Raw genomic sequence first — 57,671 nt, 5'->3', positions numbered from 1 at the left:
GCCTTTCAAATGGTAGCTGTTCTCCCCATCTTTCCACAGCCTGACCTGTAGCTGTCCATTCGTGACGTAGTACTGCAGGCGGCTCAGAAAGCGTCGAAGGTTGATCTCATACAAATAGGGAAGAGCGCCGATAATCTTGAAAGGCTGATCCTCTGGAATGTAAAAGTCATTAGCGGTTTTGTCGCCAACGATGATTTCAACCTCTTTTCCCCGACGTAACAGCCAGATGATATTCCGGGCCAGGATCGCCGGCATATTAAAATAGGGCGTACAGAGCGTAAGCTTATGTTCAGCGCAGGGCATCAAATGGAAAATGGTCTTATTCAGCAGGCTGTGCTTGCCCAAACCGACCAGCGGCGTGACCGCCAGTTGTTCATTGGTGGCATCACCTGTGAATTCATAATCGAATCCTCGCAGATCCTGACGGAACTGACGGGTTTCATTTTTGATTTCCGGGCTTTTAGGACGTTCATGATTATCAAGACGATGAACAGCTTCCGCCTGGATCAGGTTTTTATCAATCCAGTGAATTAGGGTATCAGCCAGTACGGGATTTTTGATGACCTGGTAACGGTCATAGCGATATTTATCATGCTGATGAAGATAAACGTCGTTAAGACTGGCACCGGTATAGAGAAGCGTATCATCAATCACCGACCCTTTCAGATGCAGCACGCCCAGCGCTTCGCGCGTATTGACCGGTACACCGTAAACCTCAATGGCGACATCCGCATGCTGCTCGGCCATTTCGCAGTACCAGTCCGCGTTAGTTGCACCACGGGCGGCGCCAATTCTGCCTCGCTGAGCGCGATGCCAGTCAACCAGTATGCGGATTTCAAGCTCCGGGCGCAGCCGCTTCGCCTCATACAGCGCTGAAAGAATGCTGCGGCCGCCGTCATCATTTTCCAGATAGAGCGCCACAATACAGATACGACGCGTGGCCCCGGCTATTCTTTCCAGAAGCGTACGATGAAAATCCGCAGGAGAATACAGCGTGGTGAAATCAGCAACCGACTGAGACAGTTTGGGTAGTTGCGCAAGGTGCTGTTGGTGTTTATTACGTTTAAATTTAGACAACATCACAGTGCGTATCTTCTCTGTTCATGGAATGGCACCTGCCATAAAATCATCACTCTAACCCCGTATAATACATTACCTGGCATAGAAGAGGCCATTTTTACGTTTCCAGACGTTATCCGGAAGGCGACATCAGGGCGAGTGAAAGGCTGACAATGCCATCCTCAAGCTGGATATCGACGGAAAATCCCAGCTTGCGCGCCAGCGTGATCATGCCCCGGTTGCCCGGCATGGTAATGCCGTTGAGTTGTGATAACCCATGCTCGCGGGTATAAGCGATCATTTTTTCCAGCAGACGTCGCCCCAGCCCGAGTCCTTTGAGATCGGATCGCACCAGTACGGAAAACTCGGCATCAATATTATCCGCATCTGAAATAGCCCGCGTAACGCCAATGATTTCCTCTTCGCCATTGTGCTGGCGTACGGCGACGATCGCCATTTCCCGATCGTAGTCGATTTGCGTCATGTTCGCCAAATCGTCATGAGTGAACTCATTGATCTCACTAAAGTAGCGGTAGTAGAGATCTTCCTTTGTCACCTGGGAAATAAACCTGCGCAGCAGAGGCTCATCTTCTGGCAGGATCGGGCGGAAAAGACAGGACTGGCCATTTTTCATCTCCACGCGTTCTTCAAGCGCAGATGGATAAGGCCGGATTGTCAGCCGGGCCTCGGGATCGCCGGAAAATTCGGCAAGCTGCATGGTGACATCAAGCAGGGAAAATTCGCTACCCGCGGCCAGCAGCGGATGGATATCAAGTCGGACAATTTCAGGGCAGTCAACTATCAGGTTAGAAACCCGAACCAGCACCTGGCTGATGCCATTGATATCAAGGGGCTGTAGCGCACTACGCCCACGCAGCTTACCGCTCTTGATTGCCTGAGCCACCAGATAACGTGCCAGCGTCATATTCAGCGGCGGCAGCGCCACGACGACCTGCCTGTCTGCCTGCCATTCAATTCCGCCTTCGCCCAGCATAATCAGCGGACCAAAAACGGCATCCTGCTCGACAACAATCCTTAATTCCTGAGCGCCAGCGCGATTTGCCATGCTCTGCACCAGCAGCCCATGAATATTTGCCTGAGGCCAGGCCAGCCTGACGCGATCGAAAATCGCTTCCGCTGCGTGTTGCACCTCGCTGGCCGTACGTAAATAGAGCATCACGCCCTGGATGTCGGATTTATGTGGAATATCGGGAGAGCGTAGCTTAAGCGCAACCGGATAACCAATCTGGCCGGCAATATGCACGGCCTCTGCGCTATCGCTGGCAATCCAGGTCGGCAGCGTACTCAGACCATAGGCCCGAAGGATAGGCTGCACTTCATGCGTGTCCAGCGTCGAAGCCCCTTCATCCAGCGCCTGACGTATAAGACGATGTGCATCCGCCGTATTTGCCGTCAGACCGACCGGCAGGGAGGGCGCTTCGCGCAGCTGTTTCTGATTACGGCGGTACTCCACCATATGCATAAAGGCCGTTATGGTTCCTTCAGGCGTACGGTAGGTGGGGATACCGGCATCGTTAAATAACCTGCGCGCCTCCAGGGAAGAAAACTCCCCGCTCCAGTTGGTCAGGAGCGAAACCTGCCGGGCTCTGGGGTGTTTTCCGATCGCATCGATCAGCAGTTGGGCCGTAAGCGTAGCGGGAGCGACCGCGCTGGGAGCATGGATAATCATCAGCGCATCAATTTCCTGACAGTCCAGCAGTCGGGTCACGGCCTGTACGTAGCGCGCGGGTGTCGCATCATCCTTCAGATCCAGTGGATTGCCTGGAATAACGTCATTCGATAACAGCGTTTTCAGGTCAGCCAGCAATTCATCATTAAGAATGGCCAGCTTACCGTTACGCGCATCCAGCTCGTCAAGGGCCAGTGCAGCAGGGGCAGCACCATTACTGACGATCATCAGCCGTTCACCGCGCAGGGGACGCATATGGCTCAGAGTCTCCACCGCAGAGAACAGCTCATGGGTGTCATGCACCCGCAGCATACCTGCGCGCTGGATCGCCGCATCCCAGGCGGCATCCAGCCCGCCATAGGTTTTGAGCAGCCTCTGTGCCTGCTGGCTGCGGCCGCTTTTAATCACCAGAATAGGCTTGTTACGTGAGGCGCTACGGGCAGCAGAGACGAAGCGGCGCGCATCGCTAAGGTGCTCAAGATAGAGCAGGATCGCACTGGTCTTGCCGTCACGCGCCAGGAAATCGAGCAGATCGTCAGCATCGATATCCAGGCTGTCGCCCAGTGAAATAAACCAGGAAAAGCCCAGCTGACGCTGCTGTGCCCAGTCGAGAATGGTATTTGAAACGGCAGCGGACTGGGAGATAAAGGCCAGCTTTCCCTGGGCGATGGGAACGGGCGAGAAGCTGGCATTTAGCCCCTGCCAGGGTGCCAGCAGACCAAGACTATTGGGGCCGAGCAGACGAATTTGCCACTGGCTGGCGCAGCTTTTTAGCGCATCGCGCTGGCTGGCGGGGGCAGAGAGAATGATACAGGCTTTGCAGCCTCGCTTACCCAGCGCTTCCAGAAGCTCAAGATTACGACTGGCATGTGTACAGATAACTGCGAGATCGGGTGAAAGTGGCAGGCTGGCGACATCCCGGCACGCCAGCACGCCGCATACCGCCTGATATTTTGGCGTAACGGGCAGAATGGGGCCGCTGAAGCCACCCGCCAGCAGGTTGCGCATCATCAGGTATCCGGCACGGTCCGGGCGAACAGAGGCCCCAATAACGGCGATCGAACGGGGTCGCAATAGCGCTTCTAATCCACGTTGGCTCATTTCCTGCTCCCTTTGGCTGGACTCGCCTGATTCTAACGCGTTCTGGCTGGGATAACCTCGATGAGGTGCAGATTATTGATCGCGGGCACCTGCGGGAAGAGAGACGTTCCTCTTTACATCAGTGATAGCGCTTGCAGGGCGGACAGGTTCATTCAATCGTTGTTCCACATAGCACAATCGGGATACGTAATGTTGTTCAGCCGATTATAAGCGTCGTTATCCTGCTGGGGAGTCCAGCCAAATCCGGCAGCGGCTTAGCGTGGCGGGTGAGGTTTACCGGCAAGATAGCGCTGGCGAAAAAGGTTAAAATGCCGGGATAGTGCGGTTCCGGCGGTACTATCCCCCGCCTGTATCAGCAGCTCGGCCGCGACTTCTGCCGTACAGTGCTGTCCCTGAGCGTGGATGCCACGTAGCTGATAATTGGAGGGGGTGGTCAGCGTCAGCGACATCACGGGAAAGCCATCCAGCCAGGGGCTTTTACGGAACATCTTTCTGGCCTCCGGCCAGGTGCCATCCAGCATAATAAACAGCGGTGGCTTACCGCTTTGTGGCGGGACGTCGATAACGGCCCTGCCTGGGTCGGCATAGGAGGCGGGGAATACCACCATGGGCTGAACCTGAGGGTTTTTCACCGCAGCTAACAGGGCAGGATCCGGTTCGGTGCGTGACCAGCCAAACGCCAGGGTTTCCGGCAGAATATCGGCGATCAGCCTGCCGGTATTGCTGGGCTTCATCGGTTCCGTATCGAACATAACCAGGCAGAAGCGGCTCCGGGCCTGTTGGGGGTGAAGCTGGTCGCACAGACAGTTTTTAACGGGCAGGAGACAGCGCTGACAGCGAGGGATTCGATTACCGCGCGCTAAAAAGGGGCGGGTTGATCGGGCCAGACGTTCGGCGCGAAGAGTAAGGACTGCGTTTTCAGTCATAGCGGCTTATCAGGTAATGAAACCCTTTCAGGCAAAGACGTCATTCTACCGAAAAGGGCGGATAAGCAGTAGTGGCCATACCGTGATGGCCACGACTAACGGGAACTTGCCCACGTTTAATTCGCTAAAGGTTGGTAAGCGCTTACAAGAGAGCTTTACAGATTCTCGTTCAGCCACTCATTAAAGGGGGCTTTAGGCATGGCTCCGCTAAGCATATCGACCATCTTGCCCTGTTTGAAAATCATAATGGTAGGGATGCTGCGTATACGAAAGCGCGCGCTGAGTTCTGGATCTGCTTCGGTATTCACTTTAATAAAGCGAATTTCGCCGCTGCGCTCTTCCGCCACGTCTTTGTATATCGGCGCGAAATTGACACAGGGACCACACCAGGGCGCCCAGAAATCGACCACTACAGGAAGGTCGTCCTGCAAATACTTATCGAGGGTGGCAGTGGTTGCCGCGATAACCTCTCCGTTGAACAAGGTATTCCCGCAGCGTCCGCATTTTGCACCGTCGGCCGTGCGTTCCTGTGGAACGCGATTCGTTGCCTGGCATGATGCACAAACCGTATTCATGTATTCACCTCGGTGCTAATAGGGGTAAGCGTTCACTTACTATATTCGTTATGAAGCCAGCGACAATTATGGTTCGGCCAGGGTTAAGCCACAAAGAGATTTGTTCAATGGGTATAATAGGCAATATCTGCCTGATGCTTTCAGAACCGGCCAAAGCCGGAAAAAGGCGCATTCGCCCTTTGTGGCGGAAGTTAATAGCTAAGCGCCGCCACATCAGGTAATCTGCGCGCTTCGCGCTCAGCCAGGTGGAGGGAAAATGAACGACGAATTTAAAGGTAAAAGCGGAAAAGTCAAAGTGATGTATGTCCGTGGTGATGACGAGAGCAACAAAGGCGGGAAAAATCCCCGCACCGGTAAAGGTGGACCTCGTCAGGATGACAGCCGTCGTCCTTCACGTAACGCAGACAGCAAACCGCGTGGCGGGCGCGATCGCGACGCACTTCCGAGTGATTCGCCGTGGCGCACGGTTTCTCGCGCACCGTCTGCAACCGAAGAGGCGCGCCCGGATCACGGCGGCATCAGCGGTAAAAGCTATATCGACCCGGAACAGATCCGGCGTCAGCGTATGGAAGAGACGCGCGTATATGGCGAAAACGCCTGTCAGGCCCTGTTTCAAAGCCGTCCGGACTGTATTGTCCGCGCATGGTTTGTGCAGAGCGTCACGCCTCGCTTCCGCGACGCGCTGAAGTGGATGGCGGCCAACCGTAAGGCCTATCACGTGGTCGAGGAAGACGAGCTGGTTAAAGCTTCCGGGACTGAGCATCACGGTGGCGTCTGCTTCCTGATTAAAAAGCGTATGGGCATGCCCGTCAGCGAGTGGCTGTCAAACGCGGGCGAAAAGGATTGTGTGCTGGCGCTGGAAGATATCGGCAACCCGCACAACCTGGGCGGCATGATGCGCAGTTGCGCGCACTTCGGTGCGAAAGGGCTGCTGGTAGATGATGCTTCCCTGCTGGAATCGGGCGCCGCCGTGCGCACGGCTGAAGGCGGGGCTGAACATATTCAGGCCATTAGCGGTGAAAGTTTTGCCGCCGGATTGAGTGCGTTTCGCAAGGCGGGCTACACCATCGTGACCACGTCCAGCCATAAAGGCACCCCGCTGTCGCAGGCAGAGTTTCCTGCCAAAATGGTGTTGGTGTTGGGGCAGGAGCGCGACGGGCTTTCTGAAAGCACGATGCAGCAGGGAGATCTCAGCGTCTCCATCAGTGGCACCGGAAATGTAGAAAGCCTCAACGTTTCTGTCGCGACCGGTATTCTGCTGGCAGAGTGGTGGCGTCAGAACGCGTAAGACGCCGTGCAAAAAAGAAAAACGGGCCTCGCAAGGGCCCGTTTTTTTATGGCTGAAAGCGCAACCTCTAGTGCGCGCCTCCGCCTCCTCCGCTGCCCGCACCAAAGGGCGGACGGGCAAACCAGATAAGCACCAGCAGGCCGAGGAAAACGGCCGCTGAGGCCCAGAAAATCTCATTAGCGGAGATAATCAGGCCCTGATTAGTGATTTGCTGCGCAATCCACGCCGACGCCTGCTCATGCGTCATGCCAAGGCTTTCCAGCTTGCTGTACATCGCCTGGGAATTGACGTTATACGCATTGACGGACTCGCTGAGATAGCTGTGATGCATTGATTCTCTGTCGGTCCACATGGTGGTGGTGATCGAGGTACCAATCGAGCCCGCCAGCGTTCGGGTAAAGTTTGACAGGCTGGATGCCGCCGCCAGCCGATCCGGTGCCAGACCGGAAAGGGTAATGGTGGTCAGAGGCATAAAGAAGCAGGCCACCGCAAACCCCTGAATAAACTGAGGCCAGGCAGAAGCCCCAAAATTCATCCCCGGTTCAAACGTATAGGCTCGCCAGTAGAAGCAGACGGCATACATGATAAAGCTAAAGGTCACCAGCTTGCGCATATCCAGCCGGTGCGCAAACCTGCCGATAATGGGTGACAAAATAACCGGAATGATCCCAACCGGCGCTGATGCCAGCCCGGCCCATGTCGCCGTATAGCCGTAGACCTCCTGAAGCAGCTGGGGCAGCAGCACGATGGAACCAAAATAGAGCATATAGGCCAGGCTGATAGACAGGCAGCCAATAGTGAAGTTTCGCGACTTAAACAGTGACAGATCGACAATGGGATGGTCATCGGTCAGCTCCCATACCAGCAGTACCGCCAGTGCGATCACCGCAATTACCGTCAGGACAATAATTTCCTGCGAGCTAAACCAGTCCAGCTCTTTGCCGCGGTCAAGCATCACCTGCAGACAACCGATACCGACCACCAGCAGGACCAGCCCGACGGTATCTATCGGCCGGATGACCGTTGGCGTCTCGCGATTTCGCAGCGTTTGCAGCGCCAGCATGACCACTACCGCACCGATGGGGACGTTGATAAAGAAAATCCATCCCCAGTGGTAGTTGTCACTGATCCAGCCGCCAAGGATCGGGCCGCATATGGGGGCCACAATCACCGTCATCGCCCAGAGTGACAGGGCAATACTGCGTTTGGCGGGGGGATAGTTACTCAACAGCAGACTTTGCGACAGCGGAATTAACGGACCTGCCACCACGCCCTGGATCACGCGGAAAAAGATCAGCATGGTCAGGCTGTTGGACATCCCGCATAGCCATGAAGCGACAGCAAAGCCTACCGTTGCCCACAGAAACAGCTTCACTTCGCCGACGCGTTTTGCCAGCCAGCCGGTAATGGGAATGGATATCGCATTGGCCACGCCAAATGAGGTAATGACCCAGGTTCCCTGGGAGTTCGATGCCCCCAGGTTCCCGGCGATAGTCGGTATAGCGACGTTAGCAATCGTGGAGTCCAGCACCTGCATAAACGTCGCCAGCGACAGCGCAATCGTCATCAGAACCAGCTGAGCGCCTTCAAGCGGTTTTTGTGCCATTAGCCTCTCGCCCTCTTAACCCGCATTGGCGCGGACGATCTCTGCGATCAGCTTATCAACAGGTGCGAGATCCAGCGCCAGCGCATTACTTTCATAGGCGGGCGTTGAGCGTACCCGGGTCGCCAGCACGGCACCGTCGATATTGCTGGTATCCACGTTGACCTGGGTGGAAAGGCCGATTCTGAGCGGATGTTTCACCACTTCCTGCGGATCCAGCTCTATACGAACCGGCAGGCGCTGAACCACTTTGATCCAGTTGCCGGTGGCATTCTGTGCAGGCAGCAGCGAGAAGGCGCTGCCGGTACCCATATCCAGGCCAACAACCTTGCCGTGATAGGTTACGTCGTTGCCATAAATGTCACTGATTACGGTGGCAGGCTGCCCAATGCGCATATTAGCCAGCTGGGTCTCTTTAAAATTAGCATCGACCCAGAGGTTGCTGGCAGGCACGACGGCCATCAGCGGCGTAGTCGGGGAGATTTGCGAGCCGACCTGCACGCTGCGGCGGGAAACAAAGCCATCAATCGGGCTGATAACGCTGGTGCGTTGCAGATTTAGCCAGGCATCGCGCAGTTCAGCCGCGCTCTGTTTGACTGCGGGCTGATTTTCCAGCGAGGTGTTCAGCACCATGGCCTGATTCGCATTATATTGCTGCGTGGCAACGTCAAGCTGGGCTTTAGCCGTAGCTACGGCATCGCGCGAGTGTTGTAAATCTTCGCGGCCAATGAGATTCGCGGCCCCGAGAGGCTCCCGGCGCTTAAGATCAGACTGCGCCTGTTCCAGAGCGGTTTTTTGCAGCGCAATGGTGGCCTGATACTGTCTGCCATTGATAATCAGCTGGTGGGTCTGACGCACGCTGGTGGCCAGCGCAGTCTGGGCCTTTTCAAAAGCCTGTTCGGCATCGGTTCTGTCCAGCGTCAGCAGCACATCGCCCTTTTTAACGTAATCGGTATTGTCGAACCAGACCTTATTCACGCTGCCCGACACCTGGGCCATAATTTGTGCCTGGTTACCCGCAACGTACGCATCGTCGGTGTCCTGAAAGTGGCGCAGTACCGTCAACCAGTAAACGAGCCAGACAACGCCGATTAAAATAAACAGCACGGCCAGGAAAATTAACGCAACTTTGCGCTTTTTCTTCTTATTAGTCGGCTGTGAAGGAGTTTGATTCTCCACATTTACACTCATGGTGTTCTCCACGTTTCCCATGCGAACCGGGCATGCTACCTGTCGGTAGTCATGCCCGGAGTCTAAAATGCCAGCGGGTAAGCGCTGGCACCGATCAAAATTAGCGGACTAAAATAGCCATTAGCGGCGATACCGTCGTCGCACAATATGCTATTGGGTCAAGCTTAGCGGGAAAGAGCCGTAATGACTTCCTCTTCGTCCATTTGATCCAGTCGGGTCAGCAGCTTACGCGTAATGCTTTCCAGCTGACTTTTCTCAGGGCCGCTTAGTGCAGACCACAGGAGTTGCAGGCACTGATGCTGTGGTGGCAGCAGCTGGCGAAGAAATTCATGCCCTTTATCAGTCAGATGCAGATGCAGACAACGGCGATCGTGGTCACTTTCACGACGCTCAATCCAGCCACGTTTCTCCAGTTCGTCTGCAATGCGCGTGGCATTTGTGCGGGATGAACCGAGCGCGGCGCTGAGTTCAGAAGGTTGAATGCTGTGGTTTTCCTGTGCATCCAGGGTGATTAATGCCATAAACAGCGTCTCGTTAATCCCCTGAGCTTTCAGCATTTTATTGCGATTTTCCAGTAGCTTACTCTGCATATGCATGCACAGTCTTGTCAGCATTATCTCCTGTAAAGGAAAGTCTTTCTGACGGTTAGCGCGGAAATTAAGCATCTGTTCAATAGGGGCAAACGAACTTTCCATCTGGGGGAACCTCATAAGTTGCAACTGGTATCGTAACGATGGCGATAAACACCTCTTCTCCGGCGATGTGAGATCGGGAATACCATCAGTAATTTCCAGGTCACTCCATAACCCAGTGTGCTGAGCAGCATCGAACAGGGATGCCGCAGATGTCAGTTAAGGCTGTACGCCTTAATCCCAAACCCCTGGGGGCGGGCTGAATGGCTCAGAGTATTGGATAACGACTGCTTATCATTTCTTCACCAAATTAACCGGGATGAAGGTAAAGGTCGCCTCCGACTACTGGCCGATAACCGTGCATATTGCGCGGTTATTAATACGTATGCCATTCTCGCTTCAGAGAAATAGAGATCGCCTGAGTCTGATGGCACACTCAGTAACAAGGTTTGCAAATTCAGGTGTGTTTCGACCCACGACCGCTATTCCCGACCACTGTCATACAGGACAGCAACGGGACGGGATTGAGGGAATACCTTATCCTGTTCAGCGATCGCCGGCGAATTGAGCCTGCTACTTAATAGTTTCACTTGAAAAAATAACTAATCTGAATAAGCAGGCGCTAACCATACCAGAGTGTGTAACCGCTTAACAGAGCAGTGGGCCTGAAATTTCCTCAATTTACTATTTGCAGGCTAAGGAGTATCCACTTCGTGGCGAGACCCGCGCCACCAGCTCAAAATATTAAGTAAAGTTAATGAAGCCCCCGCCAGGCATACGCCTTTCCATCCGGCATATTGAAACGCACTGGCTGACACCAGCGAGCCTGCCGCACCGCCAATAAAGTAGCTGGTCATGTAGCCTGCCGTCAGGCGGTTACGTGCCTCCGGCATCCGGCTGTAGATGACGCTTTGATTGGTGATATGTACGCCCTGAACCGTCAGATCGAGCAGAATAATCCCCACGATCAGCGCCGCCAGTGAATGACTTCCCAGCGCGGTAAAGGCCCAGGAGATAAGCAAGAGGATCAGGCCTGCGGTGGTGGTCAGGCGGGCTTTCCCCTTATCCGCCAGTGCGCCCGCCTGCCGCGCCGCCAGCGCCCCGGCTGCACCGACCAGCCCCAGTAGACCAATTTTACCTTCAGAATAGCCATAGGGTGGCGAAGCCAACAGAAAGGCCATTGAAGTCCAGAGTATGCTGAAATTTGCAAAGGCCAGGCAGCCGGTGACGGCGCGGGTTCTCAGGACAGGATTGGTGCGGTAAAGAGTGAATATCGATCTGAGCAGTTGCCCATAGTTGAGCGGAACCGACTGTCTGTAGCGCGGGAGATAGCGCCACAGCGCCAGCGCCATCAACGCCATTAGCGCGCTGGCTACCCAGTATACGGTCCGCCAGCCTCCCAGCTGTGCCAGGCCGCCCGCAACGGTCCGTGCCAGCAGGATCCCCAGCAGCAGCCCACTCATTACGGTCCCTACCACCTTGCCGCGTTTGGCCGGTTCCGCCAGCGTCGCCGCCAGCGGTACGAGGATCTGCGCCACCACCGAGAACAGCCCGGTCAGTGCCGTTCCCAGCAGCATAATCGTCAGGCTCGGGGAAAGGGCGGTGATCACCAGGCCGCAGGCTGCCAGCAGGCTCATAATAACGATGAGTCCCCGCCGCTCCAGCATATCGCCCAGGGGCACAAGTAATAACAGCCCGGCGGCATAGCCCAGCTGTGCGGTCGTGACGATAAACCCGGCCTGGTTTACGGAAAGGTCAAAGGTGCGGGCAACGGTTTCCAACAGGGGCTGAACGTAATAGTTGCAGGCAACGGAGAGACCGGTTGCCAGCGACATCAGCGCAACCAGCGGCGTATTCAGGACGGGCTGAGAGGATTTCATTATGATTATCAGACTAATAAAAACAGGTGTAACTGAATAGTAGCCTAAAAAATATGTCGCTTACAGAATAAATGACCGGCTCAACGCGGAATAAAGAGCGGGTCGGAAGGGTAAGGCCGGTCGCCAGCGGCGGGAAGCGTGCTTCCTGGTAATTAAAGCCTCCTCTCCGTGATTTCTGACAGCACAATCAGTGAGGGCAGCCTCTCGGCTGCCCTCTGTTTACTCTCTGGCGTGCGGTATAACCCCGTTCAGGCTATTTTGCGGCGGCCAGGGCGTCTTTGACCCAGCCGTCAAACTGCGCCTGGTGCGCTTTGATCCAGCCATCTACGTGCGCGTTAATATCGGCTTCAGAAGACTGGCCCTGATGCATACGGGAGTTCTGAGCGTTGATATCAGCAATCGGCAGCTTCATTTCAGAGAAAAGCTTCGCGGCCGCTGGATTCTTCATTGCCCAGGCTTTATTCGCCACAATATGCATTGTATTAACCGGGAAACCGTAGTTTGCGCCGTTTGGCAGTTTGGTATCCACATTCTTCTGCTCACCCGGCATAGAGGAGAAAGGCACCTGCAGCCAGACGACATCGCGGCCCGGAACCAGTACGTCACTCACCCAGTACGGCGTCCAGGTATAGTAGAGAACAGGTTTGCCCTCTTTGAAGCGGGTAATGGTATCGGCGATCATCGCTGAATAGTTACCCTGGTTATGTTCAACCGTATTGCTCAGACCGTAAGCCTGTATCTGGTGGTTGATAACCGTTTCGCAGCCCCAGCCTGGCGTACAGCCGGTCAGGTCGGCTTTGCCGTTGCCGTTACTGTCAAACAGCTTCGCCAGCTTAGGATCCTTCAGCTGATCGATACGGGTAATATGGTATTTTTCAGCCGTTTTCTTATCGATTAAATAGCCCTGCGCTGCGCCCTGTACAAAGGTCCCGGCGCGGTAGAACTTAGCGTCTCCACCGGCGGCCTTATACATATCGTCGTGCAGCGGCTGCCAGTTCACGGCGGTAAAGGTGCCGTCGCCGGAAGCGATGGAGGTGTAACCCACGTTGTAATCCACTTCGCTGGGCTGCTCGACGGTATAGCCGAGTTTTTCCAGTGCGCGGCTGACCAGCAGGGTCTGGAAGGTCTCTTCCGTAATGGTGCTCTGTACTGGCTTGACGGTAATGCCTTTGCCCGGCAGCTCAGCGGCTGAGATTTGAGCCGTCGCCAGCGTAGTTAATGCGGCGGCTAACAGTACGGTCTTTCGCATGGTGGATCCTTATTGTTATTACTCTGTCTGAAAAAGCAGGCGGCGCTTCTGAGCGCGCCGCCAAAAGTGAAATGCTAGCGGATAAAGGGTCGGGTAAAGAGTCCCAGGGGACCCGTTGCATACCAGCGACGGGTACCACGGCTGCGGCTGTCACGTCCCAGCGACTGGGTCAGACGATCCAGAATAATCGCGAGGATCACAATCCCGACGCCGCCCACGGTGGCCAGGCCCATATCCAGACGGCCTATCCCGCGCAGTACCATCTGACCCAGGCCGCCCACGGCGATCATTGAGGCGATGACGACCATCGATAGCGCCAGCATCAGAGTCTGATTCACGCCTGCCATAATGGTTGGCATGGCCAGCGGAAGCTGGACCTTGAACAGCATCTGACGCGGATTAGCCCCAAAGGATTCGGCGGCCTCGATCAGATCCGCAGGCACCTGTTTGATGCCCAGGATGGTCAGGCGGACAATCGGCGGCAGCGCAAAGATAATGGTCACCACCACGCCGGGCACGTTGCCGATGCCAAACAGCATCACAATCGGTACCAGATAGACGAAGGCGGGCGTGGTTTGCATGGCATCCAGCAGTGGACGAATGATTTTGGCCGCCTTTTCACTGCGTGCCAGCCAGATCCCCAGCGGTAGCCCGATGATGATGCAGAACAGCAGGGCCGTCAGTACCAGCGCCAGGGTCACCATCGCCTGCGACCAGGCACCGATCGCCCCGATGGCGATCAGTGAGATCAGGGTCGCAATGCCCATTCCCAGGCTCGAGAGCTGCCAGGCGATCAGGGAAAAAATGATGATCGCCACCGGCGCAGGCATTCCCAGCAGAAGCTGCTGAAAGGCGCTGAGGATATAATCCACCGGTACGCGAATGCCCTGAAATACCGGACGGAAGTGGGTGACCACCCAGTCAATGCCTGAGGTCACCCAGCTATCGAGTGGGATCAGTGTTTTATGGAATGGATCCAGAATGCTGAAGTGCTCCACCTGGGGGGCGGGGGCGCTGTTTAACCAGTCTCCGCTGCCCGCTGCATCGTGGCCGCCGGCGGGCGAGCCCCAGGCGCCGCTGGTATCGCCGCCGCCGGGAGCGGCAGTGGAAGCGCTTCCGCCATCTGCCGGTGCGGTGGCCCAGGGATCGCTGCTGGCCGCTGACTGCGAAGCATCGGCTGCGGGTGCCGCGGATGCGTCGGCAGCGGACGTGTTGGAGGCGGTGGCCCAGGGATCGATTGATTGCTTACTCATTGCTGGCTCCCTCGCGGTCTAATGCCTGTAGTAACATGCCTTTCGAGATTATCCCGATATACTGGTTGTCTTCTCCGACGATCGGCACCGCGCAGGGGGCCTGGGCGACGTGAGAGAGCAGGTCGCTCAGCGAGGTATCACCCGGCATCGCAGCAGGATCGGCCAGAATGGCGTGATCCAGGCCTTCACCCGCGGCCAGCGCCGCCTTAAGCGAGTCGGTCGATACCACGCCGATAAACTTCTGTTTTTCCAGCACGTAGCCATATTCGCGATCCTCATCCTGCAGCAGTTTAATCGCTGAACGCGGACCGAAGCCGGGGGCTTTACGCATCAGCGCGCTGGCGCTGCGGCGGGCAATATCCTTCGCGCTGAAGACGTGGCTGATATCCACCCCGCGGAAGAAGGTGCGAACGTAATCGTTAGCCGGGTTATTGAGGATCTCATCCGGCGTACCGACCTGGACCACTTCACCACCCTGCATAATCGCAATGCGATCGCCAATACGCATGGCCTCATCGAGGTCGTGGGAAATAAAGACGATGGTTCGCTGGTGGCGCGATTGCAGCTTGACCAGCTCATCCTGCATTTCGGTGCGGATAAGGGGATCGAGCGCGGAGAAGGCTTCATCCATCAGCAATATATCGGGATTGATCGCCAGTGCGCGGGCTAATCCCACTCGCTGACGCATGCCACCGGATAATTCATCAGGGTAGGCGTGGGCATAATTATCCAGCCCCACCTGGCGCAGGGCATCGAGCGCTTTTTCCTGACGTTCCTGTAGGGGAATACCGGCTAATTCCATGCCAAATGCGGCATTATTTAATACCGTCATATGGGGCATTAGTGCGAAGGACTGAAATACCATGCTGATTTTATTTCGTCGTACCTTACGGAGTTCACTTTCGGATATTTTCGCGATATCGACGCCGTCGATAATTACCTGACCGCGAGTGGGTTCTATCAGACGATTGAGAAGGCGAACCATGGTGGACTTACCGGAGCCGGAGAGCCCCATGATCACGAATATCTCGCCTTCTTCAATGGCCAGACTGGCGTCTTTTACCCCGAGAGAAAGCCCTGTTTTCTCCAGAAGGGCTTCTTTGCTTATTCCTTTCTCAATATGCTTAAAAGCACGGTCTGGGTTTTCCCCAAAAACTTTATAGAGATTCTTAACTTCGAGTTTAATGGCCATGCATTAATGATTCCCTGGTTAGCGGTTAGTTTCTTATTATTTTCCTGTGTCCTGATAGAATATTAGCGGCCTATACCCTAGCACACTGAGAATCTGAGACAACCCTTGCAAGGGCGTTAGGAAATTATCGCTGAGACCACAATCTCCCGAAAGGCCAGAAGGGGTAAGGGATTGCGGAGAATTGATGATGGCGAAAAAAAAGTAATATTCCGGCCGTAATTGGCTGTTGGGCGGCAGTGATATTCCCCCTCTGCACATCGGCTGACAGGAAATAATAACCCGGGGAATGATTTGAATTTGGCTTTGGTTTTTTTATTGAACGGACGATTAATAAAAATCAATATTAACGGTCAAAACTAAACGATGGCTGAAGAATTCAGCCATCGCGGAGGAAATTAAAAGTCCCAGTCTTCGTCTTCGGTATCTACCGCTTTGCCCATGACGTACGAGGAACCAGACCCGGAGAAAAAATCATGGTTTTCATCGGCATTCGGCGACAGGGCAGAGAGGATAGCGGGATTTACGGCGGTCAGTTCTGCGGGGAAAAGCGCCTCGTAGCCCAGATTCATCAGTGCCTTGTTGGCGTTGTAGTGCAGGAAGGTTTTAACCTCTTCCGTCCAGCCCACGCCGTCATAAAGTGCTTCGCTGTAGGCTATTTCGTTCTCATAGAGCGCCAGCAGCAGTTCCACGGCAAACTGTTGCAGCTCGTCCTTACGCGCCTGGCTCGCTTTCTCCAGCCCCTTCTGAAATTTATAACCGATGTAATAACCGTGCACGGCTTCATCTTTGATGATCAGGCGGATCAGATCGGCGGTGTTGGTCAGCTTACCCCGGCTGGACCAGTACATCGGCAGATAGAAGCCCGAATAAAACAGGAAGGACTCCAGGAACACGCTGGCAATCTTCTTCTTTAGCGGGTCTTCATGATGGTAGTGCGACAGGATAATCTCTGCCTTGCGCTGCAGCGCCGGATTCTCTTCGCTCCAGGCATAGGCCGCATCGACATCGCTGGTATGGCACAGCGTGGAGAAAATGGAGCTGTAAGAGCGGGCATGCACCGCTTCCATAAAGCTGATGTTAGACATCACGGCTTCTTCATGCGGCGTCAGCGCATCGGCCATCAGCGCCGGGGCGCCGACGGTATTTTGAATGGTATCAAGCAGCGTCAGCCCGGTGAATACCCGAATGGTCAGCTGCTGCTCGGCGGCATTCAGGCTATTCCAGGCAGGAATATCATTCGACAGCGGAACCTTCTCCGGTAGCCAGAAGTTAGAGGTCAGACGATTCCAGACCTCCAGATCTTTGTCATCCTCGATATGGTTCCAGTTAATGGCATGTACTGATTTTAATTTCATGATGATATCCATACGGAAGGGCGTCATTGCCCTTCCCAACGGTAAATTAGAGCGAGCAGGAGACGCAGCCTTCCACTTCGGTTCCCAGCAGGGCCATCTGACGCAGGCGAATGTAGTAAAGCGTCTTGATACCTTTTTTCCAGGCGTAGATCTGCGCTTTATTAATATCGCGGGTCGTCGCGGTATCGCGGAAAAACAGCGTCAGCGACAGTCCCTGATCGACATGACGGGTGGCTTCGGCATAGGTATCAATAATCGCCTCAGGGCCGATGTCGTAGGCGTCACGATAAAACGCCTGGTTGTCGTTGTTCATAAACGGCGCCGGATAATAGACCCGCCCCGTTTTCCCCTCTTTGCGGATCTCAATTCGCGACACGATGGGGTGAATACTGGAGGTGGCGTGATTGATATAGGAGATCGAGCCGGTAGGCGGAATAGCCTGCAGGTTCTGGTTATAGATGCCGAATTTCATCACCGCATCGCGCAGTTCCCGCCACGCCTGCTGGTCGGGAAGGGTAATGCCCGCCCGGACAAACAGCGCGGCCGCCTGTTCGGTTCGCGGCAGCCAGGGCTGATTGATGTACTGATCAAAGTACTCGCCGCTGGCATAGCGCGAATCCTCAAAGCCGGCGAAGCGTTCGCCTCTTTCGCGGGCAATCAGATTAGAGGTGCGCAGCGCGTGCCAGGTGACGGTGTAAAAATAGAGATTGGTGAAGTCCAGCGCGGTCTCGGATCCATACTGAATGCCTTCCCGCGCCAGAAAACCGTGCAGATTCATCTGTCCCAGCCCGATTGCGTGCGACTGCGCATTCCCTTTTTCGATGGAGGGAACGGAGTGGATATGACTCTGATCGGAAACCGCCGTCAATCCACGCACGGCAATTTCCACCGTGCGGGCAAAGTCTGGCGAGTCCATCGCGTGGGCAATATTCAGCGACCCCAGGTTACAGGAGATATCCTTGCCGATATGGCGATAGCTGAGGTCCTCGTTATACCCGGTTGGCGTGTTCACCTGGAGGATCTCTGAGCAAAGATTACTCATATTGATCCGGCCCTTAATCGGGTTAGCGCGATTGACCGTATCTTCAAACATGATATACGGGTAGCCGGACTCAAACTGGATCTCAGCCAGCGTCTGGAAAAACTCACGCGGGCTGATAAAGGTGCGGCGAATACGCTCGTCTGCCAGCATTTCCTCATACTTTTCGCTGATGCTGATGTCGGCAAAGGGTACACCGTAGAGGCGCTCCACGTCGTAGGGGGAGAACAGCGCCATAGGCTGGTTGGTCTTCGCCAGCTGGAACGTAATGTCCGGGATCACCACCCCCAGCGACAGCGTTTTGATGCGTATCTTCTCATCGGCGTTTTCCCGCTTGGTATCGAGAAAGCGCAGAATATCGGGATGATGGGCATGCAGATAAACCGCGCCTGCCCCCTGTCGGGCACCCAGCTGATTGGCGTAAGAGAAGGCATCTTCCAGCATTTTCATCACCGGGATCACCCCGGAGGACTGATTTTCGATACGCTTAATGGGCGCACCCGCTTCGCGCAGGTTAGAGAGCAGAAATGCTACGCCGCCGCCGCGTTTCGAAAGCTGCAGCGCCGAATTAACCGCCCGGCCAATGGATTCCATATTATCTTCAATACGCAGCAGGAAGCAGGAGACCAGCTCGCCGCGCTGCTGTTTACCGCAGTTCAGGAAGGTTGGGGTGGCGGGCTGGAAGCGGCCAGAGAGCATCTCTTCCATCAGTGCCAGCGCCAGGCTTTCATCGCCTTTTGCCAGCGTCAGCGCGACCATGCAGACGCGTTCGGTAAAGCCTTCCAGATAGCGTTTACCGTCAAACGTCTTCAGCGTATAGCTGGTGTAAAATTTCCAGGCGCCGAGGAAGGTCTGGAAACGAAAGCGGCGGGCCGTGGCTTTTTCAAACAGCGTACGGACAAATTCAAACGGGTAAGCATTAAGCACGTCCGCTTCATAATATCCTTCCGCCACCAGATAGCGCAGGCGCTCTTCGACCGACGCAAACTGGACGCTATTGGGCAGGACGTGCTGAATGAAATAGTGCCGAATGGCTTCACGGTCTTTATCAAACTGGATATGACCGTCGGCATCATAAAGATTCAGCATCGCGTTAAGCGAGTGATAATCCAGCCCGGCAGGCTGAGGGGCTATGCGTGTACTCTCTGTTGTTGCCAAAATGCGGTTACTCCCTGATAAACATTTGCGACGTCGTCGGCGGTGCCCAAAAGCTCGAAGCGATAAAGACAGGGCACGTCGCACTTTTGCGCAATAATGCTGCCGGCAAGGCAGTAGGCTTCTCCGAAGTTACGGTTACCGGCAGCAATCACGCCGCGGATAAGCTGTCGGTTGGGGAGAAGGTTCAGAAACTGAATGACCTGACGCGGCACGGCCCCCCGGCTGGTCCCTCCGCCATAGCTGGGAACCACCAGAATATAGGGTTCATCGACCCGCAGCGATTCTGATCCGTCCAGCGGGATACGTTGTGCGGGCAAACCGGTGCGCATCACGAAGCGGTGCGTATTTTCCGACTGGCTGGAAAAATAAACCAGCGTGGACATATGCGTCAGGCTCCGACGGCGGCGGATTGCCTGAGTGCTAAAATCTTGTCGGGACGAAAGCCGCTCCAGTGATCCTGCTCAGCCATAACCACCGGCACCTGGCGGTAACCCATCGCCTTCAGGGTTTCAACGGCATCGGGTTCATGATCAAGGTTAACCAGCTGATAAGGGATACCCTGCTTATCCATCGCGTTTTTGGTTGCGTTGCACTGGACACAGTTGTTTTTTGTGTAAATAATAATGCGCATGATTCGTATTTACCTTATGGTCACTTTGACGTCTCGTCAGATGCAGTTTTAATGCGCGACTGCGCCGCCGCTTCGCCATATGTAGTGTTTTAGTTGATGACTAAATACTAGATATAGTGCCTGGCTATTGCAACCACACAAATTGTAAATTCCCGGAGGGTGAGTCAAAAAAGGCGGCGGAAGCGGCTATGAAGCCTTGCTGAGACGGGTTTTATGGCGGATAAAAAAAATCCCCGCAGCAGGCGCTGCGAGGATCGGGATGATAACTAAGCGTCGTGAGACGTAATTTGGATGATAACGCGGTGTTAGTTACGTGAGGTGGTGGTCGTCGCGATAAGCGCGCCGACGAAAATACCTAATGCAGCACCAATGCCCACGCCGTGCCAGGGCTTATCGCGGACGTAAGTGTCAACCTGACCGCCTGCGTCTTTCGCCGCCTGGGTAACGCGATTCCCGCCGTTGGCTTTGGCACGCGTTTCTTTTAACAGTTTCTCAGCGCGGGAGCGGGCACCATCAACTTCATCTTTCGCTTTACTGCCGTAGGACTTCAGCAGATCGTCAAGGGTGTCTGCCAGCTGTGTGACGTCCTGATTGATATCAATGTCTTCGTTTTTAGTCTTCCGATTAAACATTATTCTCTCCCCTGCAAATGAAATGTAATATTAACTATAGACTATCCTTAGAGTTTTTAGTGACCTTCACCGTGAAATTACGGCTTTATGGATTATTCCGAATGCCCTGCGCGCCGACGCTGTGTAAGGTTGCACCGTTTGCTGGTTTAGAGGAATAAGCATGTATTTACGCCCTGATGAAGTTGCCCGCGTGCTGGAAAAAGCCGGATTTGAAGTGGATGCGGTGACGACCAAAGCTTACGGTTATCGCCGAGGCGATAATTATGTCTATGTTAACCGCGAAGCGAGGATGGGGCGGACGGCGCTGGTGATCCATCCAACCTTAAAGGAAAAAAGCCACGGCATTGCGCCACCGGCATCCGATATGAAGACCTGCGATCAGTACGTGCAGTTCCCCATGTATCTGGCTGGCGACAGTCAGGACCACTACGGCATTCCCCATGGCTTTAGCTCCCGCGCTGCCCTTGAGCGCTACCTTGAACAGCTGTTTGGCTAAATAAACTGCCGTTTCCTCTCTCAGCGTCTGTCGGAAAGGGCAGCGCTGACCCCGTATCACGCCCGCTCTCCTCACACTTTGTAACGTTGCTTTCGCCTGCCGGAATCGGTATAACGCTTGGATTGTGGAAGTTTAGACGTCTATACGGATAACGCGAAATGCAGCAAGCTGAAGAGGAAAATGCGCAAAAATTTAAGCGCAGCATGAAAACCCGCCATCTGGTGATGCTGTCACTGGGCGGTGTCATTGGTACCGGTCTGTTTTTCAATACGGGGTACATCATCTCTACCACCGGCGCAGCAGGCACCCTGCTGGCGTATATCATCGGTGCGCTGGTGGTATGGCTGGTAATGCTCAGCCTGGGAGAGCTGTCGGTCGCGATGCCGGAGACGGGGGCGTTTCACGTCTATGCCGCGCGCTATCTCAGTCCGGCTACCGGCTATACCGTAGCGTGGCTCTACTGGCTCACCTGGACCGTTGCGCTGGGCTCCAGCCTGACCGCCGCCGGCTTCTGTATGCAGTACTGGTTCCCCCAGTCGCCGGTCTGGCTCTGGTGCCTGATATTCTGCGTGCTGATTTTTATGCTCAACGTTATCTCATCGCGGTTTTTCGCCGAAGGGGAATTCTGGTTCTCGGTGATTAAGGTCGTCACGATACTGGCCTTTATTATCCTCGGCGCGGGTGCGATGTTTGGCTTTATTCCGCTAAAAGATGGCAGCAGTGCACCGTTCTTTCATAACCTGACCGCCTCAGGCTGGCTGCCCCATGGCGGATTACCGATTCTGATGACCATGGTCGCGGTTAACTTTGCCTTCTCCGGCACCGAGCTGATTGGTATCGCCGCCGGGGAAACCGAGGATCCCGAGCGGGTGCTGCCGCTGGCGATCCGCACAACCGTCGCCAGACTGATTATCTTCTTTATCGGCACCGTACTGATCCTGGCGGCCATGATCCCAATGGATCAGGCAGGGATTGTCAAAAGCCCGTTTGTGCTGGTTTTTGAAAAGATAGGCATACCCTACGCCGCTGATATATTTAACTTTGTTATTCTGACTGCGATCCTCTCGGCGGCTAACTCCGGGCTGTACGCCTCAGGGCGGATGCTCTGGTCGCTTTCTAATCAGCAAACGCTGCCGCGCTGCTTCGCCCGCCTGACCCGGCGTGGCATACCGCTGATTGCCATCTCAGTCAGCATGCTGGGCGGTCTGCTGGCGCTGTTATCCAGCGTCGTGGCACCGGATACGGTCTTTGTGGCGCTCTCTGCCATATCAGGCTTTGCGGTGGTTGCCGTCTGGCTAAGCATCTGCGCCTCACACTATTTTTTCCGCCGTGCACACCTGCGTGAAGGAAAACCGCTCTCAGCGCTGAAGTACCGGGCACCGTTCTTTCCGATTACCCCGATCCTCGGCTTTTTACTCTGCCTGCTGGCCTGCGTCGGGCTGGCATTCGATCCTGAACAGCGCGTTGCGTTATACTTTGGCCTGCCTTTCGTAGCGATCTGCTACGGGGCGTATTATTTCACTCAGCTGCTGAAAAAGCGCGAACAGAACAGGAAAACCCATCATGCCGCAGATTGATCACTCTATAGCCGCGCGGGTCGCCGCTGGCCTGATACTGGATGGCGCAATGGCAACCGAACTGGAGGCGCGCGGCTGCGATCTCAGCGATTCGCTGTGGTCTGCAAAGGTGCTGATTGAAAACCCCGAGCTGATTTATCAGGTTCATCACGATTATTTCGCCGCCGGTGCACAGGTGGCGATTACCGCCAGCTATCAGGCCACGCCGCAGGGGTTTGCGAAAAGAGGACTTGATGAACAGGCTTCGCTGGCCCTGATAGCAAAAAGCGTTGAGCTGGCCCGACGCGCCAGAACGGACTATCTGGCGACGCAACCTGATGCGGGTACGCTGCTGGTGGCCGGCTCGGTCGGCCCCTGGGGCGCTTTCCTCGCCGATGGTTCGGAATATCGCGGTGACTATTCACTGCCCGAAGCGGAAATGATGGCATTTCATCGCCCCCGCCTTCGCGCGCTGGTGGACGCTGGCGTGGATATTCTGGCCTGTGAAACGCTGCCCTCCTTCGGGGAAATCAGGGCGCTGGTCGCGCTGCTGGGTGAATTTCCCGGCACGCCCGCGTGGTTTGCCTTTACGCTACGGGACAGCGAGCATCTGAGCGACGGCACGCCGCTGTCTGAGGTCGTGACGTATCTTAACGGCTGTGACCAGGCGCTGGCGGTGGGGATCAACTGCATCGCGCTGGATAAGGTTACCGCTGCGCTGCAAACGCTCTCTTCACTGACCTCAAAGCCGCTGGTGGTCTATCCCAACTCGGGTGAACAGTATGATGCTGTCAGCAAGAGCTGGCACAGCGATGCGTCATCCTGCTCCCTCACGGATAATCTGACGGCCTGGCAGGCCGCCGGGGCGAAACTGATTGGGGGATGCTGTCGCACCACGCCTGCGGATATCGCCGCCATCGCGCAGCGCTATACCGCCCGATAACCCCCTGTAAATTTGCCTTATTACGCCCGTACCTATCGGGCGTAATGGATGAAAACCTGCCGTACTGCGCTTAGACTATTCTGAATATTTGAGGATGCAGGATTACTTATGAAAAGGTTACTGATAGCGCTGGCTTCAGCGTGGTTACTCAGCGGCTGTGCCACCATCGTGGGCGACCAAAGTCAGGATGTCTCCGTTCAGACCTGGCCGCAGGGCGTTAAATTCGTGGTGCAGGACGAAACGGGCAGGACAGTGGCCGAAGGGATAACCCCGAAAACCGTCTCGCTGCTAAAATCGGACGGCACCTATCTGGGTAAGAAAAAGTATACGCTCCAGCTGGAGCGTGAGGGCTACGTCCCGCAGACCATTCCCCTCCAGGAGCATGCAAACCTGTGGTACATCCTGGGCAATATCCCACTTGGCGGCATTCCGGGCTGGCTGATCGTCGATCCGTTTAACGGTGGCATGTATAACATCGAACCGCAAAAGGTGCAGACCATTATGAATCCGGTCGGCGCGCGCGGTTAACGGCAGGAAGGGGCCAGGCCATGGCGGCCCCTTGATGGCAGCGGCAACCCGCTACTGCGCGGTGGGGTTTACCATGGTGTGGGGCGGTTTGTGACGCGCCAGATACTGCGGCTGGAAAATGCACATACGGATGGTGTTACGGTATTCACCGTTAATAAAGAATTCATGGATGAGCTCTCCCTCAACCTCGAACCCCAGTTTGTTATAAATGTGGATCGCCTTTTCATTTTCTTTATCAACGATCAGATACAGCTTATAAAGGTTTAACACCGAAAAAGCATAATCCATTGCCAGCTTAACGGCCTTACTGGCCAAGCCTTTCCCCTGATGATTAGGGTCGATAATGATCTGAAACTCGGCGCGGCGGTGAATATGGTTAATTTCAACCAGTTCGACCAGGCCGACCTTATCGCCCTGATGCTCGACAACAAAACGACGTTCGCTCTGATCGTGGATATGCTTAACGTACAGGTCTGAAAGCTCAACAAAGGCTTCGTAGGGTTCTTCAAACCAGTAGCGCATCACGCTGGCGTTGTTATCCAGCTGATGGACAAAATGGAGATCTTCCCGCTCAAGGGGACGGAGCTTCACGCCGTTTGCGGCAGGCATGGCAGACATAAAAATTCCTTTTGATTACGCAGTATTTGCCTGGGGAAGTATACGTCCGATGGAAAAGAATGGCACGGTGAATGCCAGAAACCACAACGCCAGCGCGGATTAAGCGGCTGGCGTTGAGTCAGCGTTGATAAAATCAGAAATTATAACCGGCAACCAGATAGTATCCCCAGCCGGTAGACTTCACTTCAAATGGCCCGTTGCCAAAATTCAGCTCCTGACCGTCAGCCCACTGTCCCCCGTTGTGGAAATAGCGCGCCACCACGGAGTAGTGCCAGTGATCGTAGCCCAGAGAGAGGATATGGCTCGATGCAATTGAGTTGCTGGTGCGTGAAGAGCCGCCCTCGTCGCGCAGGTCTGAACCCCAGTCAAAGTTAGTAAAGCCAACGTAGCTCAGGTTACCGCCCCACAGTGTGGTGATAGGCACAAAGTACTTCACCTTAAAGCGGTAGCCATCCCAGCTGTTTTCATTGGCGGCACCGTAGTTTTCCCACTGGTATTTCGCATACACGTTCAGCGACAGCCCGACATCGGAATGGGTATCAATATCCGTCCCCAGACCCATGTACCAGGTGTTCTGACGGTTATCGCTGTTACGGCCCATATCGTAGATATAGTTGTTAGCAAAGTACCACTCTTTGAACGGGCCGAAACTCAGGTCGGTGTTGGTCAGCTTATCAATGGAGAAGCGGGGTTCGATCTCCATAAACAGCGGCGTGCCGTGGTCAAAAATGCCGTTAGCGTTTGAGTTGCCGACACCAAAGAAGTTGGGCAGGTCCAGATAGCCATAGAAATCAAACCAGTCTTTTTTGGCAAAGGCCTCATATTCAAGATACACATCGTTATTGAACTGCGGCCCGAAACGGGTGTGGTAGCTTCCGACAACGTTAACGCTCTGGTGCCACCAGTCGGAAGTGTACTGTGGGCTTTCCGTGGTGGCCGCGGCCGCCGTGGTTTCCGCCGCTGAAGAGACACTATAAGAGAGCGCTGCTAAGGCGCCAGCTATCAGTATTTTATATTTCATTATATTACCACATGCTTAATGACCATTTTCTGCAGCCACTGCGATGGTCTTCTTAAGTCGTCAGCAGAGAAGGAAAGGGCGACTGTTTTCACAGCTAAAATCACCCGCGTCGAATGTTGCAGCAGTGTGCCGCTATCCAGGACTTAGGAAATAGAGATTGGTCACACTTGTCAAACTCTGTTTCATTTCAGTTAATTTGAATTGTGATGCAGTTCACATTTAATTTGCGGATTCCGTTGAAAAGGGGGGAAGAGGCCCGTTTTAAGGTTTTTAATACGGAGTAATCGTTTGCGTACATGAGACAGGCAGTGGCTTGCTGCCTTATTGCGATGCCTAAGGCCGTTGACAGCCGGACAGGGTAGCGGTAATTATGCAAAATGAGGAATCACGCAGGTTCCTGACATAGTCTGCGCATGAGCGCGGAAGCCATCATCCGCTGTTCCTCTTCGAGAGCCTCATCATTTTCATTATCATCCATTACGTTGGGATCCTCATGACGGTCAATCAGGTCAGTTTGCGCATCCTGAATACGGCTGCTCTCAGTGATATAGTTGTCCAGGCTTGCGCGTGTGGCAGGTGAGTCAAATTTTATAAATGAGGGGATAGCAGGAGCCTGAAGACCTCGGGTGTTTTGTGCTGACATTGCATCCAGACGCGAGCTGACGTAATCGTTCAGGGACTGATTTTGCTGCCGCACACTTTGCCTTTGTGCTGAATTACCCGAGTTAATGTCATTAAAAGCGTGGGCGTTTTCGTGGCCAAAGCCGAGCAGAACGGCGGTAATTTCAGGTTCATCATTGTGCGTCTTCTGCTCCAGCATGGGAAAGACGTGATGCTGCAAAATGAGACCAGCATCAGTTGCAGCTGGCAGATTAAACCGTTCTGAAAAGAGCTGCTTATTTCCATTAATGGCTCTAAGGGCATTGCTAATATTAATCAGATATCCCTCATGATCGTCTGGTGAGGCAGAACGGTTATTAGCTGAAGGGATCAGGGCGAAACCATGCTTCATACCATTGGCCTGCGCATCAGCAAAGTGTGGCCAGCTGCCACCCTCATTAGCCCCTTCAAGATAAAATACTGGTTTTGAGCCCCATGCGACATGTGCCAGCCCGTTATGATTCATTTCAGTCAGGAGATCTTCAACGGCCTCTGTAGATAAATGTCGGGACCAGCCTGGAGAGGGAGACATATGCAGCGGGTTTTCACGGGCATGTTGTGCCTGTATCACGGTAGTGGCAGCCGTGATACCGGGGAATAAAACTTCCGGTCCCGGAAGCCGGGACAGTCCCTGGGGACGTGGATCGGCCTGTGAACGTTGTGTCTCTGATTGTTCGGGAGACACATTCTGCTGGGGTTGGTTTGCTAATGAGGTGGGAGACCCGCTATTGCCCGATCCTGAAACATTCATGATTATTATCCTGTAGTATTGGTGAAAATCGAACGGACACCGCAATGGGTGAGTAAATTTACTTTTAAGTGGCTCGCGCCAACAGAAAGTTCAGTTGTTGTTCAGGCGAAGCGGAACGGCAACAGGATCAATGACTGCCAGAACGCGCTTATTAAAGCCTGGCTCTGTTAGCGGGGAAAAAAGCAGGGATGGCGTAGCAGATGCGCGCTATGTAGCAGCAAAAATGTCAGAGGGGCAGCAACAGCACATAAAAAAGGCCGCTTTCGCGGCCTCATGGTCAAATGAACAATTATTCAGTGACTTTCTTTTTCAGCTCGGTGGTGCCTTCTTTGGTCTTATTCCAGCCTTTCTGCGTACCTTCTTTGGTGGCATCCCACCCTTTTTCAGTACCCTGCTTAGTCTTATGCCAGGTCTTCTGCGTGCCTTCGCTCGCCTTGCTGCTCAGGTTATCGCTTTTGCCTTCAGCGGCATGTTTGGACTTGAGCTTCAGCTCTTCACCCTGGTTCTGTGCCTGATGCAGCTTTTCTTTCGCGGTATCAGCGTTCTGATCGGCAGCGGCAACGGTATCATCAGTAGCGTGTGTGGTTGCGGCAAAAACAGGGGATGCCAGCAGAAGTGCAGAGAGTGCAATAATTGTTTTTTTCATAACTTCCTCATCAAACGTTATCGAGTTCAACAGTGTAGGAAAGGATGGCACGACCCGCCACCGGATGCCTTAGGATTAGACTGTAAATTTAAAATAAGCCAATAATTAGCCGGAGCTGTATTAGGGCGTAAGCACAGAGTCACAGAGTCACAGGGCTCATGGCAACTTTGGGCGTTGATGCAGTAGCCTCTCTGGCGGGGCAAAGTCATTCTTCATTTCGATGAAAAAACGCGCATCAGAAAACGGTTCGATAAAACTCGCGGTCTGGTCCGCGTTGCGATGTATTGCAGTGTTCTACAACCCGGTCTGGCGCAGGCCCCTCCTATGTGGAATCAGTCCGAAAGACTTTTAACAGACCCGTTGTGAATTGACAAATTAGTCTGGGGGTTTTGGATGCGATCATATTCTTGTTGCAAGGATTCGTAATATTCAATGTCATCTTTATCCCCTGCTTTTTTAGCCTGATATATTTTATAGTCCAGTGAAGTGTTAATGACATCTTCAAGTTGTATTGTTGCGTCAGAAAGCTTCCTTCCCTTGCGCTCATTTCCAGAAAGTACCATCTGATCGCCATCTATGAAATAGAGGTTATCTTTAGCATCAATTAAAACATTACCTGTTACGTTAATGTCGTACATGTATAATCCCCGAGACTCGAGTAGGTCGCTGGCACGGAAATAATTATCATCCTGTTCGATAGCCAGTTCTTCACCCTTGATGAATTTTGATACTAAGACATCAACAACTTTACCTTGAAATAATCCCTTTCCCGGCCGGGAAAAATCCGGATCTTCATTAGCCTGGTTTAAATATAAGCTTACACGATTGGGTTGGGCATTCTGATGTAAGTCTGAAGACCAGTCTACTGAGTGACCCTGGCTATTGACTGGATATTTAATAACAAAATCACCATATCGGAAACATGTACCATAAGATCCCGCACCAATTTTATCCAGACTATCAATGTTTAGATTTTTCACTTCATCAACTATCGCATCTATTGCTTTTGGCAACCTGACATTTTCATTGCTAGTAAGCATTTTTTTCACAATTACTGATGACGCTACTGCAGTTGTTGCTGCAGGATTATTTTCATTATTAAGCATTCCTGATAAAAATTTAGATCTTGCTATATTAATGTTATTATTTCTAATGTTTAGAATCGTGCCAAATGAATTTCTCTGGTCTGGGGTTGAGTTGGTATCATTAATGCTTTTTATCAAATTGGAATTGGAAGTTAACGTTTGGGAAGGAATGTAAAGCATGGGATTCACCGTCTAAAGAGTTATAAAGTCATCCCTGATATTCTATATCAAAAAATGAATCAATATGAGGCTGGGCTTAGGGAAAAAGCGATAAATGCAATAACCAATGGAATATAAGTGCACTAAGCCTTTGTCATTACATTTGTAGCTTTAAAGCTAAATGAATACCAGTGTTGGCAGGGAAAGGGCAGTGATAAACGAAGTGCATGTGGCTGGCAGTACTAAAAATCCCAACTCTTATCAGATCGAAGTGATTACTCACTTCAACCTCATAAACGGAGCAGATGGCAGTGACGCGGCGACAAAAACGTATGTTGAGGATTTACAGCCCTGAACGAGTACGCATAACCGTAAATTTATATTTTTTCGTCACGGATTTAAGTGTCTCGTTCTTTCATTGCCCGCTGACGCTCATAGTACTCATCTTCTGCTGAAATAATTTCATCCATCAGGGAGTCCATATCCACATCATGCGCCTCTTCAACAAACAAACCGGTTAGCGGCGTCTCTGGCGTTAATTTTCCATCTTCATACAGCATCCAGATTTCTTTCGCATAACGTGTTTGCAATAATTCCGGGGCGAACTGAGCGTAATAAGTAGTGATGTTGTCCACATCACGCATAAACATTGATTCAGCATGGTTGTTTGCCGCAGCGTCGACAGCCTGAGGCAGGTCGATAATCACCGGGCCCTGGCCATCCAGCAGCACGTTAAACTCCGATAAATCACCATGAACAATGCCTGCACACAGCATGCGCACGATATTGCGGATCATCGTATCAAAATCAGCAACGGCACTCTCCTGCGACAAAATCACATCGCTAAGGCGTGGCGCAACGCCGCCATCCACACCGGTCACCAGCTCCATCAACAACACGCCGTCAATACACATATAGGGCTGAGGTACGCGTACGCCTGCGTTGGCAAGGCGGAATAACGCATCGACCTCCGCCGTCTGCCAGGACTCCTCCTGCTGCTTGCGGCCGAATTTCGAACCCTTCTGCATGGCGCGGGTATTACGCGTGTTACGGACTTTACGTCCCTCCTGGTACTGCACGGCCTGCTTAAAGCTTCGCTGCGTGGCTTCTTTATAGACTTTGGCGCAGCGCACCTCTTCACCGCATAAAACGGTGTAGACATCTGCTTCCTTACCGCTTTTCAGCCGCTGGAGTACATCGTCTATCAGGCCATCATCGACCAGAGGTTGGATTCTGTTTGGGATTTTCATGCGGCTTTATACCTTATTTCAGCCGCTTTTCGTATCAATAACACAGACGGCGATACGGGAAAAACTGGCAGAGTCTGAACAATGAGTGCAATTTTAACAAAAAAAATGGCTTTTGCCTTTATTCTTCAGCGAGGTAATTTAGCTAATTTCAGCTAAAACAAGACATTAGGATATAAAAAATTGATCCCGGGTGAAGGCGGCCTTCGCCGAGGCCAAATTGCAGGGGCCAATTGGCCGATTGGGTGGCTGGAAAAGACCCATATTGCCCACATTAAGGAAGAAAAATGATTATCGCCGTCATGCTGCGGTTGGCATGAAATGAGAGTATGAATCCCCCCTGGTGCCTCAGCTCGCGCATCCCTGCGCCCGGGGGGCTATCTGCATGGCTCCACCTGTTGCACTCAGTGGAACAGTTTTAGCATCGGCCTGGCCGGAACAGAGTTAGCTAAAACCACAGAACTAACACATTTACATAAACCAGCGCGTTATTTCATCGAGACGGTGAAGGAGGGTCTTTTTTAGACCCTCTAAAAACTACTTTAAATTATACCAATCAAAAAATTTAAAAACATAGTCGTAAAAAGATCTGGCGCCAATTATTATAAATATCCAGGATAGTAAATCCCAGGGATGCGAAATCAGGCTGCTACCACTAAGGTTGGTCTTACTGGAAATCAGGCCCAGAGTTAATATCCATAAAGCAGTTATTAAATTGTATCTTAGGCGTGGAGATCGAAGGCGGGCACTCCTTTTTGATACAGTATCATCCTTATTTACCACGTACATTGCGCTCCATAATTAGGTCCACCGTTTCTACCCCCGCCTTTGCTATTATTACCATTGTATGGGCTATTATTACAGGATCCCAGCCCGGCTGTAATTCCACCTAAGGTTGCCATCCCAATCACTCCTGCAGGGCCTGCAGCGATACCTGAAAGAGATCCGAGGATTGCACCTATGCCAATGTTATTTGCACAACTGTTAGGTGCTCCACCACGACTGTTATTCCTGTTTGCTCTGATACCTTCATAATTAGAGTTGGCATTAGCACCTGAAATCATGAGGCACTCATCCGATACCAATAGGCGGATAGTCATTACAATACTCCTTCATATGTTTTTGATGAGCATCAATGCTCATCAAAAACATTACTTGCCCGAGGTTATTTTGTCAAAAAAATAATTGCGTATACTGTCCCAAAAAAACATTGTAAATCAGATGGATGGAAATACTTGTGGTTAAATTAATAAAAATAGAATTTATACTAGTCGTTGTTAACTGATGCGTTCAACACACGGGGAACTATCAGCATCATTGCGCTGCTGAACTGTTTCCCGGTGATTAGCCTGGTATGATGTTAATTATATGTTCATCAGCGTCATACTATCAGGCGCCACTAACAGGCTCCACTCAAAAAGTGGGCGTACAGGCGCTGGAAGAGTTTGTTTGGGCATGTGACAGCCGGTATCCGCATATAATGGCACCGGAGTGACAATCTGTTCATCACTTACAAGTCATGAACAGATTGTTATCCCCAGACCGGAGGCCGGGTTTAATTAAACTCCTGGCGTATTTTCACTCCATCCTGGTCTAGTGCAGCGGCACCGGGACGAATATGTGGATCGGGATAACCACTTATTTTGATTGGATTACCTGGCATCCGAATTCCGCCAGCTTCGACCAGCATATTTCTGGCCTGTGTTTGAGGTAACTCCATGGCCTCTGATACGCTCAGCAAGGGGGCAACTGGCACGCCTGCCTGGTGAATACGGCTTAACCAGTAATCAGCAGGTTGGGTGTTCAGAACGCTTTCAAGCTTCATTTTCAGTTGAGCTTGATTTTGCACTCGCATCACATTACTGGCAAAACGCGGATCCGCTGGCAGAGCCTCAAGATCCAATGCCTTGCATAAAGCCTGGAATAAGCTGTCATTACCGCAGCAAATCGTGACGGGTTTATCCTGAGTATTGAATACATCAAAAGGTGCCATATAAGGATGACGATTACCTAACCGCTCCGGTGATTTTCCTGTCGCAATATATGCCATCAAACCGTGCTCGAGGAATGACAACGTGGAATCAAACATCGCGATATCAACATGCGCTCCCCGGCCTTTTTTTTCGCGTCCATAAAGCGCGCTGGCAATGCCGCAAAACATATAGACGCCTGCACACAGGTCCGACAGGGATGTTCCTACTCTCACGGGCGGGCCATCGGCAAAACCGGTTTCCATCATAATTCCGCTCATTGCCTGAATGATAGTGTCATAAGCGGGAGCATTTCTCATCGGACCGGTATGCCCAAAACCTGATGATGAGGCGTAAATCAGCCGGGGATTTATTTTTTGCAATGCCTCCCAGGAAAAGCCCAGCTTTTCCATGGTTCCTGGACGGAAGTTTTCGGCAAGGACATCTGCCTTTTGTAGCATATTGATAAATATTGCGCGGTCTTTATCCTCTTTTAAATTGAGTACAACACTCTCCTTGCCGCGGTTTACAAAACTATAATAGAGGGATTGACCGTCAACATAAGGACCGTAAGTTCGGGTATCATCACCGTGGCCAGGCTGCTCAACTTTAATCACGCGAGCGCCTAAGTCACACAGGATCTGTGTGCCAAATGGACCGTTCAGAACATGTGTCAGGTCAATAATTAACAGGCCATCAAAAGGCCCTTTAGAAATTGATTCATTCATAATAATGATCTCTTACTGTAAATGCCGGAGCGGCGAATTGCCCGGCATTATCGGAAGGTATTCTATACAGATGCTATTATTATCATCGTTCAAAAATCATGGGTCAGGCAACAAGACGACTGATATAAATCCACATGGGCGCTGTGACAATGAACCCCAACACGCTAACAGCCAGCGATGCGGTCCCTGTGCGGGTATATATATTAAAGCGGCTGGCAATAATAATACCCGAGAATGCAGGCGGTAATGCGCCAGCCAGCACCATCATCTGCAATTGTTGCGCATCAACGTGGACCAGCCACCCAACCAATAGCATCAACAGCGGCATTAAAATCAGTTTTAGCAAGGTGTTGTAAACAATCTCCAGGCTGAATTCGAATTTATGTGCAGCCAGCGTCAAACCCGCCGCAAATACGGCTACGCCAGAATTCGTTTGTGCTATCAAGTTAAAGCAAGGATCCCACGCATTGGGTATTTTGATACCGAGCAAGACTAATGCTGTAGCCAGTACGGGGGCCCATACCACGGGTTCTTTAAATGCCGAAACAAGAGCACTTTTTCCGCTACTCCCCTTATCGTCGTCTCTTGCAGAGGGATTAAGCAAATAGAGTCCAATAGGAATAGTAATAGCGTTAACGATAATCGAGATAATCGCGACGACCAGGCCCGTTTTTACGGAGTCACCATAAATCGGATCAAGTACTGCAAATCCGAGAAAACCAATGGTAGGAGAACCGGCAATGAGCGCGCAGACAGCCGCTTCTGCACGGGTACGTTTAAAAAAGGTATAGCAGCCGAACCATGAGAAAAAAAAGCAGCCGAGTACAACAATAAACGCGACGATTGTCATCCGGGTATCGGCAAATATCATATCCCTGTCAGCACGCGCAATAGAGACAAATAAGGCAGCGGGCAAGGCGAAATTAAGCACTAATTTATTTAGCGCGCGCGCCTGTTCTTCAGAAAACGTATGGCGCTTACCACTGGCATAACCTAATAGCATCACCACAATGATGGGTAATAAATCACTCAAAAAAAAGCTAAACATGACGATATCCGTAATGTTGCACCACTTTAACAGCGAGAAGTGGTGCGGTAATGAAAAGGCTGAAAAAAGTTTTACTGGATTTGCTTAGGATTAAGCTGGGTAATATGTCCGCTCTCCGTACCCGCCGCAGGATCAATGACTACATTAATGATCGTAGGTTGGCCTGAATTAAGGCTGGTCGTTATGGCCTCCTGAAGTTCAGGTGCCGTCGTAACGTGGTGACCCATTCCACCAAAAGCTTCAGCAATTCTTTCATAACGCGCATGGTGCAGGAGATCCGTCGGAGAAGGGTCCATGCCGCCGCTGAGGTTCACGCCGTCGCCGCGATAAATGCCGCCGTTATTGAAAATGACCACGGTTACCGGCAGCTTATAGCGACAAATCGTTTCAATCTCCATACCACTGAAACCAAATGCGCTGTCTCCCTCAATCGCCAGTACGGGTTTACCAGATGTGACCGCAGCGCCGATAGCGTAGCCCAGTCCAACGCCCATCACACCCCAGGTACCACAGTCAAGACGCCTGCGGGGCTTATACATATTGATGATATTACGAGCATTATCAAGGGTATTTGCCCCCTCGTTCACAACATAGATATCGCGGTTTTCATCAAGCACATCTCGTATGGCACGCAATGCATTGAAATAGTTTAACTGCGGCGTTTCGGTGTAGAGCTTGTCGTGCATTTTTGCCACGTTCTGCTGCCGGTGCTGGTCCAGTGATTCAATCCAGTCACGGGGAGCAACGACAGGATGTTCCAGAACTTTGCTGACAAATGCCTGCATGCTGGATGCAATATCGCCGACCACCGGGGCCGCAATGGGGCGGTTGCTGTCTATCTCCTGGGGATCAATTTCTAACTGAATATACTGTGTATCCTGAGCCCAGCCTTTTTTACCATGCGATAACAGCCAGTTAAGGCGGGCGCCCACTAACATCACCACATCCGCGTTCGCCAGTACGAAAGATCTGGCGGTGGCAGCCGACTGCGGGTGCGTATCTTCCAGCAATCCTTTTGCCATCGACATGGGTAAAAAAGGAATCTGAGTCGTCTCAATAAAGTCGCGAATAGGCCCATCGGCCTGCGAATATGCTGCGCCTTTACCGAGGATGATCAATGGGCGCTTTGCGCTCGCCAGTAAACTAAGCGCACGATTTACCGAAGAGGGGCAGGGGGGGTATTGCGGCGCAGCATTTTCAACAGCGAAAATCGATTTTGCTGCGGCATCTTTCTCCAGTGGCGCTGCAAGAACCTCGGCGGTTAAATCCAGATAAACGCCGCCCGGACGTCCAGAGACAGCGGCACGGATGGCGCGCGCCAGTGCAATGCCTAAATCTTCGGGCCGGTTAACGCGATAAGACGCTTTAGCATAAGGCTTCGCCGCGTTCATCTGGTCCAGCTCTTCGTAGTCTCCCTGCTGGAGGTCGACGATTGCGCGATTGCTAGAACCGCTGATTTGAATCATTGGAAAACCATTTACCGTCGCATGCGCCAGGGCTGTCAAACCATTCAGGAAACCGGGGGCTGACACGGTGAGGCAGATACCCGGTTTTTGAGTGATAAAACCGCTAATCGCAGCGGCATATCCCGCGGACTGTTCATGACGAAAACCAATATAACGGATGCCTTCCGCTTGTGCATGACGGGCCAAATCGGTTACTGGAATGCCGGCGACGCCGTAAATAGTATGGATATTATTTTTCTTCAGTGCTTCGACGATGATATGCATACCATCTGTCAAGCGGGCTTGCTCAGACATATAAACCTCAATGTTTTAACTGGCAGGAGGAGCCTGACGGCTCCCCGCAATATCAAATGGCTTTATGGGTACGCATAACGTTAATTTCTTCTTCGTTATAACCCAGTTCTTTAAGAATATCGTCTGTGTGCTGGCCTAATAATGGTGCAGCTTTAATATCCGGCGTAAATCCAGAGAATTTCATCGGGCAACCCACGGTAAGATATTTACCGCGCTGAGGCTGTTCAACTTCCACCACACTTCCGCTTTCACGCAAAGAGGTATCACGCGCAATTTCTTTCATGCTTAATACTGGAGCGCAGGGTACATCGTACTGGCTTAAATATGCCACGGCTTCATGCTTGTCCATTTTTGACAGGTGTTTTTCAATTTCAGCGAAGATATCAAATATATGAGGTTGGCGTGCAGCTGCGGTGCTATAAGCCGCATCATTAATCCATTCAGGTTTATTAACCGCTTTACAGGTGTTTTCCCAGTTCTGTTCCTGTATGGTGAAATAGATATAGGCGTTTGGATCGGTTTCCCACCCTTTACATTTCAGGATCCAGCCAGGCTGGCCGCCACCGCCTGCATTGCCACCACGAGGCACTGCATCGCCGAATTTACCATTCGGGTATTGAGGGTACTCTTCAAGGTAACCGACTTTTTCAAGACGCTGCTGATCGCGCAATTTGACACGGCACAGGTTCAGAACTGCATCCTGCATAGACATGGTAACACGCTGTCCACGGCCCGTTTTTTCCCGGTGTAGCAACGCGGCCAGCAATCCAATCAGCAGATGCATCCCGGTATTGCTGTCTCCTAATGCTGCTGAGCTGACTAACGGTGGGCCGTCCCAAAAACCTGTGGTTGACGCTGCACCACCTGCGGCCTGAGCGACGTTTTCATACGCTTTAACATTTACGTATGGCGAGCAGTCATTAAAACCCTTAATCGAACCGAAAATTAATCGGGGATTAATTTCCTGAATATACTCCCATGTGAAGCCCATATGATCCATCGCACCCGGATGAAAGTTTTCCACCAGAACATCTGCTTCTCGAATAAGTTTTTCCATCACCTCTTTGCCTTCCGGCGTTTTAGTGTTTAATTCAATGGAACGCTTATTACTGTTGAGCATAGTGAAATAAAGAGCATCGATATCGGGGATATCGCGCAGCTGGTGGCGGGTAACATCCCCAACGCCCGGTCTTTCAATTTTTATAACATCAGCACCAAACCATGCCAGCATTTGCGTACAGGATGGCCCTGATTGAACACCCGTAAAGTCTAAAACTTTTATTCCAGTTAGTGGATATGACATGTAAACATTACCTTAAATTATAAATATGAATACCCTGAGAGACATAAAGCATTTCACGGCCAGCGATATCCTGATTAAAGAATATTGACAGAAGTTATTTTATTTCAATGCTGGCCCATGGTTAACTTATATCACGCAGTCATCATTTTTAGCGGAAAATAAGTATACTTCCAATGTTAATTTTAAAGTATGAGAGGAAAGATTTATTGTCGTAGTCTTCATCCTACATCTGTAGGATTTAGGAGTCATACTGGTCAGTTATTAATTTAAGTTTTATGGTTTTAAGTGACAGGGGAGTGTCGTTACGTGCTAAACGTTGTCCTTTTCCCTTCCTAAGCTTATTTTATTAACTCTATTTTATTTCTGATGTCTGCGGACTATCATCGGGTGATAAAAAATGAATGCGAATTTTGCGCAATGATTCTATATCTGATAGGTCCACTGCGATAACCACGGTAAAAGCAGGCCAAAAAAAGCGAAAAAGACAAGACACGCCGTCGCCGTAAGCCATAAAAAGGTAAAGAGCTTCATCCATGAATGAATTTTTAACCGATTATCATCAAAAAAAGAATAAGCAGGATTAGTGTGATCTAAAAAATACATTTTCTTTTTCTGGCTTAATTTTATAAAGAATCGAATTACCGGGAACGCTCCAAAAAAACCGACCATATGGTAGAAAGAATATGGAGCAGGGAAGTCGTATTTATTCGTATAGGATGAGACTAACTTATAATAATCCTGTCTTTTTACTACATAGATCAAAAACGAAAGGAATATTAAACCACTGCCTGCCAGTCCAAAAAATAACGCTGCGTGTGCTAACATTTGATTATTTATCATAATATTCTATTACTTTATTGATGATTGTTTCTGCGCCCGTGCTTACCATATACCCACCAATCACAGAACCTACGGCTGCGCATGCAACACCTCCTACTCCGACAGTGGCTACACCTATACCTGTACATACACCCATCATAGCTGCACCGCCATAAACCCCACCGGTCATGATCCTACCCGCGTAATGTGGTCAGGCTCCTAAGCGAGGTTCTGGTTTTCAAACTGTTCCGTACTGAGTCCACCACATGCATTGTGGCGTCGCCAGCGATTGTAATCGCCCTCTGTATAATTAAATACCGCCGTGCGCATGATTTACCAACGGGTAAATCATTCTCCGTGAATGCATGCCACTTTCAGCGAGTGAAAGAAGCTTTCCACACAGGCATTCTCGTAACAGTTGCCTCTTGCGCTTATGCTACCCCGCAGATTATGCCGTTTCAGTAGCGCCTGATAATCCTCTGAGCAGTATTGTCCGCCCCGGTCTGTATGAACAATGGCATTTTCCGGACGTTTTCGTCGCCACAACGCCATCTGTAGTCCCTCACGGGCCAGTTGTGCCGTCATGCGCGATGACATTGACCAGCCGATAACAGCACGCGACCCGTAACATATGGCACATGGCTTTGATACTGAATCCAACCTGGTGATTGTCAATGAAGACATAGTTCATTTCAGGCGCTTCGCGAATTATCTCGCGGCCTTTAGGAGGATGGCCAACTCCCCGGCCTGTTCCGCCAGTTGCCGTTTGAGCCGGGCAATTATCTCTGGATTCAGACGGATCATTTCGTAAGGTTTACAGAAATAAAAAAAGCCCGCAGGGCTTACGCCTTGCGGGCTTTCAGGACTTCATCGAATGGGTCTGGTCGCTGGCGGAATCGGAATTTTTTCGGCAAGTTTATGTTTTTAGATGGTTTTCTTGAATTCAGATTTTATTGGTATACCTAAGCGTATACCAATGCCTGTTTATGAAGCTCTCAATGGTCACCATACCTATTGATGCTTTCAAGGAAATACATCAGGAAACTCTTAGCGTAATCCGGTGAGATATCTTTCCAGCGCTCAGCAAATTCTGCTTCTATCTCTTCATCTGAAAGCTGTAGAAAGTCAGTAATCTCTTTGCGCAAATCTCTTCGTTCTTCTGGCGAAGCTTCGTCAACGACTACATCAATGGCACCGTCCATCGTATCCGCGCCAGTTATGTAGTCGAAGTCCTGGTTGAGTGTACCTACAAGACATAGATCCAAATTTGGGGCAAGAGGGGCACGGCTCATATGCATCTCACTTATCTGGGAAGGAAGTAATTATGTAATAGGGTTTATTGTTATAAGTTTGATACTTAAGCGCAACCCTGATTTTAGTTGCTTTATAAGCAATATCGGTGCCTTTCTGAACAACATAGCCAACCGGTTTCCCCATATCATAGGTAATGGTTAAATTATGTCTCGGGGTACTTGCAGCCCATACCTTTATCCATTCACGGTTATTATGTAGTGCTTTTGAGATGGCTGTTTCGGCAATATCCAGCGATGAGAACGAACCAGACAGATCCAGCACTCCATTTGATTTGATAATTCGTTCGTGGAGCTCCTGCTGTGACTTACCAACATGCTTTAGGATCGTATGGCCGCCGGGTTTTAATCCTGTAACAGATTCATGCTCAATTAATTTAATTCGTCCGATACGGACGGCAGCAACCCTTGCAGCTCCCAGCCCCAGTGAAAGAGCAATAGGCACGGCCACATCAACGGTCAAACCTACTTTCCATGCAGTTTCATCATCGGCACCAAACTGTTTAGCCATCTCTACAGATGCACGATAGGTAGCGCTGCGCACATTTTTACCGGACAAAACCTGATCGGCAGCGGTATTAATGCTGTCCATGCTGTGTGCGCCAACAATTACACAGGCTGCTTTTGTCAGCCCGGTAGGCTCAGGTGCAATGCAAAGCGCAGTTGCTCCCGCCAGCTCAAGCGTTCCCATGACAAGGCCAAGGCCGCCATATAAACGATTACTGAGGGTCTCCCCCTCAGTCACAGATTTGTCGGACAGCACAGCAGCAAGCTGAACCGGGGACATCACGATTTTTATGCCATCATCCATAATGAAACCTCATCTAAATAGTAGATACGCGGCCAGATTGTATCCGTATTTCAGGTTTTAGCTCCACTGACAGCTAAAAAACAGATTTTATGGAAAAATGTTCACCCTGTTCACCTTTCAATTTTATTATTTATATTCATATAGTTAAGTGGCGATCGCTTAAGCCGCTACTCTTCACCACTCTTCACCCGGGGTGAACACTGTTCACCTTCAGGCATAAAAAAACCGGCCGGGGCCGGTTTGGTGTTTATCGTCTGGCTTATGCATCACAGCGCGGCAGCCAGTCGGCCTCGCAGTCTTCGCTCAGCTCCAGGCTGGTCTGAATTCCGTTCTTCGTTTTGCGCTTCAGTAATTCAATCTCGTACTCCTTCAGCGTCTGTGGCACCGCCTGGCCGAACGCCGTCAGGCTCATGGGGTACTGATGGCCCCTGGCCTCCATAAACGACAGGTAGGCGTGATACAGGTAGCGCCTGGGGTTCATTGGCCGGATATTCGCGTTGCCGATAAACAGCCCGGTTGGTGCACTGAGCGGCGTCAGGTAGCCGCAGAAATCGACCAGCGGGTCGGCGCTGCGCTTGATTTCCAGCGCTTCCTCTGACGACTGCTGCGCCTGTCAGAGCTCGCGGGCATCGTCCGGTTTCGTAAATCGCTGCATCAGGTGGCGCACAATAACCACCAGCTCACCGGCAATCTTCTCCAGCAGCTTTGGATCACGTTCGTTCGCCGGTATGACGTCCGGGAACGGCAGGATAACCCGGTGACGCGATACGCCGCCGCTGCGGTCGCTGAAGCGCATCGGGTTGTTGTTGACCGCCAGTATTACCGCCGGGATGTGCGTCGAGTAGGCGTCGCGGTATTTCGGGTCAATCGCCACGGCATCGCCGCCGGTAATGGTTTTAATGCCCGCGCCGTCGCCGCTCCACTTATCCTGGTCGGGCAGGATTATTAATGAGTAGCCGACCACGCTGGCACGTTCGCGGGACGACTCCAGCGTGTCGATAGTGGCGGCCGTGGTGTTGTCCTCTCCGGCCAGCAGGCGGGCAATGGACGCCATCACGCTTTTCCCGCTGCCGCCGGGGCCGGTGACCTCAAGGAACAGCTGCCAGTCATAGCGGTTTGCCAGCACCATATTTAGCAACCTGGGCGGGGCGATTACCGTGCCATGCAGTACAATCCTGCGCGAATTGCTATCCGTCACTGGCATACATTTTATCGTATACCAATTACCGCCGGGTTTAGCTGAATCGCGAGGGATGATGACAGGCACAAAAAAGCCCGCAGGGCTTACGCCTTGCGGGCTTTTAGGACTTCATCGAATGGGTCTGGTAACCAATCGACCAAGAATTTGGTGGCTGGCGGAATCTGAATTTTCACGTCAACTTTATGTTTTTAGATGGTTTTCGTGAATTCAACTTTGATTGGTATACCTAAGCGTATACCAATGCTGTTTTGTCTTGCCACATTGACCGCCTGTTCTGGCGATAAAGAAAAGAGGCTGTAGATTGTTTTACCGGCTGCCGTCAGCCCTGGCTGGCGCAGGGGTAGCGGAGATATCAATGTATTTTCTCAATCCCATTGGACGGCTTACACCGCGAGGATCGGAAAAGGGCAATTTGAATATGGGAGATGCCGATACTTTTACTGTCCATGTGGCATCACCAATAAAGCTGAAGCTTGCGGAGTGGGGTGAAACCTTTAAATTCTCGAAGTAGCCTGAAGTATAAGCGCCTCCGATAGTCAATTCCTCTATTACGCCCTGAGAAAGATCCAGCAGCAGGAGCGTCAGCATCTCTTCAAAAATTACGTCGTCCGTTACGAATAACAGATAGCGGCGTGAATCAATCTTTATCGCAGCTTCAAGTACTTTTCCTGGGATGATAATCCCTGTCGGGTTGCCGCCAATCAGAATTTCAGAACGAGCCTGAGTGGTATCTGTTGCTTCACTGACTTCCGATAGCGATAGCGATAGTGTAGTGACTTCTTCCATCTTCATTTCCACCAGTTGCCCATTTCCCATGCGGCTAAAGCACCGCCAGCAAATCCGCCCAATAACACGCATACAGGCGCACCAGGCCCACACATCAGCCCAGCAATAGCACCGCCAGCCCAGCCGCCTGCAATACCTGCTCCGTTAATAGCAACCTGCCTGCCGGTTTCAGAAGCTTTATTGTCTGCCGTGTATATTTCATACACTGATACCCCGATAGAAAGAACTATTAAGCCCTTAGCAGCACGAGATAATTTCATCATTCTCAGGTTAACCTGAGGGTTTGATTTGCCCGCTGACTCTACAATCGCGGCATAAACCTGATTTTTTTGCGTTTCTGATAAGCTGTTAAAGGTAGCTTTTGGCCCGAACATTGAGGCAGTTTTTTTGGCGACTAACTCATTAAGCGTTACGCCTGAAGTCTTCATCCTTTCTGCCATGGCTCTACCAAGCGGCGTACTCCGGGTGCGTACCATATCCATTATCAGATTTCTGGTTTCCTGAGCCTCCATTGCTGCTTTTTCCCAGCTGATGATGCCACTATTTGCTTTGGCTCTGAGATCCTCGGCCATCGCTTTAATGCGTTTAGAGTACTCAAGGCGCAGTCGGGGATCGACTGAGAGTCTTGCCGCTGCCGCAGATATATCGCCTTGTAGGGCATTTACAGCACTTTCAAATTTCGCTTTCCCGTCTGAGTCCAGCGCACTAAGCAAAGCTGTATCCATTTTCAGTCTCTGTAAGGTGAATAATCTTCTGAATATAACAAATATGCTAATGAGAATGAAAATAGTCTCTTTTCAGGGTGTGATGGGAAAGTGTGCTATTGGGCTAATTTCAGTCATTTCAGGCTAAAAAAAAGATTTTATGGAAAAGTGTTCACCCTGTTCAACTTTCAATTTTATTATTTATATTCATATAGTTAAGTGGTGATCGCTTAAGCCGCTACTCTTCACCACTCTTCACCCGGGGTGAACACTGTTCACCTTCAGGCATAAAAAAACCGGCCGGAGCCGGTTTGGTGTTTTTCGTATAGCTTATGCATCGCAGCGCGGCAGCCAGTCGACCTCGCAGTCCTCGCTCAGCTCCAGGCTGGTCTGGATGCCGTTCTTCGTTTTGCGCTTCAGCAGTTCTATCTCGTACTCCTTCAGCGTCTGTGGCACCGCCTGGCCGAACGCCGTCAGGCTCATGGGGTACTGATGGCCCCTGGCCTCCATAAACGAAAGGTAGGCGTGATACAGGTAGCGCCTGGGGTTCATTGGCCGGATATTCGCATTACCGATAAACAGGCCGGTTGGCGTGCTCAGTGGCGTCAGGTAGCCGCAGAAGTCGACCAGCGGGTCGGCGCTGCGCTTGATTTCCAGCGCTTCCTCTGACGACTGCTGCGCCTGTCAGAGCTCGCGGGCATCGTCCGGTTTCGTAAATCGCTGCATCAGGTGGCGCACAATAACCACCAGCTCACCGGCAATCTTCTCCAGCAGCTTTGGATCACGTTCGTTCGCCGGTATGACGTCCGGGAACGGCAGGATAACCCGGTGACGCGATACGCCGCCGCTGCGGTCGCTGAAGCGCATCGGGTTGTTGTTCACCGCCAGTATTACCGCCGGGATGTGGGTTGAATAGGCGTCACGGTACTTCGGGTCAATCGCCACGGCGTCGTCGCCGGTGATCGCCTTGATGCCCGCGCCGTCGCCGCTCCACTTCTCCTGGTCGGGCAGGATAATTAATGGGTAGCCGACCACGCTTGCACGTTCCCGTGACGACTCCAGCGTGTCGATTGTCGCGGCCGTGGTGTTGTCTTCTCCGGCCAGCAGGCGGGCAATGGACGCCATCACGCTTTTCCCGCTGCCGCCGGGGCCGGTGACCTCAAGGAACAGCTGCCAGTCATAGCGGTTTGCCAGCACCATATTTAGCAACCTGGGCGGGGCGATTACCGTGCCATGCAGTACAATCCTGCGCGAATTGCTATCCGTCACTGGCATACATTTTATCGTATACCAATTACCGCCGGGTTTAGCTGAATCGCGAGGGATGATGACAGGCACAAAAAAGCCCGCAGGGCTTACGCCTTGCGGGCTTTCAGGACTTCATCGAATGGGTCTGGTAACCAATCGACCAAGAATTTGGTGGAGCTGGCGGGAGTTGAACCCGCGTCCAGAATTACTACACCGTCGGCACTACATGCTTAGTCCAGTCTTTACATTCGCCGGTTAGCTGCGAACGGACACGCTACTAACAAACTAGCCTGATTGGATTTAATGCTTCAGCCCCAGGCAGGACATCCACACGATCTCTTTTGGGTTTGACCTCTCTTGATCCCCGTCCTAAGAGCGGAGGCTAGGGAGAGAGGGCTCTGAGCAGGTTATTAAGCTGCTAGTGCGTAGTTTTCGTCGTTTGCAACTATTTTTTTGCGGCTTTTAACGAGGCAAACCGCCCCTCGGCATGCTCCTAGGGCTTCGCAAATCCTGTCGAATCCAGAATCAGCCCCAAGTACTGTATAGCAGTATAACAGAAAACGCCTGCCAGGCAAAGGCTTAGCGGTTGGCGTGTTTCATGATACGTGCTTTGTCGGTTTTCCATTCGCGATCTTTAATATCGTCGCGCTTGTCGTGCTCTCGCTTACCTTTGGCTACGCCGATTTTCAGTTTGGCCCAGGCATTTTTCCAGTAGAGCGACAGCGCCACGATGGTATAGCCATCGCGGTTGGCTCTCTCGAACAGGGTCGCCAGCTCGCGCTCTTTCAACAGTAGCTTACGGGTGCGGGTAGGATCGCAGACCACGTGCGAAGAGGCACCAATCAGTGCCTGGAAGGTGGCGCCGAACAGGTAGGCTTCTCCATCGCGCAGCATAATGTAGCTTTCGCTGATATTGGCCTTACCGGCACGGAGTGATTTAACTTCCCATCCCTGTAGCGAAAGCCCCGCTTCGAACTCATCCTCAATGGAGTATTCATGGCGGGCCCGCTTGTTCATGGCAATGGTAGCAGAACCGGGTTTATGTGCTTTTTTCTTTGTCATAGTGCTACTTAGTGTACATGAAGCGGTTAATGATGGCATCCCCTGTAACAACAGGCGCGGAGAAAAGCGCTATTTTAGCAGAACGCTGGCGGCTGAGAATTTTTGTTTGATCCCCGGCGATGGTATTATTCGAATGTTGAAGATTAACAGGAAACGTTATGTCCCAGATTAGTCGTTCCGCGCTGGTCCCCTTCAGTGCTGAGCAAATGTTCCGGCTGGTAAACGATGTTGATGCCTATCCGGAATTTCTACCAGGCTGTACCGGCAGTCGCGTACTTGATGCCAGTCAACAGCAGATGACGGCATCGGTGGACGTTTCCAAGGCCGGGATCAGTAAAACCTTTGTCACGCGCAACACGCTAACAGAGAACCAGAGCATTCATATGCAGCTGGTCGACGGCCCGTTTCGCAAGCTTACCGGCGGCTGGCAGTTTACTTCGCTCAGCGAAGATGCCTGTAAAGTGGAGCTGAATCTGGAGTTTGAATTCTCCAATATGCTGGTAGAGATGGCATTTGGTCGGATATTTAAAGAGCTGGCCAGCAGCATGGTGCAGGCGTTTACCAAACGCGCGAAAGAGGTCTACAGTGGCTGATATCCTGGTTGAAGTGGTTTACGCGCTGCCCGATAAGCAATATCTCTACCAGGTAAGCGTAGAGGAGGGTAGCACCGTGGAGCAGGCCATTCGCGCCTCTGGCATTCTTGAGGTGCGCAGCGATATCGATCCCGCCAGTAATAAACTGGGGATTTACAGCCGCCCGGTTAAACCGGGTGACGAAGTTCACTCGGGCGATCGCGTCGAAATTTATCGTCCGCTGCTGGCGGACCCGAAAGAGCTGCGCCGTCAGCGGGCAGAGCGGGCAGCAAAAAAATAAGGCGCTATAAGCGCCTTACTATTTCTGCCGGGATGTCATGCCGTGAAGGGTATCTCAACGGCAATCACGATCAGGCTTTTTTGCCAGACAGCGTCGGTTTGTTATCAATGTTCGTCAGCGTACCGTTGGCATCAAAGGTCAGCGTCAGCGTCTGCTGAGTGACCGGCTGATGACCCGGCTCCTGACGGAACACGTAGTACCAGACGTTGCTGCCAAACGGATCGTGCATCATCGGCGTGCCCAGCGTGTAAGCTACCTGCTGTTGCGTCATGCCAGTGTGAATTTTCGAAACGTCATTCGCAACCAGGTAGTTACCCTGGTTGATATCTGGCCGGTAAACCACTCGTTCCAGAGTGGAGCATCCAGCAGTCATCATCAGAAGAACCACCGCCGCAGCAGTCAGCGTTTTACAGCGCATAAGTATCTTTATTCCTTTTCGGGCCAACACCTTGGGCATCTGGCTATTTTATTTGCCTGTCCGCATCCGACCGTCTTTGCCGCACCTGTTCATCATACTCATGTAGATGAAGCGCGGCTGACCGGATGCAGCCTGGCTGTAACAATAACGCCAGATGTCCCGTGCATCAATCACCAGCATCTGGCTGTATCGGTTTATCACTACGATTACAGCGTAAGAAGCCGATGATAATAAACCTTTTCGCAGTTTAAAACCTCTGCGAACCAGGGGTATGACCACAGCGGCGAAAAAAAGTGCGGCAATCAGGCTGCTAAAAGCTCTTTTGCGTTAGCCAGTGTATTCCGGGTTACTTCGCTTCCGCCCAGCAAACGCGCCAGCTCCTGCAGACGCGCGCGCTTGTCCAGCGGCTGCATATGCGTTTCGGTCATTGCACCATCGGTCTCTTTGCTGACGTAGAAATGCTGATTGCCACAGCCCGCCACCTGCGGCAGGTGGGTCACGCACATAACCTGCGTTGATTCACCCAGCTGGCGCAGCATTTTACCGACTACCGCCGCGGTAGGACCGCTGATACCCACGTCCACTTCATCGAAGATGAGCGCCGGTGTATCCATCTTACGGGCAGTAATCACCTGAATCGCCAGCGCAATACGTGAAAGCTCACCGCCAGAGGCCACTTTAGACAGCGGCTGTAGCGGCTGGCCCGGGTTCGTGGTGACGCGGAAATCAACGCGATCCGCGCCTTCTGCCGTCAGATGCTCCGCCGTAAACTGAACGTCGATGCTAAGCTGACCGTGGGGCATGGACAAGGCATGCATGCTCTCACTAATAAGGTCGCTAAGCTCCTGAGCGAAGTGCGCCCGGCGAAGATGCAGGCGCTCTGCGCAGGCCATCGCGGCCTGATGATGGACGGTGACCGCCTGCACCAGCTCCGCCTGATCGCTCTCCTGCTGATCCAGCAGGGTTTGTTCTTCAAGCAGCTGCTGATGAAACGCGGCCAGCTCTTCGGGCGCGATATGATGTTTACGCGCCAGCGCGATCTGACGCGACAGGCGCTGCTCAAGCTCTTGCAGGCGGTTAGGATCCAGGTCCAGCCTTTCGCAGTAGTGGCGGAGTTCATCACTGGCTTCGCTGATTTGGATGGCGGCCTCGTCCAGCAGATTGGCTACGCCGCTCAGCCTGTCATCCATGCCGATCAGTTCGCCGATCAGCTGCTGGGCGGTATAAAGCTGGTTTTGCAGCGTGGTACTTTCGCCATCGGCCAGCAGCATCAGCGCCTGCTGACCGGTGGAGATCAGTTGCCCACTGTTCGCCAGGCGTTTGTACTCTTCGTCAATATTTTCATATTCACCGGCAACGGGGGCAAATTCATTCAGCTCTTTTAGCTGGTACTGCAACAGTTCACGGCGAGACTCCCGCTCCTGCGAAAGTTGCTGATGATGCGCCAGCGTACGGCAGCTTTGATGCCACTGGCGATAGCTGCTGCTCATCTCCTGCATCAGCCCGTTTTCGCCGCTGTAGGCATCCAGCAGGGTCTTCTGATGATCGGGTTTTAACAGGAGCTGATGAGCATGCTGTCCGTGGATCTGAATCAGATGCTGGCCCAGATCGCGTAGCTGTGAGAGGGGAACGGCGGTGCCGTTGATAAAGCCGCGTGAGCGGCCATCGCTGCTGATAACCCGGCGCAGCAGGCACTCGCTCCCCTCGTCCAGCTGGTTTTCAGCCAGCCAGCGCAGGGCAGAGGGGGTATCCTTCAGCGAAAAGCGGGCGCAGATGTCGGCCCGCGTGGCACCCTGACGCACCATATCTGCTTCAGCCCGGCCGCCGAGGCAAAGACCCAGCGCATCAATGGCGATGGATTTACCTGCGCCGGTCTCGCCGGTGATAGCGGTCATACCGCGCTGAAAATCGATTTCCAGTTCACGAACAATCGCAAAGTTACTGATGGTCAGTTGTGCCAGCATAGTTAGCGTTCCTGTATGAAAACACAGATATGGTTTTTCATACAGTATATACTGGTTTTTTAACCAGTAAAGAGCTGGCGTCGGTTTTTAAAACAATTTTTTTGACCAGCCCAGCTTGGAACTTAGCGTATTGAAATAATTATAGTTTTGAGGATGAATCAGATTGAGGTGGTCCTCATTTCTGCGGATCAGCACGTCCTCGCCCTCCTGAATAGGCAGCGCAATCTGGCTGTCACAGCTGACTTCAAGATCGCTTCGTCGATCCGAAAAGCGCAGGCGGATGGTGCTACTGCTGTTAATCACCAGCGGGCGCGCAGAGAGCGTGTGCGGGAACATCGGTACAATCGCGATGGCATCCAGCGACGGCGTTAGAATCGGCCCACCGGCGGAGAGCGAATAAGCGGTAGACCCGGTAGGCGTGGAGATTATCAGGCCGTCGGAGCGTTGCGAAAACGCAAAGGTTTCGTCGATGTAGACTTCAAACTCAATCATGTGGGCGACCTTGCCGGGGTGCAGCACCACTTCGTTGATCGCCGTACCAATGCGCGGTTCGCGCCCCTGACGACACACCTGAGCCTCCAGCAGAAAGCGGCTTTCGGTGATGTAGTTGCCCTCCAGCACGTCGGCCAGCTGTTGCTGCGCGTTGTCCGGGTCGAGGTCGGTTAAAAAACCCAGATTACCGCGGTTAATACCGATCACTTTGATATCGTAGCGGGCAAGGACGCGAGCGGCACCCAGCATATTTCCATCACCGCCCACTACGACCGCCAGGTCAGCATTCTGACCGATCTCCGCCATCGTCCCCGTTTGCACATTCGCCAGGTTCAGCTCGCGGGCAATTTGCTCCTCAATAATCACCGCATAGCCTTTTGCCGTCAGCCAGCGATAGAGCATTTCATGCGTGGTCAGCGCGGTAGGATGGCGCGGATGGCCGACAATACCAATGCAGTGGAAAGGGGTGTTCATGATGCTGGCGTTCCTCATGAGGTAAACTACCTCAGACAATGTGACGGGTTCCCTTGAAACCGCAATTCTGATCCCCATAATAAGCGAACCAGCGAGAAGAATGTGCATAAACGCGGAGAAATTCATGAGTAGTAAAGAACAGAACACACCAAACGAGCAAGTCTCAGACGAAATTGAGATGGAGCAGGCACCACAGCAGGAAGACGGGGCGGCAGAAGGCGTGGATCCCCGTGATGAACGCATTGCCGAACTGGAAGCCCAGCTGGCGCAGGCCCAGGGCGGCGTTCGCGAGGCTCAGGTTCGCGCACAGGCTGAGATTGAAAATATCCGTCGCCGCGTAGAGCTGGACGTCGAAAAAGCGCATAAATTCGCGCTTGAGAAATTTGCCAACGAGCTGCTTCCGGTTATCGACAGCCTTGAACGTGCGCTGGAAGTCTCCGACAAAGAGAATCCTGAACTGACTGCGATGGTTGAAGGGATCGATCTGACGCTGAAGTCTCTGCTGGGTGCCGTACGTAAGTTCGGCGTGGAAGTGGTAGGCGAAGTTAACGTGCCGTTCAATCCTGAAATCCATCAGGCGATGTCGATGATTGAATCGGAAGAAGTGGCGCCTAACCACGTGCTGATGGTGATGCAGCGTGGCTACACGCTGAATGGCCGTCTGCTACGTCCGGCAATGGTTGCGGTGGCAAAAGCCAAAGCGTAACCCCTGCGAAAAAGCCCTCTGAGGGAGCGTGTCGGTCTGATCCGTCCGCGCTTCCTTCAGGGGGCTTTTTTTATCTGCCTATTCCGGCAGATGCGGCGTCCAGTCGATGGGACTTTCACCGTGCTGTTCCAGCCACTGGTTGGCTTTAGAAAAATGCCCGCTGCCAAAGAATCCCCGGTGCGCGGAGAGGGGGGAGGGGTGTGGTGCCTGCAGCACGTGGTGACGCTGCCGATCAATAATGCTGCCTTTCTTCTGCGCGTGCGATCCCCAAAGCAAGAACACTACGTCCTGGCGATGCGCATTAATCAGAGATATCACCTTATCAGTAAAGGTTTCCCAGCCAAAGCGGGCGTGAGAGTGCGCCTGACCTGCCTCAACGGTTAACACCGTATTGAGCAGCAGAACCCCCTGACGCGCCCAGCTTTCGAGAAAACCGTGACCGGGACGCTCAAAGCCAGGGATATCCGTGACCAGCTCTTTATACATATTCACCAGTGAAGGCGGGACCGCCACGCCGGGCAGCACGGAAAAGGCCAGTCCATGAGCCTGATTAGGGCCGTGATAAGGGTCCTGCCCAAGGATCACCACCTTAACATCGCCCAGTTCCGTCAGGCGAAAAGCGTTAAATACGTCTTTTTGCGGAGGGTAAACCACCTTCCCCGCTGCGCGTTCACTGGCGACTTTACGCAGCGTCTCAATGAAATAGGGCTGCTCTTTTTCCTGCGACAGTACGTCGTGCCAGGTCAGTTCATTGACCATTTCTCGCCTCCTTTAGTGTCTCTGTCGTCTAGCTTAACGCGTATCCGCACCGCGGCAAAATTAAAATAATTTTGATAATTTACAAAAAAATATTAAATTCCGCCGGAGGCAAAGTTGCGATAAATCATTAGCTTGAGCATAAGCAGACATCTCAGCTACCGGCTTTATTGATATTGGTCAACATTGCGCCGACAGGAGACTGATATACAGAATGATAGAAGCTGAAATTACTCCTTTAACAACGCGCTGGTGTCTGTCAGCGCCGCACTGCCTGGGAGGCAAATCATGATTACTGGAATTCAGATCACTAAAGCAAGCAACGCCACGCTGGTTAACTCATTCTGGCTGCTGGACAGCGACAAAGATGAAGCGCGCTGCGTCTGCGCCAAAGCGGGCTACAGCGAAGATCAGATTGTCCCGGTCACCGACCTGGGTAAAATTGAATACCGTGAAATCCCGCTTGAAGTTAAGCCTGAAGTCCGCGTAGAGGGCGGTCAGCATCTGAACGTTAACGTTCTTCGCCGTGAAACGCTGGAAGATGCGGTGAAGCATCCTGAAAAGTATCCGCAGCTTACGATTCGTGTATCAGGCTACGCCGTTCGCTTTAACTCGCTGACGCCTGAGCAGCAGCGTGATGTGATTACCCGTACCTTTACTGAAAGTCTGTAACGTCTCCGTAACGGGTAATAAAAAACCGCCTCAGTGAGGCGGTTTTCTTTTTTGCGCTTTATTCTGCGCTGTCGCCATTCACCGTACCGCTTGGCTTACGACGCTTACCAATATTTTTCGCATCGCGATGGCGTTTTTTCACCCGCGGCTTCGTCTCTTCGCTCTCTTTTTTCTCTTTGCGTTTCGCCATCACCTTCTTCGACGGCTTACCGCTGAGTTTCTCGCTCGGCGGTCGGGTCGTTGGGCGGAGTTCATCAATGGTGCGCGCTTTCAGCGGTTCGTTAATGTAACGGCTAACCTTTCCGAGCAGGAGATTGTCATGTGCCTCAACCAGCGAGATCGCTGTGCCTTTCTTACCTGCGCGGCCCGTGCGGCCAATACGGTGCAGATAGATGTCAGCGGTACGCGGCATATCGAAGTTAAATACGTGGCTGACATCGTCAATATCAATGCCGCGAGCGGCGATGTCCGTCGCCACCATGACGTTAACGCGCCCGTCCACGACGCGTTTGATCGCTTCGTTACGTTTGTACTGCTCAAGCTCACCCTCAAGGTAGCTGGTATTGATACCGGCTTCGCGCAGCCAGCCACACAGCTCGTGCACGCGCTCGCGCTTGCGTACAAAGACCACGGAGCGGGTAACGTCGGTCTGCTTAAGCAGGTGGATCAGCAGCGCCGTTTTATGCTTGATATCATCGGCACGGTAGTACCACTGCAGAATTTTCTTGCGTTCGCGACGGGCGGGATCGGCCTCAATCTCAACCGGCTCGTTAAGCAGGCGGTCGGAGAAGTCCTTGATCGCATCGCCTTCCAGCGTGGCAGAAAAAAGCAGGGTGTGCTTGCGCCAGCGGGTTTCGGCAGAAATGGTTTCGATATCCTGCGCAAAGCCCATATCCAGCATGCGGTCGGCTTCGTCGAGGATCAGCGTTTCCACCGCACGGCAGTCAAAGTTTTCTTCTTTGATGTATTGCAGCAGGCGACCGGTGGTAGCAACCACCACATCCTGGTTTTCGCTGAACACTTCGGCATGGTTCATATAGGCCACGCCGCCGGTGATGGTGGCAATATCCAGGTGCGTATATTTAGCCAGCTCGCGGGCCTGATCGGCCACCTGCATCGCCAGCTCACGCGTTGGCGTCACCACCAGAATACGCGGGGGACCGGATTGCTTACGGGGAAAATCGAGCAAATGCTGTAGAGCAGGCAGCAAATATGCCGCTGTTTTGCCTGTACCTGTTGGTGCCGAACCCAGAACGTCGCGACCCTCCAGTGCAGGCGGGATCGCAGCGGCCTGGATAGCCGTAGGGCGCGTAAAGCCCTTGTCCTGCAAGGCTCTCAGCAGGCTTTCATCAAGTTCGAGTTCGGAAAAAGTGGTTACAGTCATGTTCTACCTCAGTTTGGGGCGCTGATTATAGACAGATTGGCCGCGATCTTCATCTGTTTGTGTGGCCTTTATGACTTTTCCTTACATCTGCTTTGTCCTATGCTAGCGCCGTTTCCACTTCAGGTCAGTCAAATGTCTCAGCATAAAGCGGTTTTGCGCGCCAATGGATTTACCTTTAAACAATTTTTCGTCGCTCACGATCGTTGCGCAATGAAAGTGGGCACGGATGGCGTGCTTCTGGGTGCCTGGGCCCCGGTTGCAGGCGCGCAGAGGGTACTGGATATCGGTACCGGCAGCGGCCTGATCGCGCTGATGCTGGCACAGCGAACCGGGCAGGGGACGATTATCGATGCGGTTGAACTGGACGAGCAGGCCGCCGGGCAGGCGCAGGAAAATGCGCAGGCCTCACCCTGGGCCGATCGCATTCATATCTGGCAGGATGATATCCGGCGGTGGGCGCAGCAGTGCGAGCATCGCTACAGTCTGATTGTCAGCAATCCACCCTATTTTGTGCCCGGCATTGACTGTGCCACGCCTGAACGGACAGCCGCCCGCTATACCACCGGTCTTACCCATGATGTACTGCTGGCGTGTGCGGAAACCTTAGTGGCGGAAGAGGGCTTTTTTTGCGTGATCCTGCCCGCGGCCGCAGGCCAGGCGCTGGCCGATTTGGCGCAGCAGCGCGGCTGGCATTTGCGCTTTCGTACCGATATCTCCGATAACGATAATCGCCCGCCCAATCGCGTTATGCTGGCGCTATCGCCCCGCGAGGGCGAGCAGTTGATCGATCGTATGACCATTCGCGGGCCGGACCAGCGCTATTCTGACGCGCACTGTAGCCTGACCCGGGATTTTTACCTTTACCGCTGATCGGGCGTCAGAATGGTAGGGGCGGCCACCGCCAGCGGGTGAGGATAATCCAGCTGGTAATGTAGCCCGCGGCTCTCTTTCCGCGCCATCGCACAGCGCACCATCAGTTCAGCTACCTGTACCAGATTACGCAGTTCAAGCAGGTCACTGGAGACGCGGAAGAGAGCGTAATACTCATCAATTTCCTGCTGAAGCATGCTGATGCGGCGCAGTGCACGCTCCAGGCGCCGGGTGGTGCGAACAATACCCATATAATCCCACATCAACAGCCGCAGCTCATGCCAGTTATGCTGAATAACCACGCGCTCGTCCGCGTCGTCAACGCGACTTTCATCCCAGACTGGCAGATCCCCGACGGGTGGCACGGCTTGTAAATGCTGGTTTATCTCTTCCGCGGCCGACCAGCCGTAGACGAGGCACTCCAGCAGCGAGTTGGAAGCCAGCCGGTTTGCCCCGTGCAGGCCCGTATAGCTGACCTCGCCAATGGCATACAGCCCATCAACGTCCGTGCGTCCATGCCGATCAACCATCACACCGCCACAGGTATAGTGCGCGGCCGGCACAATCGGCACGGCATCACGGGTCAAATCGATGCCCAGCGTGCTGAGCTTCTCAGTAATAGTCGGAAAATGCGCACGAATAAAATCCGCCGGTTTATGGCTGATATCCAGAAACATACAGTCTGCACCCAGCCGCTTCATTTCGTGGTCGATGGCGCGCGCTACGATATCACGCGGGGCCAGCTCGGCGCGCGGATCGAAATCGGGCATAAAGCGCGTTCCATCCGGGCGCTTCAGCACCGCGCCTTCGCCTCGTAATGCTTCACTTAACAGAAAATTTCTTGCCTGAGGATGGAACAGGCAGGTTGGATGAAACTGATTGAATTCAAGATTGGCCACCCGACAGCCCGCCCGCCACGCCATGGCAATACCGTCGCCGGAGGCAACATCCGGGTTAGTCGTATACTGATAGACCCTTGCAGCTCCGCCCGTCGCCAGCACTACGGTGCGGGCGCGCCAGGTTTCAACGTGTTCCCGGTTGCGGTTCCAGATCCAGGCACCCACGATGCGGCGCTTACCGGGCAGACCAATCCGATCGGACGCGATCAAATCCACGGCATTACAGCGCTCAATAAGCCGGATATTAGGGTGGCGAAGTGCCTGACTCACCAGCGTGTTTTCTACCGATCTCCCTGTGGCATCCGCGCTGTGCAGAATACGGCGGTGGCTGTGACCACCCTCACGCGTCAGGTGATACCGGGCAGTGGGGCTGAGCGGACTCTCTTTATCAAAAGGTACACCGTTATCGATCAGCCACTGAACGCAGTGCCGCGCATTGCTGGCGACAAAAGTGACCGTTTCGCTGTCGCAGAGTCCGCCCCCGGCGATCAGCGTATCCTCGACATGGGAGGCAATACTGTCTGTTTCGTCGAACACTGCCGCTATCCCGCCCTGAGCATAGAGGGTGGACCCCTCGTGAATGCTCTCCTTGCTCAGAACGATAACCTGATGCGTTCGCGCCAGACGCAGCGCCAGTGCCAGCCCGGCGGCACCGCTGCCGATGATTAATACGTCACTGCTGTATTCAGGGGAAGTTTTCATGGTGTTTAATATACTAAACAGGCTGTTTGCTGAGCATATCATCGAGTTTCGCTGAAAAAAAAGCCTTTTTGGCACAACACCTGTTCAAAGGGGGAGGATAAGGGGCCCAGGACGTTGAAAAACGATGTCATTTGGCTATGCAGCCCGAAGGACGACGTTAATATTGCGAACAGCGGCGGATTGCCGAGATTTTAAGGTGAAAAAGGGAGCCTGTTGGGGTACTCTGCGGCGTTAACAGGACTTTGCATCACCAGGCGTAGAAGTAGAGAAAACAGTAGCTGCTTGAACCGGATAGAAATCATAAAAATGCGTACCGGCTCTCTTCTTCGCATAGCGTCATCACACATATAACAGCGTATGGAACTTAACTCATGATCATCACTCTAAGCGGATGCTTGCTCAAAAAATATGAGTTGTTGCGGGTAGTTCGTCAATGCGTTGGAAAAGATTGGGGGAGACATTACCTCAGATGAGCGAGCAGTTAGCAGATCAAGTTCTCGTTGAGCGCGTGCAGAAAGGCGATCAGAAGTCATTTAACCTCCTGGTGGTTCGCTACCAGCACAAAGTGGCCAGTCTGGTTTCCCGTTATGTACCCTCGGGAGACGTACCTGACGTTGTTCAGGAATCGTTTATAAAAGCGTATCGCGCGCTGGATTCATTCCGGGGCGACAGCGCATTTTATACCTGGCTTTATAGGATTGCCGTTAACACGGCTAAAAATTACCTGGTTGCTCAGGGGCGTCGTCCACCGGCAAGTGATGTGGATGCAATTGATGCGGAAAACTTTGAAAGTGCAGGCGCACTGAAAGAAATTTCGAACCCTGAGAACTTAATGTTGTCGGAAGAACTGAAGCAGGTAGTTTTTCGTACCATTGAGACACTTCCCGAAGACCTGCGTATGGCAATTACGTTAAGGGAACTGGATGGCCTGAGCTATGAAGAGATAGCCAGCATCATGGAGTGTCCGGTAGGTACGGTGCGGTCCCGGATTTTCCGTGCCCGCGAAGCTATCGACAATAAAATTCAACCGCTTATCCAACGCTAGCAATAGCGGATACAGGAAGGTATAAGGCATGCAGAAAGAACAACTTTCCGCTTTAATGGACGGGGAAACTTTAGATAACGAAGTTTTGTCAGCCTTGTCTAACGACGCCACGCTCCAGAAAAACTGGGAAAGCTATCACCTGATTCGCGATACCCTGCGTGGCGATCTTGCGCCGGTGATGCATTTTGATATCGCCGACCGTGTCGCAGCGGCCATCGAACGTGAGCCGCGTAACAAAACGACGCCGCTTATTCCTGAAGCGCAGCCCAAACCGGAGCGCTACGAGAATATGCCGTTCTGGCACAAAGTGCGCCCCTGGGCGGCACAGATTACTCAGGTTGGTGTGGCTGCCTGTGTTTCACTGGCGGTTATTGTGGGTGTGCAGCATTACAACCAGCCACAGAGTGGTCAGACGGGATCGGATGCACCGGTGTTCAACACCCTGCCGATGATGGGTCAGGCCTCGCCGGTAAGCCTGGGTGTACCCTCTGAGAGCGCTGAGATGAGCAGCGCCCCACAGCGCGTACAGGATCAGCGTCGCCGCGTTAACGCGATGCTCCAGGATTATGAACTGCAGCGCCGTCTGCATTCCGGCCAGGCTCAGTTTGAACAAAACCCTGCGCAGCAGGCCGCCGTTCAGGTTCCTGGTAACCAGTCGTTAGGAATTCAGCAGCAGTAATGAAGCAACTTTGGTGTGCCGTCAGCCTTATGGCTGGCAGCCTGATGTACTCCTCAGTCGCCCCGGCGGAAACCACCTCCGGGGCGCTTCTGCAACAAATGGAGCAGGCCAGCCAGTCTCTTAATTACGAACTCGCCTACATCAACGTTTCCAGGCTCGGGATTGAATCCCTGCGCTACCGTCATGCTGTGCTCAACGATAAAGTCTACGCTCAGCTATTACAGATGGATGGCCCCCGGCGCGAAGTTATCCAGCGCGGCAAAGAAATCAGCTACTTCGAGCCGGGTCTGGAACCCTTCACGCTAACCAGCGACCATATTGTTGATTCCCTTCCCTCACTGGTGTTTGCCGATTTTCAGCAGGTTGCTGAGAATTACGATTTTGTGCCAGTAGGGCGTGCACGCATTGCCGATCAGCTGTGCGAAGTCGTCCGCATCGTGGCGCGAGACGGAACCCGCTACAGCTATATCGTCTGGCTGGACAGCGAAACAAAGCTGCCCCTGCGTATCGATCTCCTCGACCATGATGGTGAAACGCTCGAGCAATATCGTGTTGTTAGCTTCGCGGTGGACGATGGGGTGCGCAGAATGATGCAGGGGCTGGAAAAAGCCAATATGCCCCCTTCGTTCTCGATGCCGGTGGGTGAGAAAGTGACGTTTAACTGGAAGCCCGGCTGGATCCCTGCCGGAATGAAAGAGCTGACGGAAAGCCGTCGACGCATTCCGGCGCTGAACAAGCTGGTGGATTCGCGGCTCTATTCAGACGGCCTGTTCACCTTCTCCATCAACGTGAGCGCGGCCGATAAAAATAGCGTTCCGCAGCT

The 57,671-nt window shown here is 52.6% G+C and carries 51 protein-coding genes, 1 other RNA gene and 3 pseudogenes (2 of these 55 running past the window's edge); 13 read left to right on the top strand and 42 right to left on the bottom strand.

The features are described from left to right. The 4 genes from pssA to trxC form a co-directional block, all read right to left on the bottom strand. Positions 1–1,080, bottom strand: the 5' portion of a protein-coding gene (gene pssA, locus AAGR22_RS16925; protein ID WP_067709660.1) for a CDP-diacylglycerol--serine O-phosphatidyltransferase. Its footprint begins 276 nt before the window's first position; 1,080 of the gene's 1,356 nt are visible here — the first part of the coding sequence; its start codon is at positions 1,078–1,080; its stop codon lies beyond the left edge, outside the window. Between the two features lie 112 nt (positions 1,081–1,192). After that, positions 1,193–3,850, bottom strand: a complete 2,658-nt coding sequence (locus tag AAGR22_RS16920; protein ID WP_345828650.1) for a bifunctional acetate--CoA ligase family protein/GNAT family N-acetyltransferase — start codon at positions 3,848–3,850, stop codon at positions 1,193–1,195. Between the two features lie 254 nt (positions 3,851–4,104). After that, positions 4,105–4,776 carry a tRNA-uridine aminocarboxypropyltransferase gene (locus AAGR22_RS16915; RefSeq protein ID WP_345828648.1) on the bottom strand — a complete coding sequence of 224 codons (672 nt, stop codon included), beginning with the start codon at positions 4,774–4,776 and terminating at the stop codon, positions 4,105–4,107. Between the two features lie 155 nt (positions 4,777–4,931). Beyond that, positions 4,932–5,351 carry a thioredoxin TrxC gene (gene trxC / locus AAGR22_RS16910; protein WP_067709652.1) on the bottom strand — a complete coding sequence of 140 codons (420 nt, stop codon included), beginning with the start codon at positions 5,349–5,351 and terminating at the stop codon, positions 4,932–4,934. A gap of 256 nt (positions 5,352–5,607) precedes the next feature. On the opposite strand from trxC, the gene AAGR22_RS16905 reads away from it, so the two are divergent. After that, positions 5,608–6,639, top strand: a complete 1,032-nt coding sequence (locus AAGR22_RS16905; protein WP_067709650.1) for a tRNA/rRNA methyltransferase — start codon at positions 5,608–5,610, stop codon at positions 6,637–6,639. Positions 6,640–6,706: 67 nt separating this feature from the next. Here AAGR22_RS16905 and emrB read toward each other — a convergent pair whose 3' ends face one another. From emrB to AAGR22_RS16845, 12 genes are all read right to left on the bottom strand, one after another. Then, on the bottom strand, positions 6,707–8,245 hold the full coding sequence (gene emrB / locus AAGR22_RS16900; protein ID WP_067709648.1) for a multidrug efflux MFS transporter permease subunit EmrB: 1,539 nt from the start codon (positions 8,243–8,245) through the stop codon (positions 6,707–6,709). A gap of 15 nt (positions 8,246–8,260) precedes the next feature. Continuing rightward, positions 8,261–9,433, bottom strand: coding sequence for a multidrug efflux MFS transporter periplasmic adaptor subunit EmrA (gene emrA, locus AAGR22_RS16895; RefSeq protein ID WP_345828645.1), 1,173 nt, complete (start codon positions 9,431–9,433; stop codon positions 8,261–8,263). Positions 9,434–9,597: 164 nt separating this feature from the next. Next, on the bottom strand, positions 9,598–10,128 hold the full coding sequence (mprA, locus tag AAGR22_RS16890; protein WP_345828644.1) for a transcriptional repressor MprA: 531 nt from the start codon (positions 10,126–10,128) through the stop codon (positions 9,598–9,600). A 632-nt stretch (positions 10,129–10,760) separates the two neighbouring features. Further along, positions 10,761–11,945, bottom strand: coding sequence for an MFS transporter (locus tag AAGR22_RS16885; RefSeq protein ID WP_345828643.1), 1,185 nt, complete (start codon positions 11,943–11,945; stop codon positions 10,761–10,763). Positions 11,946–12,198: 253 nt separating this feature from the next. Beyond that, complete coding sequence (gene proX, locus AAGR22_RS16880; protein ID WP_067709641.1) at positions 12,199–13,194, bottom strand: glycine betaine/L-proline ABC transporter substrate-binding protein ProX; 996 nt, start codon at positions 13,192–13,194, stop codon at positions 12,199–12,201. Positions 13,195–13,268: 74 nt separating this feature from the next. Further along, positions 13,269–14,447, bottom strand: a complete 1,179-nt coding sequence (proW, locus tag AAGR22_RS16875) for a glycine betaine/L-proline ABC transporter permease ProW (protein ID WP_345828642.1) — start codon at positions 14,445–14,447, stop codon at positions 13,269–13,271. Continuing rightward, positions 14,440–15,639: a glycine betaine/L-proline ABC transporter ATP-binding protein ProV gene (gene proV, locus AAGR22_RS16870; protein WP_067709635.1), complete on the bottom strand. Its 1,200-nt coding sequence runs from the start codon at positions 15,637–15,639 to the stop codon at positions 14,440–14,442. Before proV ends, proW begins: the two co-directional genes overlap by 8 nt. A 395-nt stretch (positions 15,640–16,034) precedes the next feature. Beyond that, positions 16,035–16,994, bottom strand: a complete 960-nt coding sequence (nrdF, locus tag AAGR22_RS16865) for a class 1b ribonucleoside-diphosphate reductase subunit beta (protein ID WP_067709633.1) — start codon at positions 16,992–16,994, stop codon at positions 16,035–16,037. A 46-nt stretch (positions 16,995–17,040) separates the two neighbouring features. After that, on the bottom strand, positions 17,041–19,122 hold the full coding sequence (gene nrdE, locus AAGR22_RS16860) for a class 1b ribonucleoside-diphosphate reductase subunit alpha (protein WP_345831617.1): 2,082 nt from the start codon (positions 19,120–19,122) through the stop codon (positions 17,041–17,043). A gap of 41 nt (positions 19,123–19,163) precedes the next feature. Beyond that, positions 19,164–19,574, bottom strand: coding sequence for a class Ib ribonucleoside-diphosphate reductase assembly flavoprotein NrdI (gene nrdI, locus AAGR22_RS16855; RefSeq protein ID WP_067709628.1), 411 nt, complete (start codon positions 19,572–19,574; stop codon positions 19,164–19,166). 5 nt (positions 19,575–19,579) lie between these two features. Then, positions 19,580–19,822, bottom strand: coding sequence for a glutaredoxin-like protein NrdH (gene nrdH / locus AAGR22_RS16850; RefSeq protein ID WP_345828639.1), 243 nt, complete (start codon positions 19,820–19,822; stop codon positions 19,580–19,582). Between the two features lie 305 nt (positions 19,823–20,127). Then, the gene (locus AAGR22_RS16845) at positions 20,128–20,454 is read right to left on the bottom strand and encodes a DUF883 family protein (protein WP_067709624.1); all 327 of its coding nucleotides are present in this window, start codon (positions 20,452–20,454) and stop codon (positions 20,128–20,130) included. A gap of 160 nt (positions 20,455–20,614) precedes the next feature. Here AAGR22_RS16845 and AAGR22_RS16840 point away from each other — a divergent pair, with 160 nt between their 5' ends. The 4 genes from AAGR22_RS16840 (at position 20,615) to AAGR22_RS16825 (ending at position 23,977) form a co-directional block, all read left to right on the top strand. Beyond that, positions 20,615–20,950, top strand: coding sequence for a DUF2002 family protein (locus AAGR22_RS16840; protein WP_067709622.1), 336 nt, complete (start codon positions 20,615–20,617; stop codon positions 20,948–20,950). A 158-nt stretch (positions 20,951–21,108) separates the two neighbouring features. Then, the gene (gene mmuP / locus AAGR22_RS16835) at positions 21,109–22,527 is read left to right on the top strand and encodes an S-methylmethionine permease (RefSeq protein ID WP_067709619.1); all 1,419 of its coding nucleotides are present in this window, start codon (positions 21,109–21,111) and stop codon (positions 22,525–22,527) included. Next, positions 22,514–23,449, top strand: coding sequence for a homocysteine S-methyltransferase (gene mmuM / locus AAGR22_RS16830; RefSeq protein ID WP_345828637.1), 936 nt, complete (start codon positions 22,514–22,516; stop codon positions 23,447–23,449). Before mmuP ends, mmuM begins: the two co-directional genes overlap by 14 nt. A 108-nt stretch (positions 23,450–23,557) precedes the next feature. Beyond that, positions 23,558–23,977, top strand: a complete 420-nt coding sequence (locus AAGR22_RS16825; protein ID WP_067709614.1) for a hypothetical protein — start codon at positions 23,558–23,560, stop codon at positions 23,975–23,977. Between the two features lie 51 nt (positions 23,978–24,028). Here AAGR22_RS16825 and speG read toward each other — a convergent pair whose 3' ends face one another. The 20 genes and pseudogenes from speG to smpB form a co-directional block, all read right to left on the bottom strand. Next, positions 24,029–24,586: a spermidine N1-acetyltransferase gene (gene speG / locus AAGR22_RS16820; protein ID WP_067709612.1), complete on the bottom strand. Its 558-nt coding sequence runs from the start codon at positions 24,584–24,586 to the stop codon at positions 24,029–24,031. A 142-nt stretch (positions 24,587–24,728) separates the two neighbouring features. Next, positions 24,729–25,616: a nucleoside-specific channel-forming protein Tsx gene (locus AAGR22_RS16815; RefSeq protein ID WP_345828635.1), complete on the bottom strand. Its 888-nt coding sequence runs from the start codon at positions 25,614–25,616 to the stop codon at positions 24,729–24,731. Between the two features lie 385 nt (positions 25,617–26,001). Next, the gene (locus AAGR22_RS16810; RefSeq protein WP_345828633.1) at positions 26,002–27,027 is read right to left on the bottom strand and encodes a hypothetical protein; all 1,026 of its coding nucleotides are present in this window, start codon (positions 27,025–27,027) and stop codon (positions 26,002–26,004) included. 289 nt (positions 27,028–27,316) lie between these two features. After that, positions 27,317–27,673, bottom strand: a complete 357-nt coding sequence (locus tag AAGR22_RS16805; protein WP_067709605.1) for a hypothetical protein — start codon at positions 27,671–27,673, stop codon at positions 27,317–27,319. A gap of 332 nt (positions 27,674–28,005) precedes the next feature. Further along, positions 28,006–28,938 (bottom strand): hypothetical protein, encoded by a 933-nt coding sequence (locus tag AAGR22_RS16800; RefSeq protein ID WP_345828631.1) that lies wholly within the window; start codon positions 28,936–28,938, stop codon positions 28,006–28,008. A 377-nt stretch (positions 28,939–29,315) separates the two neighbouring features. Further along, the gene (locus AAGR22_RS16795) at positions 29,316–30,167 is read right to left on the bottom strand and encodes a PA4780 family RIO1-like protein kinase (RefSeq protein WP_067709601.1); all 852 of its coding nucleotides are present in this window, start codon (positions 30,165–30,167) and stop codon (positions 29,316–29,318) included. A 1,552-nt stretch (positions 30,168–31,719) separates the two neighbouring features. Beyond that, positions 31,720–32,862 (bottom strand): CoA:oxalate CoA-transferase, encoded by a 1,143-nt coding sequence (gene yfdE, locus AAGR22_RS16790; protein WP_345828629.1) that lies wholly within the window; start codon positions 32,860–32,862, stop codon positions 31,720–31,722. A 103-nt stretch (positions 32,863–32,965) separates the two neighbouring features. Beyond that, on the bottom strand, positions 32,966–33,910 hold the full coding sequence (yfdV, locus tag AAGR22_RS16785; protein ID WP_345828627.1) for a transporter YfdV: 945 nt from the start codon (positions 33,908–33,910) through the stop codon (positions 32,966–32,968). A 71-nt stretch (positions 33,911–33,981) separates the two neighbouring features. After that, a complete protein-coding gene (gene oxc, locus AAGR22_RS16780) occupies positions 33,982–35,670 on the bottom strand; it encodes an oxalyl-CoA decarboxylase (RefSeq protein WP_345828625.1) in 1,689 nt (562 codons plus the stop codon). Between the two features lie 52 nt (positions 35,671–35,722). Further along, positions 35,723–36,973 (bottom strand): formyl-CoA transferase, encoded by a 1,251-nt coding sequence (gene frc, locus AAGR22_RS16775; protein WP_345828623.1) that lies wholly within the window; start codon positions 36,971–36,973, stop codon positions 35,723–35,725. A 423-nt stretch (positions 36,974–37,396) separates the two neighbouring features. After that, on the bottom strand, positions 37,397–37,813 hold the full coding sequence (locus AAGR22_RS16770) for a hypothetical protein (protein ID WP_345828621.1): 417 nt from the start codon (positions 37,811–37,813) through the stop codon (positions 37,397–37,399). 198 nt (positions 37,814–38,011) lie between these two features. After that, positions 38,012–38,572, bottom strand: a pseudogene (locus AAGR22_RS16765) (IS3 family transposase); the annotation flags it as partial. A gap of 215 nt (positions 38,573–38,787) precedes the next feature. Beyond that, positions 38,788–39,090 (bottom strand): contact-dependent growth inhibition system immunity protein, encoded by a 303-nt coding sequence (locus tag AAGR22_RS16760; protein WP_345828619.1) that lies wholly within the window; start codon positions 39,088–39,090, stop codon positions 38,788–38,790. 1 nt (position 39,091) lies between these two features. Continuing rightward, positions 39,092–39,913, bottom strand: coding sequence for an RNase A-like domain-containing protein (locus AAGR22_RS16755; RefSeq protein ID WP_345828618.1), 822 nt, complete (start codon positions 39,911–39,913; stop codon positions 39,092–39,094). Positions 39,914–40,172: 259 nt separating this feature from the next. Further along, a pseudogene (locus AAGR22_RS16750) lies at positions 40,173–41,042 on the bottom strand (primase-like DNA-binding domain-containing protein); the annotation flags it as partial. Positions 41,043–41,420: 378 nt separating this feature from the next. After that, on the bottom strand, positions 41,421–41,900 hold the full coding sequence (locus tag AAGR22_RS16745; protein ID WP_345828617.1) for a hypothetical protein: 480 nt from the start codon (positions 41,898–41,900) through the stop codon (positions 41,421–41,423). A 2-nt stretch (positions 41,901–41,902) separates the two neighbouring features. Beyond that, on the bottom strand, positions 41,903–42,625 hold the full coding sequence (locus AAGR22_RS16740) for a hypothetical protein (RefSeq protein ID WP_345828616.1): 723 nt from the start codon (positions 42,623–42,625) through the stop codon (positions 41,903–41,905). Between the two features lie 309 nt (positions 42,626–42,934). After that, a pseudogene (locus tag AAGR22_RS16735) lies at positions 42,935–43,804 on the bottom strand (primase-like DNA-binding domain-containing protein); the annotation flags it as partial. A 217-nt stretch (positions 43,805–44,021) separates the two neighbouring features. Then, positions 44,022–44,385: a transfer-messenger RNA gene (gene ssrA, locus AAGR22_RS16730) on the bottom strand. A gap of 46 nt (positions 44,386–44,431) precedes the next feature. Next, positions 44,432–44,914 carry an SsrA-binding protein SmpB gene (gene smpB, locus AAGR22_RS16725; protein ID WP_067709562.1) on the bottom strand — a complete coding sequence of 161 codons (483 nt, stop codon included), beginning with the start codon at positions 44,912–44,914 and terminating at the stop codon, positions 44,432–44,434. 158 nt (positions 44,915–45,072) lie between these two features. Here smpB and AAGR22_RS16720 point away from each other — a divergent pair, with 158 nt between their 5' ends. Next, on the top strand, positions 45,073–45,507 hold the full coding sequence (locus tag AAGR22_RS16720) for a type II toxin-antitoxin system RatA family toxin (protein WP_067709560.1): 435 nt from the start codon (positions 45,073–45,075) through the stop codon (positions 45,505–45,507). Next, positions 45,500–45,787, top strand: a complete 288-nt coding sequence (locus AAGR22_RS16715; RefSeq protein ID WP_345828613.1) for an RnfH family protein — start codon at positions 45,500–45,502, stop codon at positions 45,785–45,787. The genes AAGR22_RS16720 and AAGR22_RS16715 overlap by 8 nt, the downstream gene beginning before the upstream one ends. Positions 45,788–45,857: 70 nt before the next feature. Here the strand turns inward: AAGR22_RS16715 and bamE are convergent, their stop codons facing one another. The 3 genes from bamE to nadK all read right to left on the bottom strand — a co-directional run bounded on the left by bamE (position 45,858) and on the right by nadK (position 49,135). After that, positions 45,858–46,205 carry an outer membrane protein assembly factor BamE gene (gene bamE / locus AAGR22_RS16710; protein ID WP_067709555.1) on the bottom strand — a complete coding sequence of 116 codons (348 nt, stop codon included), beginning with the start codon at positions 46,203–46,205 and terminating at the stop codon, positions 45,858–45,860. Positions 46,206–46,507: 302 nt separating this feature from the next. Then, positions 46,508–48,169 carry a DNA repair protein RecN gene (gene recN / locus AAGR22_RS16705; RefSeq protein WP_345828610.1) on the bottom strand — a complete coding sequence of 554 codons (1,662 nt, stop codon included), beginning with the start codon at positions 48,167–48,169 and terminating at the stop codon, positions 46,508–46,510. A gap of 87 nt (positions 48,170–48,256) precedes the next feature. Continuing rightward, entirely contained in the window at positions 48,257–49,135 is an 879-nt protein-coding gene (gene nadK / locus AAGR22_RS16700) for an NAD(+) kinase (protein ID WP_067709666.1), read from the bottom strand. Positions 49,136–49,259: 124 nt separating this feature from the next. Between nadK and grpE the strand changes: the two genes are divergently transcribed. Further along, positions 49,260–49,841: a nucleotide exchange factor GrpE gene (gene grpE, locus AAGR22_RS16695; RefSeq protein WP_067709550.1), complete on the top strand. Its 582-nt coding sequence runs from the start codon at positions 49,260–49,262 to the stop codon at positions 49,839–49,841. Between the two features lie 78 nt (positions 49,842–49,919). Here grpE and ung read toward each other — a convergent pair whose 3' ends face one another. After that, positions 49,920–50,600, bottom strand: coding sequence for a uracil-DNA glycosylase (gene ung / locus AAGR22_RS16690; RefSeq protein ID WP_067709548.1), 681 nt, complete (start codon positions 50,598–50,600; stop codon positions 49,920–49,922). Positions 50,601–50,885: 285 nt separating this feature from the next. Here ung and grcA point away from each other — a divergent pair, with 285 nt between their 5' ends. Next, positions 50,886–51,269 carry an autonomous glycyl radical cofactor GrcA gene (gene grcA, locus AAGR22_RS16685; protein WP_067709546.1) on the top strand — a complete coding sequence of 128 codons (384 nt, stop codon included), beginning with the start codon at positions 50,886–50,888 and terminating at the stop codon, positions 51,267–51,269. 58 nt (positions 51,270–51,327) lie between these two features. Here the strand turns inward: grcA and srmB are convergent, their stop codons facing one another. Beyond that, positions 51,328–52,653, bottom strand: coding sequence for an ATP-dependent RNA helicase SrmB (gene srmB / locus AAGR22_RS16680; RefSeq protein ID WP_345828607.1), 1,326 nt, complete (start codon positions 52,651–52,653; stop codon positions 51,328–51,330). Positions 52,654–52,785: 132 nt separating this feature from the next. Here srmB and AAGR22_RS16675 point away from each other — a divergent pair, with 132 nt between their 5' ends. Beyond that, a complete protein-coding gene (locus tag AAGR22_RS16675) occupies positions 52,786–53,523 on the top strand; it encodes a tRNA1(Val) (adenine(37)-N6)-methyltransferase (RefSeq protein ID WP_345828606.1) in 738 nt (245 codons plus the stop codon). Here AAGR22_RS16675 and nadB read toward each other — a convergent pair. Next, a complete protein-coding gene (gene nadB / locus AAGR22_RS16670; protein WP_345828605.1) occupies positions 53,514–55,124 on the bottom strand; it encodes an L-aspartate oxidase in 1,611 nt (536 codons plus the stop codon). The two genes, AAGR22_RS16675 and nadB, sit on opposite strands and share 10 nt — an antisense overlap. A gap of 469 nt (positions 55,125–55,593) precedes the next feature. On the opposite strand from nadB, the gene rpoE reads away from it, so the two are divergent. The 3 genes in view from rpoE to rseB are tightly spaced (at most 28 nt apart) and all read left to right on the top strand, a layout consistent with a single transcriptional unit that may run on beyond the window. Then, positions 55,594–56,169 (top strand): RNA polymerase sigma factor RpoE, encoded by a 576-nt coding sequence (gene rpoE / locus AAGR22_RS16665; RefSeq protein ID WP_345828604.1) that lies wholly within the window; start codon positions 55,594–55,596, stop codon positions 56,167–56,169. A gap of 28 nt (positions 56,170–56,197) precedes the next feature. After that, complete coding sequence (gene rseA, locus AAGR22_RS16660) at positions 56,198–56,848, top strand: anti-sigma-E factor RseA (protein ID WP_345828603.1); 651 nt, start codon at positions 56,198–56,200, stop codon at positions 56,846–56,848. Beyond that, positions 56,848–57,671, top strand: partial view of a sigma-E factor regulatory protein RseB gene (rseB, locus tag AAGR22_RS16655; RefSeq protein ID WP_345828601.1) — the 5' portion only. It continues 130 nt past the right edge of the window; 824 of the gene's 954 nt are visible here — the first part of the coding sequence; the start codon lies at positions 56,848–56,850; the stop codon falls past the right edge of the window. The genes rseA and rseB overlap by 1 nt, the downstream gene beginning before the upstream one ends.

It is taken from the genome of Erwinia sp. HDF1-3R, assembly GCF_039621855.1.
GTDB lineage: Bacteria > Pseudomonadota > Gammaproteobacteria > Enterobacterales > Enterobacteriaceae > Erwinia.
Note: the sequence above shows the minus strand (reverse complement) of the source record. Positions and strands in the feature narration are given on the sequence as shown.

Bases quoted from the DNA above. Each gene is read 5' to 3' on its own strand.
- AAGR22_RS16920 (WP_345828650.1), bottom strand. From the start codon at position 3,850: ATGAGCCAACGTGGATTAGAAGCGCTATTGCGACCCCGTTCGATCGCC.
- AAGR22_RS16915 (WP_345828648.1), bottom strand. From the start codon at position 4,776: ATGACTGAAAACGCAGTCCTTACTCTTCGCGCCGAACGTCTGGCCCGA.
- trxC (WP_067709652.1), bottom strand. From the start codon at position 5,351: ATGAATACGGTTTGTGCATCATGCCAGGCAACGAATCGCGTTCCACAG.
- AAGR22_RS16905 (WP_067709650.1), top strand. From the start codon at position 5,608: ATGAACGACGAATTTAAAGGTAAAAGCGGAAAAGTCAAAGTGATGTAT.
- emrB (WP_067709648.1), bottom strand. From the start codon at position 8,245: ATGGCACAAAAACCGCTTGAAGGCGCTCAGCTGGTTCTGATGACGATT.
- emrA (WP_345828645.1), bottom strand. From the start codon at position 9,433: ATGAGTGTAAATGTGGAGAATCAAACTCCTTCACAGCCGACTAATAAG.
- mprA (WP_345828644.1), bottom strand. From the start codon at position 10,128: ATGGAAAGTTCGTTTGCCCCTATTGAACAGATGCTTAATTTCCGCGCT.
- AAGR22_RS16885 (WP_345828643.1), bottom strand. From the start codon at position 11,945: ATGAAATCCTCTCAGCCCGTCCTGAATACGCCGCTGGTTGCGCTGATG.
- proX (WP_067709641.1), bottom strand. From the start codon at position 13,194: ATGCGAAAGACCGTACTGTTAGCCGCCGCATTAACTACGCTGGCGACG.
- proW (WP_345828642.1), bottom strand. From the start codon at position 14,447: ATGAGTAAGCAATCAATCGATCCCTGGGCCACCGCCTCCAACACGTCC.
- proV (WP_067709635.1), bottom strand. From the start codon at position 15,639: ATGGCCATTAAACTCGAAGTTAAGAATCTCTATAAAGTTTTTGGGGAA.
- nrdF (WP_067709633.1), bottom strand. From the start codon at position 16,994: ATGAAATTAAAATCAGTACATGCCATTAACTGGAACCATATCGAGGAT.
- nrdE (WP_345831617.1), bottom strand. From the start codon at position 19,122: ATGCTGAATCTTTATGATGCCGACGGTCATATCCAGTTTGATAAAGAC.
- nrdI (WP_067709628.1), bottom strand. From the start codon at position 19,574: ATGTCCACGCTGGTTTATTTTTCCAGCCAGTCGGAAAATACGCACCGC.
- nrdH (WP_345828639.1), bottom strand. From the start codon at position 19,822: ATGCGCATTATTATTTACACAAAAAACAACTGTGTCCAGTGCAACGCA.
- AAGR22_RS16845 (WP_067709624.1), bottom strand. From the start codon at position 20,454: ATGTTTAATCGGAAGACTAAAAACGAAGACATTGATATCAATCAGGAC.
- AAGR22_RS16840 (WP_067709622.1), top strand. From the start codon at position 20,615: ATGTATTTACGCCCTGATGAAGTTGCCCGCGTGCTGGAAAAAGCCGGA.
- mmuP (WP_067709619.1), top strand. From the start codon at position 21,109: ATGCAGCAAGCTGAAGAGGAAAATGCGCAAAAATTTAAGCGCAGCATG.
- mmuM (WP_345828637.1), top strand. From the start codon at position 22,514: ATGCCGCAGATTGATCACTCTATAGCCGCGCGGGTCGCCGCTGGCCTG.
- AAGR22_RS16825 (WP_067709614.1), top strand. From the start codon at position 23,558: ATGAAAAGGTTACTGATAGCGCTGGCTTCAGCGTGGTTACTCAGCGGC.
- speG (WP_067709612.1), bottom strand. From the start codon at position 24,586: ATGCCTGCCGCAAACGGCGTGAAGCTCCGTCCCCTTGAGCGGGAAGAT.
- AAGR22_RS16815 (WP_345828635.1), bottom strand. From the start codon at position 25,616: ATGAAATATAAAATACTGATAGCTGGCGCCTTAGCAGCGCTCTCTTAT.
- AAGR22_RS16810 (WP_345828633.1), bottom strand. From the start codon at position 27,027: ATGAATGTTTCAGGATCGGGCAATAGCGGGTCTCCCACCTCATTAGCA.
- AAGR22_RS16805 (WP_067709605.1), bottom strand. From the start codon at position 27,673: ATGAAAAAAACAATTATTGCACTCTCTGCACTTCTGCTGGCATCCCCT.
- AAGR22_RS16800 (WP_345828631.1), bottom strand. From the start codon at position 28,938: ATGCTTTACATTCCTTCCCAAACGTTAACTTCCAATTCCAATTTGATA.
- AAGR22_RS16795 (WP_067709601.1), bottom strand. From the start codon at position 30,167: ATGAAAATCCCAAACAGAATCCAACCTCTGGTCGATGATGGCCTGATA.
- yfdE (WP_345828629.1), bottom strand. From the start codon at position 32,862: ATGAATGAATCAATTTCTAAAGGGCCTTTTGATGGCCTGTTAATTATT.
- yfdV (WP_345828627.1), bottom strand. From the start codon at position 33,910: ATGTTTAGCTTTTTTTTGAGTGATTTATTACCCATCATTGTGGTGATG.
- oxc (WP_345828625.1), bottom strand. From the start codon at position 35,670: ATGTCTGAGCAAGCCCGCTTGACAGATGGTATGCATATCATCGTCGAA.
- frc (WP_345828623.1), bottom strand. From the start codon at position 36,973: ATGTCATATCCACTAACTGGAATAAAAGTTTTAGACTTTACGGGTGTT.
- AAGR22_RS16770 (WP_345828621.1), bottom strand. From the start codon at position 37,813: ATGATAAATAATCAAATGTTAGCACACGCAGCGTTATTTTTTGGACTG.
- AAGR22_RS16760 (WP_345828619.1), bottom strand. From the start codon at position 39,090: ATGCATATGAGCCGTGCCCCTCTTGCCCCAAATTTGGATCTATGTCTT.
- AAGR22_RS16755 (WP_345828618.1), bottom strand. From the start codon at position 39,913: ATGGATGATGGCATAAAAATCGTGATGTCCCCGGTTCAGCTTGCTGCT.
- AAGR22_RS16745 (WP_345828617.1), bottom strand. From the start codon at position 41,900: ATGGAAGAAGTCACTACACTATCGCTATCGCTATCGGAAGTCAGTGAA.
- AAGR22_RS16740 (WP_345828616.1), bottom strand. From the start codon at position 42,625: ATGGATACAGCTTTGCTTAGTGCGCTGGACTCAGACGGGAAAGCGAAA.
- smpB (WP_067709562.1), bottom strand. From the start codon at position 44,914: ATGACAAAGAAAAAAGCACATAAACCCGGTTCTGCTACCATTGCCATG.
- AAGR22_RS16720 (WP_067709560.1), top strand. From the start codon at position 45,073: ATGTCCCAGATTAGTCGTTCCGCGCTGGTCCCCTTCAGTGCTGAGCAA.
- bamE (WP_067709555.1), bottom strand. From the start codon at position 46,205: ATGCGCTGTAAAACGCTGACTGCTGCGGCGGTGGTTCTTCTGATGATG.
- recN (WP_345828610.1), bottom strand. From the start codon at position 48,169: ATGCTGGCACAACTGACCATCAGTAACTTTGCGATTGTTCGTGAACTG.
- nadK (WP_067709666.1), bottom strand. From the start codon at position 49,135: ATGAACACCCCTTTCCACTGCATTGGTATTGTCGGCCATCCGCGCCAT.
- grpE (WP_067709550.1), top strand. From the start codon at position 49,260: ATGAGTAGTAAAGAACAGAACACACCAAACGAGCAAGTCTCAGACGAA.
- ung (WP_067709548.1), bottom strand. From the start codon at position 50,600: ATGGTCAATGAACTGACCTGGCACGACGTACTGTCGCAGGAAAAAGAG.
- grcA (WP_067709546.1), top strand. From the start codon at position 50,886: ATGATTACTGGAATTCAGATCACTAAAGCAAGCAACGCCACGCTGGTT.
- srmB (WP_345828607.1), bottom strand. From the start codon at position 52,653: ATGACTGTAACCACTTTTTCCGAACTCGAACTTGATGAAAGCCTGCTG.
- AAGR22_RS16675 (WP_345828606.1), top strand. From the start codon at position 52,786: ATGTCTCAGCATAAAGCGGTTTTGCGCGCCAATGGATTTACCTTTAAA.
- nadB (WP_345828605.1), bottom strand. From the start codon at position 55,124: ATGAAAACTTCCCCTGAATACAGCAGTGACGTATTAATCATCGGCAGC.
- rpoE (WP_345828604.1), top strand. From the start codon at position 55,594: ATGAGCGAGCAGTTAGCAGATCAAGTTCTCGTTGAGCGCGTGCAGAAA.
- rseA (WP_345828603.1), top strand. From the start codon at position 56,198: ATGCAGAAAGAACAACTTTCCGCTTTAATGGACGGGGAAACTTTAGAT.